This is a genomic window from Streptomyces sp. G7(2002), assembly GCF_028870195.1.
GTDB classification, from domain to species: domain Bacteria; phylum Actinomycetota; class Actinomycetes; order Streptomycetales; family Streptomycetaceae; genus Streptomyces; species Streptomyces nigrescens.
The window spans coordinates 8,700,079-8,754,622 of record NZ_CP102609.1 but is presented as its reverse complement, the minus strand read 5'-3'; the positions used below and the strand labels follow the sequence as shown (position 1 = coordinate 8,754,622).

Sequence of the window (54,544 nt, the reverse complement as noted above, 5' to 3'; positions counted from 1 at the left end):
CACCCCCCAGACCCACCGGGCCACCGTCCAGCCACTGCTCGACCACGACGTACGGGTCCGGTTCTGCGATATCGACCCCACCACCCTCAACCTGGACCCGGCCGCGCTGGAGGCGCTGATCACCCCGCGCACCCGGGCCCTGCTGCTGGTGCACTACGGCGGCTGCCCCGCCGAGATGGACACGGTCATGGCACTGGCCCGGCACCACGGCTTCCTGGTGCTGGAGGACTGTGTGCATGCGCTGGGCGCCCGCTACCGCGGCCAAAGCCCCGGATCCCTGGCGGACATCGCCGCCTTCAGCCTCCACAACGACAGGGCCGGCACCGTGCTCGGCGAGGGCGGTCTGATCACCTGTAACCGGGACGACTGGGCCCAGCGGCTGCACCGGCTACGCGCCTACGACACCGACACCCGCACCGCGCACCCCCGGGCGGCCCGGGCGCCGGAGCCGGGCGTGCCGGCGGGGGCCACGTACACCGTGCCTCTCCAGCGCGGCTGTGTACGGCGGCCCGGCAGCGACGCGACGATGACGGAGGCGGCCGCGGCCCTCGGCCAGGCCCAGCTCGCCAGGGTCGAGACCGCCGCCGCGAAGCGCCGCGCGCTCGCCGGGCGGCTGGACGAGGTCCTCGCCCGCTACCCCTTCCTCACCCCGCAGTCGGCGCCCGCGCACAGCACCCACGCCTACCACCTCTACACCTGCTTCGCCGGCCACCAGGAGCTGCGCGACCGGCTCGTCCTGGCCCTGGACCGCAGGGGGGTGGAGATCCAGCTGCGCTACTTCCCCCAGCATCTGCTGCCGCAGTGGCGCCACCGCGGCCATCTGCGCGGCGAGTGCCCGGTCGCCGAACGCAGCTGGTTCGAACAGCACCTCAATCTCCCCTGCCATGCGCTGCTGACTCCCCATCAAGAGGACTACCTCATTGAGGTGTTGGACGGATCTCTGGCAGAGCTGAACGGCGGGGCGCCGGTCCCGGCGGCGGTGCCCGCGACGGTCTGCGGACAGAGGTAGGGCGCGGCGGAGGGGAACGGAAGGGCGCGCCCCTGCGCATTCTGCGGGACCATCCGTACTGCTCCTGAGCCGCCGCGCGGGGCGGGGTGCGGGTGCCGTACAGGTACGCCCGGCCGCCGTCGATCACCGCGTACGGCCGTGACCTCGCCTGCACCGTCATGACCGCCGGAGCGCATCATGGCCGGATTCTTCACAAGAGACGGGGGAACCATTCCTGGTGGACGAGGTACCGATTGTTTTCGGAAAAATTGGCCGGTTCGGAGTTGCGCCGCTCTCAATAGCCCGATCTGGCATATGTCATTCAGATCTCCCCATGATGGATACCGTGATGTACGCTACGGCGTACGTCCAGCGTCGAGCCGAGGGGGGATACGCCTTGAGCGTGAAGCAGATGCTCGCGCACATGACTGATGCTCTCCACCGGCCATGGGAAGCTGGAGCGGCTTACGTAACGGGATATCCGGACAAAGTTCGGCATCCGGAGGAGGCGGCAAGTCGGTCAACCCGCACTTGAGCCTTCGTCCTGCTGCGCACCCGTTCCTCACCTGCGCCGGATCACGTTGAATCCCTTTCATTCTCTGAAGAACTGCGCTATGCCGACGGTCCCGAGACCTGACCTCGTTGCTGCGTTTTCCCGTTGACCAAGGGGAAACGCAGCTCATTATCGGTTCGGCATTCTGACCTTATTCGATCTTGTGGTCGTATCTGCACCCGGCCCTCCACAGAGGTCCGCAGACGGCCATTCGGGGAGTAGGACGCCGCAGATGGCTCAGATACAACTGCTGATCGCCGATGACCAGGTCGTGACCCGGTCCGGTCTCATGGCGATGACCAGGGAAGCTCCCGGACTTGACGTGGCCGGCGTGGCGCAGGACGCGGCAGGCGTCGTGACCGCCGTCGACCGCGAGGATCCCGACATCGTCCTGCTCAATCTCCGCAAACTGACGGGTGACAGCTTTCGCCGTCTCGTCCAATTGATCGGAGCGCATGCCTCGATCATCGTCCTGTGCTGTCACGACTCCGTCGTCACGCTCCAGGACGCTTTACGGGCCAAGGTCGCCGGGTTCATGGACCTGGAAATCCTGCAGGAGGACTTCGCCAGCGTGATCACCCTGGTCAGCCGGGGCTGTGCGGTGTATCTCCTCCCCCGTGACCGGCTTTCCGATATCAGTACCGAATATCCGACGTCATCGACCTCGGTAGCGATTTCGAGTCTCACCTCGCGAGAGAACGATGTTCTGCTGCTACTGGCCGCGGGCATGACGAACAAACAGATCGGTTCCACTCTTCATATCGCGGAGAATACCGTCAAGAAACATGTGCATCGCGCAATGATCAAGTTATCGGCTTCCAACCGGGTGGAAGCGGCGCTGCTCGTCTCCCAGCACGGCACGAAGCGGTGAGCGGCACACGACGGTCCTGATTCGTTGCTATGTTACGTCGATGATGGATATTGACGCGGCTCAAGCCGTCCTCGATAACAGCCCCTTCGGCCCCTGGTGGGGATTCAAGGTGGAAGCCGTCGGGAAGGGGCAGGCCAAGGTCTCGTTACGCCAGCGCCCGGAACTCTTCCGCCCCGGCGGCGTCCTCCAGGGCGGGTGCGCGATGACGCTCGCCGATGTGACCTGCTGGATCGCGATCATGTCGCTGTTCGGCGAGGACGATCCGTCCGTCACCCAGCAGATGACGACGAGTTTCCTCGGCCCGGCGCGCACCGATCTGGTCTGCGAGTCGACGATCGTCCGGCCCGGCCGCCTGATCGTCTACGGCACCGCCGACACGACCGACACCGCCGGCAAGCTCGTCTCCCACCACACCCTGACCTATATCCGGCCACCGGAGCGGAACGTGGCCTGAGAAGTCCGTCGGTTCCCGGCCAAGACCCCTTGCCCGCGGCCTTCTCGGCGACAACTCGCCCGCCCCATCCGCCCATCCGTGAACACGTGTCATCCGTGACCCCCTGCACCACACGACAGCGGCGTGTGGTGCAGGGGGTCACGTGCGTCCCGACGGAGACCTATGGGGGCCTGGCGCGGCGTACGGGCCCGGAAGGTACCCCACGAAGTACCCCGAAAGAGCCACCGGGTTACCCCCTTCGTTCCCTGCAGATACGGCCCCATCGTGGCCTACCGGCCCCGCGAACTGCCCGAATAGGCTGAATTTCATCAGCTACCCGGAGGAGAATTCGTATGGGGACCGTCTTTTCGGAGACTGTGGACCTGGAGAGCGTCGGTGAACTCCCGGAGGAATACCGTGAGGTGCTGACACATCAGATGCTCGCCAACGGCGAAGGCGAGCTGAGCGCGGGCGACACCTACGTGGACTCGTTCTATCCGCTTGCTCCCAACGCCGACGAGCGCTATATGTGCCTCAAGTTCGCCATGGAAGAAGTGGACCACTTCCGGCGCTTCGCCAAGCTGCTCACCCCGCTCGGCGTCGACACCTCGCACATGGTGAATCAGGCCGTGGCGGAACGGCGTTACTTCCCGGCCGAGAGCATGACCACGCAATTCACCGTCTGGGAGGAGCGCGCCGCATTCAGCTTCCTCTGCGAGCTCGAAGGCCATTTCCAGATCAAGGAGATGACCACCAGCACCTACGCGCCGCTGCGTGCCGAAGCCGCCGCGATCCTCAAGGAGGAGGCACGGCACTTCGGTTACGGCAAACGCCTGATGCAGGAGTCGTACGACGCCGGCGCGCAGTCCCGTGACCGGGCCCAGAAGGCGCTGGACAAGTTCTACCCGATGGCGCTGGACATGTTCGGGCGGCCCGACTCCCGCCGCGGACGTCTCGCGGTCCGGTGGGGCCTGCGTAAGAACGACAACGGAGAGCTGCGCGAGCTCTACAAGACCGCGATCGCGGGGCACATCGAGAAGATCGGTTTCTCCGTCCCCAAGGTCGATCCCTCGCAGCTCCAGTTCGCCTGAGCGGCGCCGGCCCGGCTTCCTCGCACACGATCCACCTCACCGGAACCATCCACCTCACCGGAGTAGGAATCGATGACGACGACCGACACGCTGATCGACCGGATCAAGACGCACCGCGTCTTCGACCACCCGCTCTACGAGCACTGGGCCGCGACGCCCCCGTCCGCCGAGGTCTCGGGCGCGCTCTTCCACCAGGTGCAGTCGTTCTGCGCCGCTACCCGCCCCGGCGGCGAGTTCCCCACCGCCCTGCGCAGCCTCGGCTGGAACGAACAGGCCCTCCTCATCGAGGAGATCGTCGACAGTGAGTCCGGGCACGGCCCCGAACTCGCGACGATGGCGGGCCACATCGTGAACCGCACCGGTTCCCAGGTCTTCGACGACGTCTACGACACGACGCGGGTCGAGGCATGGCTCAAGAGCTCGTCGGACCGGCTGCTCGCCGGGCTGCCGGGGTACGACCGCGAGACCGGTCTGACGCCTCAGGCGGCGGCCGCCATCGAGGTGTTCCGGCGCCGGTTCTCCTCCGACGCCGAGACCACCGTCCGCAACCTCGGCACGGCGCTCGCGCTGGAGATCATCTCCAACCAGTCGCTGATCCCGGGTGAGAAGCGCGCGCTCATCGATTCCGGCCACTACAAGGCCGACCTCGACGAGCCGGAAATGCATTACATGGCGGAGCACTGGGGTGACGACGGTGCCGAGCAGCAGCACGAAGCAAATGTGATCAAGGCTGTCTCGTCCGTGATGGACGCCTCGAACAGCGAGCAGATAGAGCAGGGTGTGGAGGACTTCCTCTCATCGCTGTGTGCACTGTGGGACGTCCTGGACGCGGCGCTGCTCGCATCCGGACTGCAGCCGGCCGAATAATTCTCTGCCGGACGGGCCGGCGGTTCACGCCACAAGGCGGGGCCGCCGGCCCGGCTGTCAATGGACAGAATTCTGGGGTGAGTTATGAGTGTGTTCAAGGAAATGGACGGCCACGAGCAGGTTCTTTTCAGCTCCGGCCCCGGCGGTCTCCGGTGCGTCATCGCCCTTCATTCGACACTGCTGGGCCCCGCACTCGGCGGCGTCCGCTATCTTCCGTACCGCGATGACGACCAGGCGATCGGCGACGCGTTACGTCTTTCCCGTGCGATGACATACAAGGCGGCCTGTGCGGGCCTCGATATCGGGGGCGGAAAGGCCGTCATTTTCGGTGGCGCGGGCGTCGAGAAGTCGGAGGCGCTGCTCCGCGCTTTCGGGCAGGCGGTCGAGTCTCTCTCCGGACGGTTCATCGCTGCCTGCGACATGGGCATCACCACCGCCGATCTCCGGGTCATGCGCAAGGAATCCCAGTGGATACGCGGTCTGGATACCGAGGAGGGCGGCTCCGGTGAATCGGGCGCCATGACCGCCTACGGCGTGAGCCTCGGTATCCGGGCCTGCTTGGAGTACCTCGACGGCAGCGACAGCCTGGAAGGCCGCCATATCGCCATCGACGGCGTCGGCAAGGTGGGAGCCCGGCTTGCGGGCCACCTGGCGGACGGCGGCGCGCGGCTGACCGTGGCCGACATCGACCAGGAGAAGGCCGAGCGGGTGGCCGAGGCATGCGGGGCGGAGGTCGTGAGCCGGGAGAAGCTCTACCTGCTCGACGTGGACGTCCTCAGTCCGAACGCGGTCGGCAACGTCATCGACGCCGACCTGGTGGACAACCTCCGCTGCCGGATCGTTGCGGGCGGGGCCAACAACCAGCTCTCCGCACCCGTCATCGCGGATCGGCTCGCGGCACGCGGCATCCTGTACGCACCGGACTTCGTGATCAACGCGCTCGGCCTGATCCAGGTGGTCGACGAGCTGCATCCCGCGGGCCATGACATGAACCGGGTCAGGAAGGACGCGCAGCTGATCCCGGAACGGCTCGTCGAGATCTTCACCAGGGCGAAGAACCTGAACATCAGCACCGCCGGCGCCGCGATCAGCATGGCGCGGGACCGTCTGGCGGCCGTACGGGGCGTGCGGTCGTTCTGGCTGCCGCCGCGGTGCCGGTGAACGGGCGCGGAGCGATGAGGAGCGACTGCTGATGGAGTTGGAAGCCGCCATCCGGACCCGCCGCAGTGAGCACCGTCTGATCGAACCCGCCCCGAGCGACGAGGAGTTCGTCGATCTGCTCGGCTGGGCGGCGACCGCGCCCGACCACGGCCACCTCCGCCCCTGGCGGTGGATCCTCGTACGCGGGGACAGCCGGACGGCGCTGGGCGTGTCCTTCGCGTCCGGCGCCACCGACGCGGAGACCGTCCGCCGGGAGATGCGGAAACCACTGCGCGCCCCGCTCCTCGCGACGCTGGTCTTCGTGCCCCGGCGCAACCACCGCGTACCGGACTGGGAGCAGCTCGCCGCGAGCAGCGCGATGGTCAACTCGCTGATGCTCCTCCTGCACGACAGGGGGTTCGGCAGTATCTGGCGCACCGGCTCGTCCGTCGACTCCGCCGAGACCCGTACGCTGCTGGGCCTCGCCCCGCACGAAGGGCTCATCGGCTGGCTCTACATCGGCAGCCCGGACCCCACCCGGCGTTCGGTCCTGCGCTCCCCGGTACCGGTCAGCCACCGGGTCTCCCGGTTCACACCGGAGGGCTGCCCGGGGCAGCCCGGCCCGCTCCGGCCCAGCGGTCACCAGCGGGTGAGCGACACGCTCTGACCGCGGGCGGTACGGGCGGCCGGAGTGCGCCGTCCGCCCGTACCGGCCCGCGGGGCCACGTGGTCCGGATGCGGTGTCGGGCTCAGTGAACGGAGAACCCGCCGTCGACGAAGAGCGCCTGCCCGGTGACGTAGCCGGAGGCGCGGCCGGCCAGGAACACCGCCGCTCCGGCGAAGTCCTCGGGCAGGCCGTTGCGTCCGACCAGCGTGCGCTCGGCCAGCGCCGCCACCTTCTCCGGGTCGGACGCCAACCGCGCATTGAGCGGGGTCATGACGAAGCCGGGCACCAGTGTGTTGCAGGTGACACCGTGGGGCGACCACGCCTCGGCCTGAGAGCGGGCCAGCGACTCCAGCGCGCCCTTGGAGACCCCGTAGGCGCCGCTCTGGACGAATGCCCGGTGCGCCTGCTGGGAGGTGATGTGGATGATCCTCCCGAAGCCCCGCTCGGCCATGCCCGGCCCGAACCGTTGGCCCAACAGGTAGGGCGCCTCCAGGTTCACCGCCATCGTCGCGTCCCACACCTCCTCGCCCAGCTCGCCCATCGGCGGCCGCAGGTTGATCCCGGCGCTGTTGACGAGAATGTCGGGCTCGCCGAACACCCCGGCTGCCTGTTCCGCTGCCGCGCGCACCCCGTCGCGGGTGCTCAGGTCGGCGCTCACCCAGGCCGCCCGGCAGCCGTCCGCCGCCAGCTCGTCGACCGTGGCGGCCAGTTCCGGCTCCTTGCGCGCCACGATCACCACGCTCGCCCCCGCTCGCGCGAGAGCCCCGGCGACGGCCCGGCCGATGCCGGAACTTCCGCCCGTCACCACGGCGGTCCGGCCGTCCAGCGAGAACAGTTCGGAGAGGTAGCTGGGCGAGATCATGCCCGCACCCTAGACGGCGAAGGCCTGGCCGGACGAGGGCGGCCGTCTCAGCGGATCGGCATCCCGGAGAGCGTCCGGGCGATGACCAGGCGCTGGATCTCGCTGGTGCCTTCGAAGATCGTGTAGATGGCGGCGTCGCGGTGCATCCGCTCGACCGGGTACTCGCGGGTGAAGCCGTTACCGCCGAGGATCTGTACGGCCTGGGCGGTGACCTTCTTGGCGACCTCGCTGGCGAAGAGCTTCGACATGGAACCCTCGGCGGAGGTGAACGGCTTGCCGGTCACCGCCATCCAGGAGGCCCGCCAGACCAGCAGGCGGGCGGCGTCGATCTGGGTGCGCATATCGGCGAGCTGGAAGGCCACACCCTGGTTGTCGATGATCGGGCGGCCGAACTGGGAGCGGGTTTTGGCGTACTCCAGGGCCTCCTCGTAGGCCGCGCGGGCAGTGCCGACCGCCATCGCGCCGACGGCGGGCCGGGAGGCCTCGAAGGTGGCCATGGCGGCGTTCTTCACCCTCTCGCCGTCCTTCTTGGCGTTCTCCCGGGCCCGGGCGAGACGCTCGTCGAGCTTCTCCTTGCCGCCGAGCAGGCAGTGGCCGGGGATCCGGACGTTCTCCAGGACGACCTCGGCGGTGTGCGAGGCGCGGATGCCGTGCTTCTTGAACTTCTGCCCCTGGGTGAGGCCGGGGGTGTTCGGGGGGACGATGAAGGAGGCATGGCCCTTGGAGCCGGCGTCCGGGTCGACGACCGCGACGACGACATGGACGTTGGCGATGCCGCCGTTGGTGGCCCAGGTCTTGGTGCCGTTGAGCACCCACTCGTCCTTGGCCTCGTCGTAGACCGCGCGGGTGCGCATGGCGGCGACGTCCGAGCCGGCGTCCGGTTCCGACGAGCAGAAGGCGGCGACCTTGACGTCATGGACGTCGCCGTACATCTGCGGGACCCAGGTGCCGATCTGCTCCTCCGTGCCGTTCGCGAGCACACCGACGGCAGCCAGGCCCGTGCCCACGATCGACAGACCGATACCGGCGTCGCCCCAGAACAGCTCCTCCATCGCCATGGGGATGCCGAGGCCCGTGGGGTCGAAGAACTGCTGGGCGTAGAAGTCGAGGGAGTACAGGCCGATCTTGGCGGCCTCCTGGATGACGGGCCAGGGGGTCTCCTCGCGCTCGTCCCACTCGGCGGCGGCGGGGCGCATGACGTCCGCGGCGAAGCCGTGAATCCAGTCACGGACTTCCTTCTGCTCGTCGTTGAGCTCCATGGTGAACTCGGCCATGTCCCCTCCAGCTGCTGCAGGCATTACGGTGTTACTAGCGGTAACCCGCAGTGTGTTACTCGCCAGTAAGCGGTGTCAACTCCCCTGGGAACGAAATCGCCGTGGAGATCGGGTGTTACGTTGCGCCAGCGCCACGGATTCACAAGGGTGGGGAGCACGACCATGGAAAGCACAGAGCACAGCGGCCGCCGGCAGACGGCGACCGAGCGCAGACGGCGGGAGCTGCTGGAGGCCGCCGAGCGCATTGTGCTGCGCGACGGCCCGGACGCCTCGATGAACGCCATCGCCGCCGAGGCGGGTATCACCAAACCGATCCTCTACCGGCACTTCGGCGACAAGGGCGGGCTGTACCGCGCGCTCGCCGTACGGCACACGGATGCCCTGCTCGCCAATCTGGCGACCGCGCTGGACGCCCCCGTCCTGCGCCGGGACCGCGTCGAGGCCACCCTCGACGCCTACCTCCTCGCCATCGAGGCCCGGCCGCAGGTGTACCGCTTCCTGATGCACCCGTCGGACGAGGACAACGCGTCCGAGTCCGGCTTCGACGTCGGACGGCACTCCGCCCCGCTGCTGCGCCGGCTCGGCGAGGAGCTGGCCAAGGTGATCACCGACCGGCTCGACCTGGGTCCGGGCGGCGAGCTGACGGCGCGCGTCTGGGGCCATGGCATCGTCGGCATGATGCAGCACGCCGGTGACTGGTGGCTGCGCGAACGCCCTTGCTCACGCGAGGAGTTGGTCAAGCAGCTGGCCGATCTGCTCTGGGGGCAGCTGGCCGCGGTCGAGGACCGTACGGACGGCCCCGGCTTCTGAGCGCCGGTCCGTGAAACGGCGGGAAGCGCCGGTCGCTCAACGGCCGGACGCCTCCGCCGTGGCGGCCCACGGGGCCTTGGCCGCCGCGCGCAGCGCCCGGCGGCGGCGCAGTCCGGTGAGGTGGTCGACGTAGAGACCACCGTCGAGATGGTCGCACTCGTGCTGGAGACAGCGGGCGAAGAAGCCGGTGCCGGTCACCGTCCGGGGCTCGCCGGTGACGCTGACCCCGGTCACGACGGTGTGGTCGTGGCGCGGGGTGCCGGCTTCGATGCCGGGGAGCGAGAGGCAGCCCTCGGGTCCGCGGATGACCGGTCCGTCGACGTCGACGAGCCGGGGGTTGACGAGATGCCCCAGATGACGGCGGTCCTCGTCGTCGGGGCAGTCGTAGACGAAAACCCTCAGCGGGACACCGATCTGGTTGGCGGCGAGGCCCACACCCTGCGCGGCGTACATCGTCGCGTACATGTCCTCGACCAGCCGGGCCAGCTCGTCGTCGAAGACGGTGACCTCCTGACAGGGCTCGGTCAGGGCCGGATCGCCGAGCAATCGCAGCGGGCGGACATGGCCGGAACTGCCGGGAATGGTGCGGGGACGCATGGGGACAAGCGTACGGTCCTGCACAGCTCGGATGTCGCCGCACGGGTGGCGGGGTTCGGGGCTGCGGCCGGATCTCGATAGGCTGATCCCCGACCGAAGCCCCGGCCGGTCATCGGCTGCGGAGGAGGCGTTCCACCCTCAGCCCCACGGCAGGCGGGCGCCGGATGCAAGGAGGATCAAAGACGATGGCAGGCAACACGGAGCCGCTGTCGCCGCGGGCCAAGCTGGCCGTGACGGCGGGCAAGGCCGCGGCGGCGGTATCGCGCGCGGCGGGCCGCGGCAGCGGATCGGTGATCGGTGGCCGGGTGGCGCTCAAGCTCGACCCCGACCTGCTGGCGCGGCTGGCCCGGCACTTGGACGTCATCCTGGTGTCGGCGACCAACGGCAAGACGACCACGACGCGGCTGATCGCGGAGGCGCTGCGGGCCAGCGGTCCGGTGGTCTCCAACGCGCTCGGCGCCAATATGCCGGCGGGCATCACGTCCGCGCTGGCCGGTGGATCGGACGCCCGCTACGGCGTCATCGAGGTGGACGAGAAGTACCTCGCCGGTGTCGCACGCGATACGACGCCGAAGGCCATAGCGCTGCTGAACCTCTCCCGCGACCAGCTCGACCGCGCCGCGGAGACCCGGATGCTGGCCGAGCACTGGCGCGAGGGGCTGGCCGGTTCCAAGGCCCTGATCATCGCCAACGCGGACGACCCGCTGATCGTGTGGGCGGCCTCGTCGTCCGCGAATGTGGTGTGGGTCGCGGCCGGGCAGGAGTGGAAGGACGACGCCTGGTCCTGCCCCTCGTGCGGTGGTGTGATGCAGCGGCCGGGCGAGGACTGGTTCTGCGCCGAGTGCGGCTTCCGCCGTCCCACGCCCAGCTGGGCGCTGTCCGGCGATCATGTCCTCGACCCGCACGGCAGCGCCTGGCCGATCAAGCTGCAGCTGCCGGGGCGCGCCAACAAGGCGAACGCCACCACGTCCGCCGCGGTCGCCGCCGCCTTCGGGGTGCCGCCGCAGGTGGCCCTGGAGCGGATGTTCTCGGTGCAGGCGGTGGCCGGACGCTATGACGTGGTCACCTTCATGGAGCGGGAGCTGCGGCTGCTGCTGGCGAAGAACCCGGCCGGCTGGCTGGAGACGTTCTCGCTGATCGACCCGCCGCCCACCCCGGTGATCATGTCGGTGAACGCCCGCGGCGCGGACGGCACCGACACCTCCTGGCTGTGGGACGTCGACTACACCCGGCTGGCCGGGCACCCGATCTTCGTGCTCGGCGACCGCAAGCTGGACCTGGCGGTGCGGCTGGAGGTCGCGGGCCTCGACTTCCAGGTCTGCGAGAGCCTCGACGAGGCGGTGCAGCTGGCACCGCCCGGCCGGATCGAAGTCATCGCCAACTACACGGCCTTCCAGGACCTGCGCCGGCGCGTGGGCAACTGACGTGATGCGCGGACAAGGACGATCGAGAATGAGTGACAACAGCCTCCGTCTGGTGTGGATCTACCCGGACCTGCTGAGCACGTACGGCGACCAGGGGAACGCCCTGGTGGTGGAGCGGCGGGCGCGCCAGCGCGGTCTGGACGTCCAGCGTCTGGACGTACGGTCCGACCAGCAGATCCCCACCTCCGGCGACATCTACCTGATCGGCGGCGGTGAGGACCGGCCGCAGCGGCTGGCCTCCGAGCGGCTGATCCGCGACGGCGGACTGAGCCGGGCGGTCTCCAACGGCGCGATCGTGTTCTCGGTGTGCGCCGGCTACCAGATCCTGGGCCATGAGTTCATCAATGACCTCGGGGAGCGGCAGCAGGGCCTGGGGCTGCTGGACGTGGTGAGCGCCCGCGGCGAGGCCGAGCGCTGCGTCGGCGACGTACTCGCCGATATCGACCCGCAGTTGGGGCTGCCGCCGCTGACCGGCTTCGAGAACCACCAGGGCGTCACGCACCTGGGCAAGACCGCCCGGCCGTTCGCCAAGGTGCGCTTCGGCAAGGGCAACGGTGTCGGCGACGGCTACGAGGGCGCGTGGAACGACACCGTCTTCGGTACGTACATGCACGGCCCGGTGATGGCGCGCAATCCGCATATCGCCGACCTGCTGATCAAGCTGGCGCTCGATGTCAATGCGCTGCCTCCGGTGGACGACACCTGGTACGAGGCATTGCGCCAGGAGCGGATCGCCGCGGCGACCCAGCCCGCTTAATACCGGTTGATTCGCCTTTCGGGCGGTTTGCGGATATCCGCTCCGCGCCCGGATTGCGCCCCTTCCGTACGCCCGCAGTCCGCACTGCGGGCGTACGTGTTCCCGGCGGCCCCGCGCTTGTAGGGTGAGCGGAATCCAACCGGACGACGGGGTCCGGGCCCCCGGTTGAGCTGCAGAGGTTTTTCGAGCAATGCGTATTGGTGTCCTCACCTCCGGCGGCGACTGCCCCGGACTGAACGCCGTCATCCGGTCCGTCGTCCACCGCGCCACCGCTGATCACGGCGATGAGGTGATCGGCTTCCGCGATGGCTGGAAGGGCCTGCTGGAGTGCGATTACCGCAAGCTCGACCTCGATGCCGTCGGCGGCATCCTGGCGCGCGGCGGCACCATCCTCGGGTCGTCCCGGGTGCAGCCCGCGCATCTGCGCGACGGTGTGGAGCGGGCCCGCGGCCATGTCGCCGAGCTGGGCCTGGACGCGATCATCCCGATCGGCGGCGAGGGCACGCTGAAGGCGGCACGGCTGCTGTCGGACGCCGGGCTGCCGATCGTGGGCGTCCCGAAGACCATCGACAACGACATCGCGGTCACGGATGTCACGTTCGGCTTCGACACCGCGGTGGGGGTCGCCACCGAGGCGCTGGACCGGCTCAAGACCACCGCCGAGTCGCACCAGCGGGTGATGATCGTCGAGGTGATGGGGCGGCACACCGGCTGGATCGCGCTGCACTCGGGGATGGCGGCCGGTGCGCACGCGATCGTGGTGCCGGAGCGGCCCTTCGACATCGACGAGCTCACCGCGCGGGTCTCCGAGCGCTTCGAGGCCGGCAAGAAGTTCGCCATCGTGGTGGTCGCCGAGGGCGCCAAGCCGCGCGAGGGCACCATGCCCTTCGACATCGGCGGCAAGGACATGTACGGCCATGAGCGGTTCGCCGGCGTCGCCCGGCAGCTGTCCGTGGAGCTGGAGAACCGGCTCGGCAAGGAGGCGCGTCCGGTCATCCTCGGGCACGTCCAGCGCGGCGGCACCCCGACCGCGTACGACCGGGTGCTCGCCACCCGCTTCGGCTGGCATGCCGTCGAGGCCGCGCACCGCGGCGACTTCGGGATGATGACGGCACTGCGCGGCACCGACATCACGCTGGTGCCGCTGGCCGAGGCCGTGGAGACACTCAAGACGGTGCCCGCGGAGCGCTACGACGAGGCCGAGTGCGTGCTGTGACCCCGGTGGATCCGGCGCGATAGTTCCGGACTGCACGAACCGCCCCCGGCCGATTCCATGGCCGGGGGCGGTTCTAGACGGGTGAGTCCGAAGTCCCGTCGTCCGACCGAAGGGCGGGCGGGGAGGCGTCAGGCGCGTGCAGCTGCAAGGCGGACGGATTCAGTCATAGCGGAGCTATGGGTGGATTCGGCCAACGCCGCAGATGTGCGTGCCTGGCGCCTCCCCGCAGGCGGGACTTCGGACTCACCCGTCTAGTCTTGTCGCCGGAGTATCGGTACGAATCAGGAGCGAGCGGATGGATCACAGCGGGCACGGCATGGACGGCATGAACATGGATCTGCCGCCGTTCACGCTGGGGAGGGGCCTGGAGTTCGGTGGTGATCCGGTCTTTCTCGTCGGCTGTCTGCTGGGGCTCGGGCTGTACGGCTGGGCGGTGATCCGGCTGCGGCGCCGGGGGGACGCCTGGCCGGTGGGCCGGACCGTGGCCTGGGCCCTGGGCCTGGTGTCGGTGGCACTGGTGATGTGCACCCGGCTCAATGACTACGGCATGGCGATGTTCAGCGTGCACATGGTCCAGCACATGGTCATCAGCATGCTCTCGCCGATCCTGCTGCTGCTCGGGGCGCCGGTGACGCTGGCGCTGCGCGCCTTGCCGGCCGCCGGGCGCGGCCGCAAGGGACCGCGCGAACTGCTGGTGGCGCTGCTGCACAGCCGCTACATGCGGATCATCACGCACCCGGCGTTCACCATCCCGCTGTTCATCGCGAGCCTCTACGCGCTCTACTTCTCGCCGCTGTTCGACTTCCTGATGGAGACCAGGGCCGGGCACATCGGGATGATGGTGCACTTCCTCGCGGTGGGCATGGTGTTCTTCTGGCCGATCATGGGCGTCGACCCGGGCCCGCACCGGCCGGGTTACGTGATGCGGATGCTGGAGCTGTTCGCGGGCATGCCGTTCCACGCGTTCTTCGGGATCGCGCTGATGATGGCCTCGGAGCCGATGGTCGACACCTTCCTGAACCCGCCCGCCTCGCTCGGGATCGACGCGCTGTCCGACCAGTCGGCCGCCGGCGGCATCGCCTGGGCCTTCAGCGAGATCCCGTCCGTCGTGGTGCTGATCGCCCTGGTCTTCCAGTGGTACAAGTCCGAGGAGCGTCAGTCGCAGCGCGCGGACCGGGCCGCCGACCGCAACGGTGACAAGGATCTGGCCGACTACAACGCCTACCTCGCCTCGCTCAACGCACGGGGGCAGTGACGGCGGTCGACGTCTGGCGGTACGGGCCGCGGCCGGGGACGATGGTCCCATGGCCGCGGCCCGCGTCGTTCGCCGGCGTCCGGGCCGCCGTGAGGAGGGTGCGGGTATGCCCGGATCTGCGAGGACGATGGCCGTGTGCACGGTGGGCGGGCTGGTGGTGGCGACCGCCTACACCGTGGCACTGGGCGCCAATGGCTGGGTCTGGTTCTCCTGGGTGGTGCTGGCGCTGGTGACGATCGGAGTGGTGGCCGCGCGGCCGGTCTGATCCCGTCGGCGCGGGGCGCCGTTCAGAAGCGGAAGACGGGCCCGGTGGCGGAGTCCATCGTGCAGGCGTTGGGGTACTCCTTGCGCCAGTTGACCGGGACACCGCGCCAGGTGCCGGTCGCGGTGACGGTGACCGGGTCGAACTCCCTGGTGCAGTTGTGCGGCTCGCCGGGCAGCGCGTCCAGGTCCCCGCGGGCCCACGTCAGCGCGTCACAGGCGGCGTCCGCGTGCGGATGTCTGCGGTGGATGTCCGGGCAGCTGAGCCGGACCCCCCGTGTCCAGGTGTTGCCCGCTCCGGACATGGTGAGCTGCAGGCCCTGATCGCCGGACGGCGGCTCGTCGGCGCCGGCCGGACCGGCGCAGAGCAGGGCCGCGGACAGGGTGGCAAGCACGGTGGCGGGCAGGGTGGCACGGGCGGATCGGCGTCGACGGCTCACGGGCATCGTGGTCTCCTGGGAACACTCGGTGGGATCACTTGCCGGAGCCCGACAGGGTCACGCGGCGCCCGGCGGCCCCAGGGCACCTCGCCGCGACCCGGCGGACAAGCGGCCACGCCGTGAGGTCGCCCGTACGGCCTGCGGATGCCGCCCAGGAGACAGGGCCACGCCAGGAGACAGGGTGGCCGGCAACGGAGGAGGCGGCTCCGCTGCCGGCCACCGGACCGGGGTTACCCCACGCGCTCGATGCGGGCGCGCCGGATCAGGTTCTTGCCCTCTTCACGTACCTCCTCGAACGCCGCGTTGTTCAGCAGCACACAGCTGCCCGACGTGGACGTGACGGAGACCGTCGTCGACTTGTTGTTGTCCAGGTTGGTCACCTTCAGCTTGGTCCCGGTGGGGAACTCGCCACTGGACGCCGCCGGTGCGCCGCCCTCGCCTGAGAGGGTCACCGTCGAGCCGGGGCACACCACATCGCCGTCGCCGGCCGGCGGGGCGGCGGAGGCGGACGAGTCGTCGGACGCGGGCGGGTCGTCCGACGCGGGTGGCTGTGCCGATCCGGGCGGCGCCTGCGACGCGGACGCCGCGCCACCGGCGGGTGGCTCGTCCGCCGCCGGCGGAGCGCCCGCGGCCGCGCCCCCGTCCGCGGAGCAGCCGGCGGCCTTCTGCTTCGCCTGGATCTCCTTGATCACGGCTTCCCGGTTGGCGATCCGCGCGGCCGACTGCGCGTCGGGCTTGGCCTTCTGGTCGGCGATGAACTTCTGATTGTTGCTCAGCGCGGTGGCCAGTCCGTCGCATGCCGCCGATGCCTGGCTGGTGCCCGTGGTGGCGATGGCGATCCCGCCGACCAGTGCCGCGGCACTGACACCGATGATGATCTTCTGACGTCGGCCAACTGTTCTCTTTCGGGACATCCATGGCTCCTGTCCTCGGCCCGGCTGTGGGGTCGGGCTCGGTTGCCGGACAGTACGGCGCGTCAACCCGACCGGGTTCAGGGTGAGTTGAAAGTTGTCCGCGTATGCCAAAGCGGATACCGAAAGGCGACAAAGCGGCCGCGATGATGCCGGGTGCGTGTGACGCCCGGCAGTCCTACGCCTCGCGCCGCCGGATCAGCCGGGTGCCCGCCGTCAGGACGTCCTCGGCCTGCTCCGGCGGGAGGGCCTCCTCCAGGAACTCGACGGCACGGCGCAGCCGGTGTCCGCTCTGGTAGGGGAAGTCGGTGCCGAGCAGCCGGGTGCGGCAGCGGGAGCGCGGCGAACGCGGAGAAGCGGGTGGGGTGACCCCGGACCCGGCCGGCGTAATGGTCGTTGGCGTACCGGGCGGCCGTGACCGCCTGGCCGGCGTCCGCGAAGTACGGGTCCTGGGGCGACACCGACAGGGTCTGGTGGTCCGGTGTGTCCACCGGAGCCGCCGTGCACCCCGCGCCCCGTCGGCCGCGCCGGCGGCGGACTGCGGCTGCGCCACGTCGTGGCCGCCTCCGCGGTGGAGGTCTTCGCCGAGGACGGCGGCGCTCATCTCACCCGTCTCGCCCTGTGGTCGCTGGGTACGGGAAAGGGGTAAGCATCGATCCGGCCCAAGGTGGTTACCCGCGGCGGCACTTGCCCATAAACTCACTGGCCGTCTCCGGGCCCGCTCGTGACCCGGTGCGAGGTAGCCGCCCAGGCGGGCCGACGGAACAGGGAGCTGCACCGTGCTCTATCAGGTACTGAAGTACCTCCTTCTCGGGCCCTTGCTGCGGCTGGTGTTCCGGCCGCGGATCGAGGGGCTCGGTCATGTGCCGGAGGAGGGCGGGGCCATCATCGCGAGCAATCATCTGTCGTTCGCCGATCACTTCGTGATGCCGGCGATCGTGCCGCGCCGGGTGACGTTCCTGGCCAAGGCCGAGTACTTCACCGGACCCGGTCTGAAGGGACGGCTGACCGCGGCGTTCTTCCGGGGCGTCGGGCAGATTCCGGTCGACCGGTCCGGCGGCCGGGCCTCGCAGGCGGCGCTCTCCTCGGGGCTCGCCGTCCTGCGCAAGGGCCGGTTGCTGGGCATCTACCCGGAGGGCACCCGCTCGCACGACGGGCGGCTCTACAAGGGCCGTACCGGCGTCGCCTCGATGGCCCTGACCGCGGGCGTGCCGGTGGTGCCGTGCGCGATGATCGGCACGTTCGAAGCGCAGCCGACGGGCCGGCGGCTGCCGCGCGCCATGCGGATCACCATCCGCTTCGGCGCACCGCTGGACTTCTCGCGCTATGCGGGGCTGGAGGACGAACGCACCGTGGTGCGTGCCGTCACCGACGAGATCATGTACGCGATCCTCACCCTGTCCGGGCAGGAGTACGTCGACACCTACGCGGGCGAGGCCAAGGCCGAGGCGCAGGCACAGGCGCGGGCACAGGGGCGGCGGGGGCACGGGAGCGGGAAAGGGCCCGCGCGCTGAGCGGCCGGCCCGGCTTCCGGCTTCCGGCTTCCGGCTTCCGGCTTCCGGGGAAGCGTCTTGCGCCGTGGGCGAACCGTCAGGCGGCCGCCGTCCGGCGGCCCGTAGGGTCCCGCCATGACTTCAGGCAGCGCAGTGGTGATCGGGGCGAGCGGGCAGATCGGGCGCGCGGCGGTGCGGGCCCTGGCGCGGGACGGCTGGGAGGTGCGGGCCGCGTCCCGGCACGGCGGGCGCGACGCCTCCTGGCCCGGGGAGGTCCGCTCGGTGGCGGTGGACCGGGAGGACGACACGGCACTGGCCGGGCTGATCGGCGAGGGCTGTGACGTACTGCTGGACTGTGTGGCGTACGGCGCCGCGCACGCGAAGCAGCTGACGGCCCTGGCGGACCGGATCGGTTCGGCCGTGGTGATCTCCACTTGCGCGGTGTACGCGGACGACCGCGGACGCAGCTTCGCGACGATGGACGAACCGGACGGCTCCCCGGTTTATCCGCTGCCCGTCCCCGAGACCCAGCCGACCGTGCCGCCCGGTGACGAGAACTACGGCACCCGCAAGGTCGCCCTGGAACGGGCGCTGCTGGCGCAGGGCGACCGGCTGCCGGTGACGCTGCTGCGGGCCTGCGCCGTGCACGGCCCGTACAGTCCGCTGCCCCGTGAGCTGTACTTCGTCAAGCGGGTGCTGGACGGGCGCCGGGTGCGGGTGCTCGCCTACGGCGGCAGCAGCCGTTTCCATCCGGTGCATGTCGACAACCTCGCCGAGCTGGTCCGGCTGGCGGCCCGCCGGCCGGGGTCGCGGGTGCTCAACGCGGCCGATCCGCAGGCGCCGACGGTGGCCGAGATCTCGGCGGCGGTGGATGCGGCGATGGGCGCGCCGGAGAGCGAGGTCGTGCGCGTGGACGGTGCCCCGCCGTCGTCCGACGTCGGCGACACCCCGTGGTCGGTCCCGCATCCCCTCGTCTACGACATGACCGCGGCGGAGCGCGAGCTGGGCTATCACGCGGTGACGACGTACGAGGAGTCGCTGCCCGCGACGGTGGCCTGGCTGGCCGACCAGGTCAAGGGGCGGGACTGGTGGGAGCTGTTCCCGAGGATGGCCGGCTTCTACCCGGACGAGAAGCTGTTCGGGTACGCGGCCGAGGACCGGTGGCTGGCGGAGCGGGGCGGGAAGCGCTGAGGACCCGCGGCGGGCGGCGATATCCGTTCGCGGGGCGCGCGGCCGGCCCGTACCTTGATCGCTATGAAGCAGCGGATACGGGGGTGCCGACGATGAGCGCCCGACTGCGTGGGATGGCACAGGAGACGGAGCGGATCGTCGCGGCGGGTGCGTACCGCGCCCCGAGCGGACGGCTGGTGGAGATCGCGGCGGCGGTCGGACGGGCGCGGGCCGGAACCCGGCTGTACGGCCCGGAGCCGGTCGCCGTGGCAGGGCCGTCGCCCGGCGTGCGCACGGTGTTCGAGGTGACGGGGGAAGGCAGTCTCACGGCCGGGCGGCGGCTGGCCGAGTCGGGTGCGGGGCCGCTCGCCGTGCTGAATTTCGCCTCCGCGCGCAATCCCGGCGGCGGCTATCTCAACGGCGCTCAGGCCCAGGAGGAGGCGCTGTGCCGGGGGTCGGCGCTCTACACCTGTGTGCGCGAGGCCCCGGACTTCTACGCCGCCCATCGCGCCGATCCCAGCCCGTTCTACAGCGACCGGGTGCTCCTCTCCCCCGGTGTGCCGGTGTTCCGCGACGACCGCGGCACGCTGCTCGAAGTGCCGTACGAGGCAGGCTTCTTGACGGCCGCCGCACCGAACGCCGGGGTGATCGCGCGGCAGCGGCCGGCCGAGACGGGACGGGTGGCGGCGGCGCTGGCGGTGCGTGCGGAGCGGGTGCTGGAGGTCGCGGCGGCCGGCGGGCACCGTCAGCTGGTGCTCGGCGCCTGGGGCTGTGGGGTCTTCCGCAATGAACCGGCCGAGGTGGCACGGGCGTTCGCGGCGGCGCTGCTGCCCGGCGGACGGTTCTCCGGCTGGTTCGACCGGATCGTGTTCGCCGTGCTGGACCGCCGGGAGGACTCCCCCACCAGGGCCGCCTTCTCCGCGGTGTTTTCCGGTGTGACCAACGAGAGCAGGGATGTGGGACCACGATGACCGACCACGGAACGTACACCAAGCTGATCGGCTTGCTGGACGAGCGCGGTGCGCGTTACCGGATCTACGAGCACGCCGAGGAGGGGGCGACGGAGGCGGTCAGCGCACTGCGCGGGAACCCCGTCGAGCAGGCCGCCAAGTGCCTCGTGGTGATGGTGAAGCTGAGCAAGAAGACCAAGCGGTATGTGCTGGCGGTGGTGCCGGGCGACCGACGGGTGGATCTGGGGGCGGTGAAGGCGCTGCTGGGCGGTTCGTACGCCGGGTTCGCCACCCCCGAGGTCGCGGAACGGCTGGCGGGCAGTGTCAGCGGGACGATCCTGCCGTTCTCCTTCGACGAGGAGCTGGCACTGGTCGTCGATCCGGCGCTGCTGGAGCAGCCGGAGATCTTCTTCAATGCGGCCCGGCTGGACCGTTCGCTGGCGTTGGCCACGGCGGACTATGTGGCGATCGCGGAGCCACGGGTCGAACCGGTCGCCGGCTGAGACGACGACAGGGGCGGCCGGGAGAGGTCCCGGCCGCCCCTGCGTGCCGTCCGTCATGCGGTGCCGGCACTCTTCATGCCGTCATCAGCGCACGGCGGGAAGGTCCAAGGCACCCAGGACGGACTTCGTCGTGGACGGCTTGGGCGTGGCGTGCGGGGCGCAGGTCACGTCCTTGGCGTCGGTCTTCCCGGTCAGGAAGTACGAGTCGACCCGGTCGTTGATGCAGGGGTTGACCTGGCCGGTGACACCGTGCGATCCGGCGTCCCGCTCGGTGATCAGACGGGAGCCCTTGAGGCGACGGTGCAGTTCGACCGCGCCGCCGTAGGGGGTGGCCGCGTCGCGGACGCTCTGCACGATCAGCACGTTCGGCAGACCCTTGCCGGTCTTGACGTCGACCGGCTGCTGCTGCTTGACGGGCCAGGTGGCGCAGGGCAGGTTCATCCAGGCGTTGGACCAGGTCATGAACGGTGCCTGCCGGTGGATGCGGGTGTTGTCGCGGTCCCACTTCTTCCAGCTGGTGGGCCACTTGGCGTCGGTGCACTCGACGGCCGTGTAGACGGCGTTGCCGTTCTCCGAGGCGATGTTGCCCGCGGTGTCCTTGAGGTCCGGACCGGCGTTCTCCACCAGCGGCTTGCTGTCACCGGCGAGGTACGCGCTCCAGACCTCGGCGACCGAGGCCCACATGGAGTCGTAGTACGGCGCGTTCTGGAAGAAACCGGTCAGCTCGGCGGGGCCGACAACGCCGCCGATGGGCTTCTTCTTGGCGGTCGCCCGCAGCTTCTCCCACGCCGCCTGGACCTTCTCGGGGGTGTCCCCGATGTGGTACGCGGCGTCGTTCTTGGCGACCCACTTCTTCCAGTCGCCCCAGCGGGTCTCGAAGGCGATGTCCTGGTCGAGGTTGGCCTGGTACCAGACCTTCTCGCGGGAGGGGTCGACGACGCTGTCGACGAGCATCCGGCGGACGTGCCCGGGGAAGAGCGTCGCATAGACCGCGCCCAGGTAGGTGCCGTAGGAGACGCCCAGGTAGTTGAGCTTCTTCTCACCGAGCGCGGCACGGATCACATCGATGTCGCGGGCGGTGTTCGGGGTCGTCATGTGCGGCAGCAGGCGGCCGCTGCGCTCGGCGCAGCCGTCGGCGTACTGCTTGGCGAGCTTGCGCTGGGCGCGCTTGTCCGCCTCGCTGTCCGGCACCGGGTCGGCCTTGGGCGCCTTGACGAACTCCTGCGGGTCCATACAGGAGATCGCCGCGGAGTGGCCCACGCCCCGGGGGTCGAAGCCCACGAAGTCATAAGCCTTGGCGGTCTTGGCCCAGAGCGGGTTCTTGGTGGTGATGCGGGTCGGGAACTTCATGCCCGAGCCGCCGGGACCTCCGGGGTTGTAGAGGAGGGCGCCCTGTCGCTGCTCCTTGCCGCCGGTGCTGAGGGCACGGTCGACGGCGATCTTGATGGTGCGGCCGTTCGGCCTGGCGTAGTCGACCGGGACGGTGACATAGCCGCACTGGACCGGTGACTTGAGGCCCCAGTCCGCGGGGCAGTCCTGCCAGTCGATGCCCTTCTTGGCCGCGCGTGCGGCGGCGGTCGCCACACCGCGCGCTTCGGCCGAACCGCGCTGGTGCTGCTCACCCGCCTGGGCGGGCGTGGCAGTTATCGCTCCGGCGAGAAGCGCTCCGGACACCAGAGTTCCGGCGGCGCCGAGCGCTGCTGTTTTTCTCACGTGGTCAATTCCCCCTGCATGGTGTGCCACTGGTGGCGGCGTTGATCACAGGCTTACGGAGGGATCCTGTCGTGCGCCGTCCCCTCTTGAACAGGTTTGACCCACACTTCTTTACCAACCTGTAGGTTTCTTGCCGTGCCGGTTGCCCACCGGGGCTCGGAAACGGCCGCCCCGGCGGCGCCTTACGGACGAGTTCACTCCCTCGGCGGCGTGGGCACCGGCGCCGCCGAACTGCGGACGAACGGCCGGACCTCGCAGGGGAACCCCACCATTCCGGCCAAGGACTCCGGCCCATGACACGCGCTTCCACGTCACCCGGACCCCATCGGTGACATCCTCAACTTGGTCCGGACTAAAGGCAGTTGGCGGCCGACAGGCGACGAACCAGCAGGCCGGGCCGCTCGGTGGGGAGCGCAGGACCACGAGCGCCCTGTGGAGTGCGGCACGGCGCGATGGCCGCCAAGAGGGCGCGCAGGGGCGAGAATACGTCAATTGCCGTAGACCTGCCCCACAGGCATGTGCCAGCCGCACAGCTTCAGTAACCTTCCGTGAAGGCTCTCCCACTCACTGCCACGGGAGGGCTTCGGCGTTTTCGCGCTGTAGAGCCGTCGCGAAGGAGATCCGAAGTGCCGGGTATCGATCAGGTGTTGTCCCAGGCAATGGGGATTCCGGGCGTTCTGGGCGCCGGACTGATCGACTGGACCAGTGGTCTGACACTCGGCACGGCGGGACGGGCGCCGCACGGCGATCATGACGCGGCCGCCGCCGACACCGCCGAGGTGGTGCAGGCCGTGGCGCGCAACGCCACCTTCGACACCTCGGGCGCCGGCGGCCCGGCCCTCGAAGACCTGATCATCACGGCCGAGGACAGCTATCACCTCATCCGTTTTGTGCACACGGCCTTCGACAGCCAGACCTATCTCTACCTCTGGCTGGACCGCACCCAGGCCAATCTCGCCGTCGCCCGGCTCCGGCTGCGCGATCTGGCGGCGGAGCTGGTCGCGTCCTGAGAACGCGCTCCGCCACACCGCACGAACGCCAAAGGAACCAGCCATGGGCCTGCCCATATCCCCTCCCCCGCCCACCCCCGGGCTGCTCGACCGGTGCGCCGCCGAACGGGTCACCGGCGCACTGCACGGCCCGCACGGCTGTTTCTACCTTCTCGACGGCGCGGTCTACTGCGTCGAGGGCAGCGCGGCGCCCGGTCTCGACATCCGCCTCATGGCGGCCGGCAAGGTACCGCCGCAGGGCTGGCAGTACGCCGCCGAGCAGGCGGGGCCGCAGCAGCGGGGCGCCCAATTCCTGGTCAGCGAAGGCTGGTTGACCCAGAGCGAACTGGAGATATGCCATCTCGCCGCCCTTCTCGACGCGGCGTTCTTCGCCCTGCCCCTGCCGCCCGAGACCACCTCCTTCACTCCGGGGACCGCGCACTGGCTGGGTGTCGTACGGACCATCAGCGCCAGTGCACTCCAGCAGGCGACGGCCCACCGCCGGGCCCTGCTCGACCGGCTCCACCCCTGGGCCGCGGTCGACTCTTCCCCCGTCATACCCGTCCGCCCGCGCACCGCGGCCCCCACCACGGGCCGGCAAAGGCAGCTGCTCGACCGTGCCGACGGCCGGCACACCCCGCATGAACTGGCCCGTCTGCTCGGCCAGTCCGCATTCGCGACCCTGCTCGACATCCGCCGCCTCGCCGCCGCCGGCCTCGTCCAGCTACCCCCGGCTCCGACGGCACTCCCCCGGCGCCGGCCCGGCGCCTGCCTGGACGGGCAGCCCGCCCCCGCCGCCGGAGGACGCCCCACCGCGACCTGGCAACTACCGGTTCCGGACCTCCTCGATACCGCCGATCCGGATATTGCCCTCCTTGTCCGACTGCGTACGGCACTGGAGGAGAACCTGTGAGCCCTTGCGCACGAAGACCGTGCACCCCATGAGGCGCGTCATCGGAAAGCGCGCCCGGAAAAGGAGACTGATGACGATCGAACCCCGGATACGGGATGAATTGCATACGCTGCGCGACCAAGTACGCCATTTCCAGGGCGGGATGGTGGCGAGCGTGGACGGCATGGTGATCGCCCACGATCTGCCGGACATCGAACCGGACGGTCTGGCCGCACTCACCGCCGCCGCGATCGGCGTCGCCAAACGCCTCACCGAGGCCACCGGACAGGGCGCCTTCGAGGAATCCCTGACCCGCGGTGCGGGCGGCTACATAGCCGCCTATTCGGCCGGACGCCGAGCCGTCCTGACGGCGGTGGCCAGCACGGACACCAACGTGGGCCGGCTCCATCTGCAGGCCCGGAAGGCCGCGGAACGGATCGGCGCCCTCGTGGACGCGGCGCCCCACCGCTAGGAACACACACCCGACAAGAGCCCACCCCCACATCCCCGCCCGAACGCAGAAACTCGGGACCCCCGGAAACACCGTCAAGGAATCGAAAGGTCTGACCCCTCATGGCTCAAATGGAATCCGCTCTCTCCGACGCGATGTCGACCATCGAGGGCGCGGTCGGCGTCGCCCTGGTCGACTACACCAGCGGAATGGCGCTGGCGACCCTGGGCGACAACCAGGCACTGGACCTCAATATCGCGGCGGCCGGCAATACCGATGTCGTACGCGCCAAGATGCGCACCATGGAGATGCTGGAACTCCAGGGCGCCATTGAGGACATGCTCATCACCCTGACCTCGCAGTACCACATCATCCGCCCGGTGTCGGGCAAGAACGGCAGCGGCCTCTTCCTCTATTTGGTGCTGGACCGCAAGCGCGCCAATCTCGCGCTGGCGCGCCACCGCCTCGCCCGGCTGGAGGCCGAACTGGAGGTCTGAGCGGAGCCGCCTCCGTCACCCGGCAGCGGCGCTCCGGGCGGCCTCGTCCAGGAGGCGCCGCAGCCGTAGCGCGTCCGGGGCGACGGCCGTGGCCAGGGCCGCGGGACCGGCGAGCGGTGCCAGCACTCCCTGTCCCGCACCGCCGTCGGACCGCTCCCCCGCCGCGGCACCCAGCAGCCGCACCTCGTCCGGGCTCTGCTCGAACTCCGGTTTGACGACGAGGAGTTGGCCGAGAGCGCGGTGTCCGTCCAGGACGGCCGAGGTGTCCCAGCCGGGGGCTCCGGGCCCGTACGCCGTCTCCTGGTCGAGCAGGGTCCGGCCGGCCCGGCGGACGACGAGCCGACTGCGCAGCGCGCCGGTCTCCTCGCCGCTGCGTCCCAGGACCTGTTCCTCGCGGAGTACCAGGTGTGCGGTGGGGGCCAGTTCGACGGTGGTGGTCATCCGCAGTGCGCTGCCGGCCGCGGAGATCAGCGGTTCGGGCAGCCAGTCGAGCCGGGCACCGTCGCCCACCGTCAACCGCACGTCGTAGGTGGCGTGGCCGGCCGTGCGGCCGGGCAGTGCGACGGTCGCGGCGGCGGTCGTGAGGTGCAGTGCGGTGCCCGCCTCGGCGGTGGCTTCGATGGCCAGCCGGTCGCCGCCGAGGGGGGCGCTCATGGCACCCACGATGCAGACCCGGGCCTGCCGGCCGCACCCGCGGATCCGGCGCAGCGCGAACGGGCCGTCGCCGTCCAGGACGGGCAGCCGGGTGGTGCCTCCCCCCTGATCGGCTCGCGCGACGATGCGGGCGGTAGCGCGCAGACCGGCGGCCGAAGCGGCGACGGTCTGCGGCGGCACCGCCGGCGTGGTGAGCGTGAGGGTCATGCCGGGCCCGCGGTCCAGTCGGCGAGCCGCCCGCGGACCCATTCCGTCACGGGCCGGACGCCGTTCTCCGACTTCAGGGCGGTGAAGGCGACGGGGAGGTCGCCGCGTTGGTTCTTGGCGTCTCGGGCCATGCCTTCGAGGTCGACGCCGACGTGGGGGGCGAGGTCGGTCTTGTTGATGACGAGGAGGTCGGAGGTGGTGACGCCGGGGCCGCCCTTGCGGGGGATGTCATCGCCGCCGGCGACGTCGATGACGAAGATCTGGGCGTCGACCAGGCCTTTGGAGAAGGTCGCGGTGAGGTTGTCGCCGCCGGATTCGACCAGGACGAGGTCGAGGGGGCCGACCGCTTCCTCCAGGTCTTCGACGGCTTCGAGGTTGGCGGAGATGTCGTCGCGGATGGCGGTGTGCGGGCAGGCTCCGGTCTCGACGGCGGAGATCCGTTCGGCGGGCAGGACGGCCTCGCGGAGCAGGAATTCGGCGTCCTCGCGGGTGTAGATGTCGTTGGTGACGACGGCGATGGACAGTTCGTCGCGCAGTGCGCGGCAGAGCGCGGCGACGGTGGCGGTCTTTCCGGTGCCGACCGGGCCGCCGAGCCCGATGCGCAGGGCACGGCGGGTTCCGTCCTTCCGTACGGGGGCCGGGGCGCTGTAGGTGTAGCGCTCGGGGAAGGTGTCCTTGTGGTCGAGGTGCATGGTCACTCCGGTGGTGGGTGCGGGCCGCGGGCGGGCGGTGCGGGGGGTCCGGCGCGAGGCCGGCGGGTCAGGAGGCGAAAAGGCGGACCGGCCAGGCGGCGTGCTGCTGTGCGGTGATGTCCAGCAGTGGCGCGGAGGCGGCGGGCAGTGCGTCGACTCCTTCGGCGGCAACCCGCCGTGCGGCGTCGGCGCCCTGTTCCGCGACCCGGTCGAGGTCGGCGGTGAGGCGGGCGAGGACGGCGGTGGCGTCGAAGGGGTCCAGGCTCAGCAGCCGGACCGCCGCGGTCGCCGGGCCGCTGATGTTCTCGTAGGCCACGGCGTATGCGGCATCGAGCGGCGGCAGACCGGCGGAGCGGGCGGCCAGGCCCAGGACGACGGGCTGGTGGGCGCCGCGGGGACGGGCCACCGCGAGCGCGTCGAGTGCGGCGCTCGGCCAGGTGGCGCGCGCGGCCCGCATCATCTGCCGGCCCAGCCGCCGGGCGACCAGCCGCAGCGCCGGTACGGGCGTACGGGCGTCGGCGGCGTCGTCCAGAAGGAGCGGGTCGTGGCCGGCCGCGGCCGCGGCGGCGAGCCCCGCGGCGACCAGGCCCGCGGTGTGCAGCCGGCCCCGGCAGAAGGCCTCCAGGGTGGCGGCGTCCTTGATGCGTCCCGCGGCGACGGCCGGTTCGGCGCCGCCCGAGTGGGCGTGCCCGCCGGCGGGGAACCGGCCGTCGGCGAGGACGAGCAGCGCTGCGCGGCTCATCGGTGGTACGTGTCCTTCGTCAGGGGGCTCACCGGCACTGCCTCAGAAGAGGAAGTACCGCTGGGCCATGGGGAGTTCGGTGGCGGGCCGGGGTTCGACCACCTCGTCGTCGATGGTCACCGTGAAGGTGTCCGGGTCGACATGGACCCGCGGCAGGGCGTCGTTGTTCCGCATATCGGCCTTGGTGACGCCGCGGGTGCTGCGGATCGCCTCGAAGGATTTGGCCAGCGGGAGGCGCTCGGGGAGTCCGTCGGCCAGGGCCTGCGGGGAGACGAAGTTGACCGAGTTGCTGCCCGGGGCCCTGCCGGTGGCGCCGAACATCGGGCGCGGCAGGACCGGCTGCGGAGTGGGGATGGACGCATTGGCGTCGCCCATCTGCGCATAGGCGATCTGGCCGCCCTTGATGACCAGCTGCGGCTTGACGCCGAAGAACGCCGGGTCCCACAGGACGAGATCGGCGAGCTTGCCGTCCTCGACGGAGCCGACGAGATGGTCGATGCCCTGGGCGACAGCGGCATTGAGGGTGTACTTCGCGACATACCGCCGGGCACGGTGGTTGTCCGCGCCGCCGTCGCCGGGAAGGGCACCGCGGCGCCGCTTCATCACATGCGCGGTCTGCCAGGTGCGCAGCACGACCTCGCCGATCCGGCCCATGGCCTGGGCGTCCGAGGCCATGATCGAGATGGCGCCGAGGTCATGCAGGATGTCCTCGGCGGCGATGGTGGAGGGCCGGATCCGGGACTCGGCGAACGCCAGGTCCTCGGGGACGGCGGGGTTGAGGTGGTGGCAGACCATCAGCATGTCGAGGTGCTCCTCGACGGTGTTGACGGTGTGCGGCCGGGTGGGGTTGGTCGACGCAGGCAGTACGTTCGGCTCGGAGACCATCGCGATCATGTCGGGGGCGTGGCCGCCGCCGGCGCCTTCGACGTGGAAGGCGTGGATCGAACGGCCGGCGATGGCGGCGAGGGTGTCGCCGAGGAAGCCGGCCTCGTTGAGGGTGTCGGTGTGGACGGCGAGCTGTGCGCCGCTCTCCTCGCAGACGGTCAGACAGGCGTCGAGGACGGCGGGCGTGGCGCCCCAGTCCTCGTGGATCTTGAAGCCGAGGATCCCGGCCCTCAGCTGGTCACGCATCGACGCGAGGGAGGTGGTGTTGCCCTTGCCGAGCAGACCGACGTTGACCGGGAGCGCGTCCATCGACTCCAGCATCCTGGCGACGTGCCAGGCGCCGGGGGTGATGGTGGTGGCCTTGCTGCCCTCGGCCGGTCCGGTGCCGCCGCCGATCATCGTGGTGACGCCGGAGGCCAGCGCCTCGTCCGCCTGCTGCGGGCAGATGAAGTGCACATGGGTGTCGATGGCACCGGCGGTGAGGATCTTGCCGTTGCCCGCGATGACCTCGGTCTCGGGGCCGATCACCAGGTCGGGGTGGACGCCGTCCATGGTCTCGGGGTTGCCGGCCTTGCCCAGGGCGGCGATCCGGCCGTCGCGGATGCCGACGTCCGCCTTGACGATGCCCCAGTGGTCGAGCACGACCGCGCCGGTGATCACGGTGTCGGGGGTGCCCTCGGCGCGGGTGGCGCGGGACTGGCCCATCGATTCGCGGATCACCTTGCCACCGCCGAAGACGGCCTCGTCGCCGGCCCGGCCGGGTCCGCCCGAGCGGTCCTCGGTGATCTCGATGACGAGGTCGGTGTCGGCGAGCCGGATGCGGTCGCCGGTGGTCGGGCCGAAGAGGTCGGCGTACGCCTGGCGGGTGAGTTCAGCCATCGAGAGTGCCTCCGGTCTCGCCCCGCAGGCCCATGACGATGCGCTTGCCCCCGAGGGGGACGAGTTCGACCTCGGTGGGGATGCCGGGCTCGAAGCGCACGGCGGAGCCGGCCGGGACGTTCAGCCGCTTGCCGTGCGCGGCCGCGCGATCGAAGTCGAGGCCGGGGTTGGCCTCGGCGAAGTGGTAGTGGGAGCCGACCTGGACGGGGCGGTCGGCGGCGTTGAGGACGGTCATCCGCGTGCGGGGAAGGCCTTCGTTGAGGCGTACCGGCTCGTCGGCGTGGAGGATCTGGCCCGGGATCATTCTCTGCTGCCCCCGTTCAGTTGATGGGTTCGTGAACGGTGACGAGCTTGGTGCCGTCGGGGAAGGTGGCCTCGACCTGCACGTCGTGGATCATCTCGGGGACGCCGTCCATGACCTCGTCACGGGTGAGGACCTTGCGGCCGGAGGACATGAGCTCGGCGACGGTACGGCCGTCCCGGGCTCCTTCGAGGATGTGCACGGTGAGCAGCGCAATCGATTCCGGATGGTTCAGCTTCACCCCCCGGGAGCGGCGCTTTTCAGCCACGTCTGCCGCCACATGAATCATCAGGCGCTCCTGTTCATGCGGGGTCAGTTGCATACCTTCCACCTCACAGTCTTCCCTCCCGGACGCATTCGCCCAGGTCACAGGCGTGAGCACACCCGCGTCGATAGGTGTACCACGCAGCAATTAAAGGAGGAGCAAACCGACTTCCAGCACTTGGCCATCAAGAGCCCCACGCCAGGAGGCTAGTTCGGCGGGATTTCATCTGCGTTACAACCAGGGACGTGTCGGCACCCCCTCTTACGCCTGGGGTAACGCGGCGTCATTACCGCCCGTTACGGCGCGGCGACCGCCTCCCGGAACCACTGCCACCCCGTCACATCCCCGGCCGGGCGGGGAATCCGGTGGCGAAATCCATCCGTTGAAGGCCGCTCGGGGCGACGGAACAGATGACCGCCAGGCGCCACGAATCACCACTATCGGCGTAAACCGGGCCCGGCCCGCTCGCCGAACACCACTGTCCGATATGCGCTCTTGACGATTTCGAAAGTGATCGCAATTCTCATGTGCGCGTCAAAACAAGCTCCGCACCAACCCCCCACACCTGGAGCCATATCGTGACTCGTTCCACCCGAATACGCCGGGCCGCGCTGGCCACGGGCGCCGTCGCCGCCGTTGCCGCCACCGTCTTCACCGCGGCCGGCGCCTACGCCGGGACCGCGCCGGCGGCCGCCCCGGACATCGACGTCAAGTCCGTCAAGGCCGACCTGGACCAGCTCCAGTCGATCGCCGATGCCAACGGCGGCAACCGCGCCCACGGACAGCCGGGCTACAAGGCGTCCGTCGACTTCATCAAGGGCAAGCTGGACAAGGCCGGATTCACCACCAAGGTCGAGGAGTTCGACGGCGGCGGCACCAAGGGCTACAACCTCGTCGCCGACTGGCCCGGCGGCGACGAGAGCAAGACCGTGATGGCCGGCGCCCACCTGGACTCGGTCCCCGACGGCCCCGGGATCAACGACAACGGCTCGGGCTCGGCCGGCATCCTCGAGGTGGCGCTCGCCGTCGCCAAGGCGGAGCTCAAGCCCACCAAGCACCTTCGGTTCGCCTGGTTCGGCGACGAAGAGGACGGCATGGTCGGCTCGCAGGCCTACGTCGACAAGCTCGGCGCCGACAAGTCGAAGATCGACTCGTATCTGAACTTCGACATGATCGGCTCGCCGAACCCGGGCTACTTCGTCTACGACGACGACACCCGCCTGGAGAAGGTCTTCAAGGACTTCTTCGCCAAGAAGAACCTCGCCACGGAGAAGGAGACCGAGGGCGACGGCCGCTCGGACCACGCCCCCTTCAAGGAGGCGGGCGTCCCCGTCGGCGGCCTCTTCTCCGGCGCCGACTACAAGAAGACCGAGGAGCAGGCGAAGAACTGGGGCGGCGAGGCCGGCAAGGCGTTCGACGCCTGCTACCACCAGGCCTGCGACGACTCGAAGAACATCGACGAGAAGGCGCTGGACAACAACACGGACGCCATCGCCCACGCGCTGTGGGAGATCAGCTCCTGATCCACCCGCCCCCTCGCACGGTCAGCACCCGCTGAATCGTCAGCTCTCGCGACCCGGCCGCCGGTCCCCGGCAGCCGGGTCGCGGTGTTCTGCGGCGATACCGAACCGTCGCCGTTCGCCCGGAGCGGACGGGAGCTGCCGCACGGTGGAGACCGTGCTGATCACCTGCTCCTCCTCCGCACCCTGCTCACGCCGCCCCAGCTCTTCAAGTAGCTGCAGGTCAGCGGCGGACACCAGGGCAACCAGCGGCTTGCCGTGACGGGTGACGACCACCCGCTCACCGCCATAGACAACGCGGTTGATCAGATCCGCCAGCTCCGCTCGGGCTTGCGTCACCGGAATTTCGTAGGCCATGCTCCCATTCTAACTGGACGTACATCCTGTACATTTTTTACGGAGAGGAGCAGACATGCTGCGACCAATGGCCCGCTATGTCCTTCCGGAGTTCACCGAGCGCACGTCCCAGGGGACGCGCACCATGGACCCGTACTCGAAGCTGCTCAGCGAACGCATCATCTTCCTGGGCACCCCGGTCGACGACGCCTCCGCCAACGATGTGATGGCGCAGTTCATCCACCTCGAACACGCCTCGCCCGACCAGGACATCTCGCTCTACATCAACTCCCCCGGCGGCTCCTTCACGGCGATGACCGCCATCTACGACACGATGCGCTTCGTGTCGTGCGACGTGCAGACCATCTGCCTGGGGCAGGCCGCCTCCGCCGCCGCGGTACTGCTGGCCGCCGGCACCCCCGGAAAGCGGCTGGCGCTGCCCGGCGCCCGGATCCTGATCCACCAGCCCTCGATCACCGAGCCCATCCAGGGCCAGGCCACCGATCTGCAGATCCAGGCGGAGGAGCTGCTGCGCACCCGCGACACGCTGGAGCGAATGCTGGCGGAGCACACCGGACAGACGCGTGAGCGGATCGCCGCCGATATCGAGCGCGACAAGATCTTCGACGCCCGAGCCGCCCAGGAGTACGGCCTGATCGACGGGCTCACCCATCAGCGCAAGCAGTCCGTCCCCCAAATCGGCGCACGGTGAGCCCCGATGCTGCCGCCGGAACTGCCGCCGCTGCCCGCCCTGACACGTGCCGAGGGTGAGCTGATCGACCACTACCTGGAGGTGCTCGACCTGCTGGGCAGGATCAACCCGGCCCGCGGCGGCGGCACCTACACCGGACTGCGGGCCGCCCAGGCGCTGGTCAGCAAGGCCGCCGGACTGCGCGACGCGCTGGCGCTGATGCACGACCGCGGCGAGAGCGAGCTGCACCGCGAGACCTTGACCCGGGCGCTGCGGGTGCTGGACGGCGAACGCCGGGCCGGACTCGTGACGGTGCCGCCGGCCGACGACATCTGACCCGACACGCGCACGGGACCTGCGCATACGGCGTAGCGACTGGGCCCGATGTGAGGAGGCGACGAATTGCGCGGGGCGAACACGATTCCTGGGACCCTTGATGTTTCGCCGCTGGTCCAGGGGGGTGCGACACCCCGCGCCATGGCACCTGAGGGAACAAATCTAACCATTCAGGCGAAATGTGACCCATCTCACATACGGCATTTTCAGCTCGGAATTCGGGTGTCGGGTGCGTGACGATCCCTTCGACGGCAAGACCCCGCCACAGCGACGGGGCGGTCCGGACGGGCGCCTAATCCCGCCGCCGTACCGGATGTCCGGTCGACGTTGTGGATCGGCGGGAGCGGAGGACCCGAGCAGGACGGGGTCCCGGCCTTACGGCCGAGGGCTCCTTGGGGTGAAGCCGTACGCACGGCCGGGCATCTTCGCCTGCCCGAACCCGACAGGTCTTCCTTCGCAGGCGGCTGACGAAGGGTTTGCGCATGACTGTGCGCATGCAGACGCCGAATCTGCTGGCACGCGCCGGCACCGTCACCGCTCTGACGCTGGTCACCCTGGGCGGGACAACCGTCGCCCCGGGAACGGCCGGGAACGCCGAAGCCGCGACCGTGTCCGCCCACGCGCTGCGGATCGCGGCCTCCAAGAGGGGCGCCCCCTACCAGTACGGCGCCCAAGGGCCGCACACTTTCGACTGTTCGGGGCTGACGCTGTACTCGTTCAAGCGCGCCGGCCGGGCGCTCCCCCGTACCGCCGCCGCGCAGTACGGCCGCACCCGGCACATCCCGGCCTCCCTGCGCCGACGCGGTGACCTGGTCTTCTTCCGTTCCGCCGGCGGCATTTACCACGTCGGCATCTACGCGGGCCGGGGCCGGATGTGGCATGCGCCCAAGGCCGGGAGCGTGGTGCGGCTGGAGCGGATCTGGAGCCGCGCGGTCTCGTACGGGCGCGTGGGATGACCTCTGGTATCTCGTCTTACGTGTGATCAATTGCCGGTAAGCTCGGCCTACTTGACCCACTTGGCCGGGCAACCCGGCAAGGGGCGTATGCCGTCCGGCGGCCGCGGCTGACCTCGGGCCCCGGGGTGTGCCCGTCCCTCAGGCGAGCACGAGCTCGATGAGCAGGACGCCGCCCAGGGCGGTGAGCAGCGCCCCGGTGGTGGCTTCCAGGGCGCGGGTGACCCGAGGACGGCGCAGCCAGTTCCCCAGCCGGTCGACCAGCAGCGCAACGGCGGGGAACCACACCAGCGCCATGGCGACGACCATCGTCGCGAGCAGCAGCGTACGGGGCAGCGCGGGCTCACCGGCCGGGACGAACTGCGGGAGCAGGCTGAGGAAGAGGACCGGCGCCTTGGGGTTGAGGGCATTGGTCAGGAAGCCCTGGCGCAGGCTCCGCGCGGTGCCCAGGAGGGCGGCCGGGCCGTCGGCCGGTGCGGCGGCCGGGCCGGTCGCGGAATCGGCGTGCGCCCCCGCGCTCCGGACGGCCGCGATCAGCGCGCCGACGCCGAGGTACAACAGGTAGACCCCGCCCAGGAGTTGGACGGCGCCGAAGAGCGCGGGCACGGCGACCAGCACCGCCGCGAGCCCGGCCACCGCCAGTGCGGTGTGCACCAGCAGCCCGCCCGCGACCCCGACGGCGGTCGCCACCCCCGCCCGGCGCGAGTCGAGCGCATTGCGCACCACGACGGCGAAGTCCGCGCCCGGCATGGTGACCATGCCGGCGGCGATTCCGGTGAAGGCGATCAGCTGTCCGTCCATGGGAGCAGCTTCGCTGGTCAGAGCCTTTAATGGGTATTGGCAATGTTCTTGGGGAGCCTAAAGAGGTTCTTATGTACGACCCCACCCGGCTGGCCGCTCTGGTAGCGGTGGCGGAGTCCGGTTCGATCACCCGGGCCGCCGCCCGGCTGGGCTACACCGCTCCCGCGCTCTCCCAGCAGCTCGCCAAGCTGGAGCGGGAGGCGGGGGCGGCGCTGCTGGTGCGCCACCACCGCGGGGCACGGCTGACGGCGGCGGGTGAGCTGCTCGTCGTACGGGCCCGGCGGGTGCTAGACGAGCTGGATCAGGCGCGGCATGAGCTGTCCCGGCTGACCGGGCTGTCCGGCGGCCGGCTGCGGGTCGGCACGTTCATGACCGCCGGGACACATCTGCTGCCGCCCGCGCTCAGCGCCTTCCGGCGTGCGCACCCTGATGTGGAGCTGAGCATCACGGAGTACGTACCTCCGCAGGCCGCCGCGGCGGTGGCGCTGGGCGAGGTCGATCTGGCGCTGACGCACGAGTATGTGCCGGGCGAGGCGATGCCGCCGCCGGAGGGCGTGCGTCTCGAACCGCTGCTGACCGAGGAACTGGTGCTGGTCACCGCGCCGGGCCATGCCCTGTCGGCGGGTGCCGGACGGCTGCCGCTCGCCGAGCTGGCCGGTCAGCCACTGGTCAGCATGGCGCCGGCCAACCCGAACCGGCGTGCGGTGGAGGAGGCGCTGGCGGCCGCCGGGGCGAGTGTGGCGGTGCGCTGTGAGTCGCCGAGCTATGCGGTGGTGTGTGCACTGGTGAGCGCGGGGCTCGGGGTGGCGGTGGTGCCGGAGATGATGGCGGAGGGCTCGGTGACCCCGCTGGGGATCCGCAGGCTGGACCCGCCGGAGCTGCACCGCCGGATCTCGGTGGCCTACCGCCCCGGCGGCGGGAGCCCGGCCGCGGACACCTTGCGTGCCCTGTTGCGCGGGGCCTTCAGCCGCCATTCCCCCGCGCCGTAGCCGACCGGCAGCCGGTGCGGCAGAGGTCGTCAGAGGGCGGCGGCCCGCCACGGCACGGTGATCCAGACGGTCTTCCCGCCGGACTCGGTGGGTACGACCGAGAGGCAGCCGCCGGCTTCCGCGGCGAGGTAGCGGATGATGACCAGGCCCCGGCCGTTGTCCTGCTGGACGGCGGCGGGCAGCCGGCGCGGACGGCGGGGATGGCTGTCGGTGATGCCGACCCGCAGCTGTTCGTCGCGGTCCAGTCGCAGTTCGACGGTGAATTCAGGCGACCGGCCGGAGGTGTGCACGACGGCGTTGGTCGCGAGTTCGGAGACGATCAGACGGAGGGAATCGGCGAGTGCGGAGTCGGTGGGCAGGCCCCATTCGGCGAGCACGGCGAGGGCGTGTCTGCGGGCGGTGAGGACCGAGGCGGGGGCGCTCGGCAGAGTCAGTGAGGATGCATGGTGGTCTGCCATCGAGGCGCCGTCCCTTTCCCACCGAGGCCCGGCCCCGGTCCACTGACCAGGGAGCCGGGATGCCGCTCCGGACACCGGTGCGGCCTCGGACTTCTGCTGGGCGCCAGACTGCCACCCGTACTGGCGATGAGGAACTCGATCCACCCACATATACGGAGATCTATCGCTCGTTGCGGTGAACTCTGCTCCGCGAGACCGGATTTGGGATGCCCATACCACCGGATTCCGGACACCTCCGGGGCCGGAGCCGACGACGGCCGTCCGCTCCGGCCGGGGCCCGTGTGCGTCAGACCGCCGGCGCCGTGGCCACGATCGTGCCGACCGCCGTGTCGAGCTGGGCATCCGTCAGATCCGCGCGGGCCGTCAGCCGCAGCCGGGAGATCCCGTCGGGCACGGACGGCGGCCGGAAGCAGCCGACCGCGAGTCCGGCCGCACGGCAGTCGGCGGCCCAGCGGACCGCCGCCTCCGGCGAGGGGGCACGCACCGAGACCACCGCGGCGTCCGGCCGGACCGCGGACAGCCCCGCCGCGGTGAGCCGGTCGTGCAGCTCCCGTGCGACCTGGACGGCCCGGGCGGCGCGCTGCGGTTCGCGGCGCAGCAGCCGTAGCGCGGTCAGGGCGCCGCCGACCGCCGCCGGGGCGAGACCGGTGTCGAAGATGAACGACCGGGCGGTGTTGACCAGATGCTCGATGACCCGGGCCGGGCCGAGCACCGCTCCGCCCTGGGAGCCGAGCGACTTGGAAAGCGTCACGGTGGTCACCACATCGCCGTCACCGGCGAGACCGGCGGCCCACAGCGCACCGCGGCCCCCCTCGCCCAGGACGCCCAGGCCGTGGGCGTCATCGACGAGCAGTGCGGCGCCCGCTGCCCGGCAGGCCTCAGCGAGCGCGGGGAGCGGCGCGGCGTCACCGTCGACCGAGAACACCGCGTCCGTCACGGCGAGCGCCCGGCCGTCGTGGCCGGTCAGCGCCTCGCGAACGGCCTCGGGGTCGGCGTGCGGGGCCACTTCGGTACGGGCCCGGGAGAGCCGGCAGCCGTCGATGAGGGAGGCGTGGTTGCCCGCGTCGGAGACGAGCAGGGTGCCGGGGGCGGTGAGCGCGGTGACGGCGGCGAGATTTGCGGCATAACCGGATGACAGCACCAAAGCGGCCTCGAAGCCGCAGAACGCGGCGAGTTCCGCCTCCAGCCGGGCGTGCAGTTCAGTGCTGCCGGTGACGAGCCGGGAGCCGGTCGCACCGGCGCCCCAGCGGTGCGCGGCGGCGGCCGCGCCGCGGGTGACCTCCGGATGCCGGGCGAGTCCGAGGTAGTCATTACTGGCCAGATCGAGCAACCGGGAGTCGGCGGGGCGAGGGCGCAGGGAGCGGACCAGACCGGCACGATGGCGGGCGGCGCGGGCCTCGTCTATCCAGTCGAAGGCCGCGCCGTACACCGGCCGGGAGGGCGCGGCGGCGGTCTCGTCGGGGGTCGCCGGCGTGGTGTCATGGAGCAGCGACGGGGCGGTGTCCTGCGGCATCGGCGTCCTTCGTCTGTCGGCCTCGATTGTCGGCTGTCGATAGACGTTAGCGGTCGTTCCGCACGCCCACAGTGTGGTGATACACACACCTCGATCCGGGGTCGTTGTGGGAATCCTCCTTGGCCGGGGGCGGTGGCGTACGCCAGGATCAACGCCATGGACCTGCTGAACACACTGGTGGACAAGGGACTGCGGCGCGAGTTGCCGACCCGCGAAGAGGCGCTGGCCGTACTGGCGACCTCCGATGACGAACTGCTCGATGTCGTGGCCGCGGCCGGAAAGGTACGCCGCCAGTGGTTCGGGCGGCGGGTCAAACTCAACTATCTCGTCAACCTCAAGTCGGGTCTGTGCCCCGAGGACTGCTCGTACTGCTCCCAGCGGCTGGGCTCGAAGGCCGAGATCCTCAAGTACACCTGGCTCAAGCCGGATGACGCCTCCAAGGCGGCCGCCGCCGGGGTGGCCGGCGGCGCCAAGCGCGTCTGTCTGGTGGCCAGCGGCCGGGGTCCCACGGACAAGGACGTGGACCGCGTCTCGGAGACCATCTCCGCCATCAAGGAGCAGAACGAGGGTGTCGAGGTCTGCGCCTGCCTCGGTCTGCTCTCCGACGGCCAGGCCGGCCGGCTGCGCGCGGCGGGCGCCGATGCGTACAACCACAACCTCAACACCTCGGAAGCCACATACGGCGACATCTGCACCACGCACGACTTCTCGGACCGGGTGTCGACCGTCCAGCAGGCCCAGGCCGCCGGTATGTCCGCCTGTTCCGGGCTGATCGCCGGTATGGGGGAGAGCGACGCCGACCTCGTCGATGTGGTCTTTGCACTGCGCGACCTGGACGCGGACTCCGTCCCCGTCAACTTCCTGATCCCCTTCGAGGGCACCCCGCTCGCCAAGGAGTGGAACCTCACCCCGCAGCGCGCGCTGCGCATCCTGGCGATGGTGCGGTTCGTCTGCCCGGACGTCGAGGTACGGCTGGCCGGCGGCCGCGAGGTGCATCTGCGCAGTCTGCAGCCGCTCGCCCTGCACCTGGTCAACTCCATCTTCCTCGGCGACTATCTGACCAGTGAGGGCCAGGCCGGCAAGGACGACCTCGCGATGATCGCGGACGCCGGCTTCGAGGTCGAGGGCACGGACACCACGACGCTGCCCGAGCACCGCAGGCAGGGCTGCGGCGAGGGAGCCTGCGCGTCCGAGGACGCCGGGGAGCCCGCGGACGCCGCCGGGGAGCCCGCCGCCACCGTCCCGGCGCCGTCCGACGACACCCGCCGTGATCTGGTGTCGGTACGCCGCCGCGGTGCCGGTACCGACCTGCCGCCCAATGCCTGAGCCGCTCACCCCCGGCGAACTGCTCGCGCTCGACCGGCAGCATGTGTGGCATCCGTACGGGCCGATGCCCGGCAAGGCCGCACGGCTGCTGGTGGAGTCGGCGTCCGGTGTCCGGCTCCGGCTGGCCGAACCGGCCGAGGGCCAGGACGAGTTGGTCGACGGCATGTCGTCCTGGTGGTCGGCGGTGCACGGCTACAACCACCCGGTGCTCAATGACGCCGCGCGCGGCCAGCTGGGACGGATGAGCCATGTGATGTTCGGCGGGCTCACCCATGAGCCGGCCGTCCGACTGGCGAAGCGGCTGGTCGACATCACCCCGGAGCCGCTGGAGCACGTCTTCCTCGCCGACTCCGGTTCGGTGTCGGTCGAGGTCGCCGTCAAGATGTGCCTGCAGTACTGGCGCTCGCTGGGGAAGCCGCGCAAACAGCGGCTGCTGACCTGGCGGGGCGGCTACCACGGCGACACCTGGCAGCCGATGTCGGTGTGCGATCCGGACGGCGGGATGCATGAGCTGTGGCAGGGGGTGCTGCCGCGGCAGATCTTCGCGGAAGCACCACCGGCCGGCTTCGACGCGGCGCCGGACGAGGCGTATGCGGCACAGCTGCACGAGCTGATCGCGCGGCACGCCGACGAGCTGGCGGCGGTGATCGTGGAGCCCGTGGTGCAGGGGGCGGGCGGGATGTCGTTCCACTCCCCCGGCTATCTGCGGGTGCTGCGGGAGGCCTGCGACGCCCATGACGTCCTGCTCGTCTTCGACGAGATCGCCACCGGCTTCGGCCGTACGGGCGCCCTCTTCGCCGCCGAACACGCGGGTGTCGCACCCGATGTGATGTGCCTCGGCAAGGCGCTGACCGGCGGATATCTCACCCTGGCGGCAACGCTGTGCACGGCTGCCGTGGCGGACGGGATCTCCCGCGGCGCACTGCCGGTGCTGGCGCACGGCCCCACCTTCATGGGCAATCCCCTGGCCGCTGCCGTCGCCGACGCCTCGATCGAACTGCTGCTGTCCCAGGACTGGGCACAGGACGTCAAGCGGATCGAGGCCGGGCTGAGGGACGGTCTGGCACCGGCCCGGAGCGTCGCCGGGGTGCGCGAGGTGCGCGTACTCGGCGCGATCGGTGTCGTCCAGCTCGACCACGAGGTGGACATGGCGGCCGCCACCCGGGCGGCGGTCCGGGAGGGCGTATGGCTGCGCCCGTTCCGGGATCTGATCTACACCATGCCGCCGTACATCACGGGCGACGACGATGTGGCGCGCATCTGCGCCGCGGTGTGCGCGGCGGCGCGCGAGGGCTGACCTCCCGGGCGGCGGTGGCCGGTGCTCCGCGCCCCGCCGCCCCACCGTCCCGCCCTTCGCCCCGGAAACGATGCCGGTGCCGGTGAGCACCGTGCACACAGCAACATTCACAGTCATTGCGCGCGGGATCGGCCGCGCAGAGTCGGAGGCAGACCATGTCGGTGCTGTTCGTGACGGGCACGGGCACGGAGATCGGCAAGACCGTGACCACGGCGGCCATCGCCGCGGCGGCGCTCGCCCGGGGCCGTTCGGTGGCCGTGCTCAAACCGGCCCAGACCGGTGTCACGGCCCATGAGACGGGTGACGCGGCGGAGGTCGAGCGGCTGGCCGGACCGGTCACCGGCGTCGAACTCGCCCGCTACCCGGACCCGTTGGCGCCCGCGACGGCCGCGCTGCGGGCCGGTCTGCCGCCGGTGCGCCCGGAAGACATCGCCGAGGCCGCCGCCAAGCTGGCCGCCTCGCACGACCTGGTGCTGGTCGAGGGCGCGGGCGGCCTGCTGGTCCGCTTCGACGCGGACGGCCATACGCTCGCCGATGCCGCGCGGCTGGCCCAGGCCCCCGTCCTGGTGGTCGCCCCGGCGGGCCTGGGCACCCTCAACACCACCGCGCTGACCGCGCTGGCACTGCGCTCGTACGGGCTCGACTCCCCGGGCGTCGTCATCGGCAGCTGGCCGGCCGAGCCCGACCTCGCCGCCCGCTGCAATCTGACGGACCTCCCGGACGCCGCGGGCGCCCCGCTCCTCGGCCTGGTCCCGGAGGGCTCCGGCGGGCTGTCGCCGCACGCCTTCCGCGCCGCGGCTCCGGACTGGCTGGCGCCGGCGCTCGGTGGATCGGGCGGGTTCCGCATTCCCTCGTGATGCCGGTACCCGGCCGTCGGCATCACGCCGCGAGGGCGCAGCCCGTGGGGCGAGGAGGGGAGGCGGGGGCCGGATGAAGTCCCCGGTGCGGTGGGGAAGGCCCTCGCCTCGTACGGATTTCCGGACGGCGGACGCGGTGGCTGCCGGTGACTCCTTGCCCGCCCGGTGGGGAGACTGAATGCAGGAGCGGGCAGCGTCGGCGAAGGGGTCCGTCATGTGGCAGCGCAGAAGAGTTCCGCACGGCACGGTGCACCACCCGGTGTTCGCCCGGTTCTACGCGAGCTGCTGTGGTCCGGCCGCGGATGCGCGGGCGGGCGTGGCCGCGCTCCGGAAGGAGCTGCTGACGGGCACCACGGGCCGGGTCATCGAGGTCGGCGCGGGCACCGGGCTGAACTTCGCGCACTATCCGGGGACCGTCTCGGAGGTGGTGGCGATCGAGCCGGAGCCCACCTTGCGAGAGGTCGCCAGGTCGGCGGCGGCGCGTGCGGAGGTACCGGTGGATCTGGTGCCGGGCGTGGCGGAGGCGCTGCCGGTCAAGAGCGAAGCGTTCGACACCGCGGTGGCGTCGTTGGTGCTGTGTTCGGTGTACGAGGTGCAGCGGGCCCTGCTGGAGCTGCGGCGGGTGCTGCGGCCGGGCGGTGAGCTGCGGTTCTTCGAGCACGGGCGGGCCGCGGGGCGGGGTCTTGCGGCGGTGCAGTGGTCGCTGGACCGGACGGTCTGGCCGCTGCTGATGGGCGGCTGTCACACCGGCCGGGACCCGCTGGGCGAGATCCGCGCGGCCGGGTTCGAGGTGCTGCGGGTGCGCCGGCTGAAGGTTCCCGAGCGCGGTCCGACGCTGCCGACCTCGCCGGCGGTGCTGGGCACGGCGCGGCGGCCGGCCGACTGAGCGGCCCGCGCGGCGGCGGCCCTCACACCGTCCAGGTGCGCAGCTCGTCCGCGATGGCCCGGACGTCGGCCGTCCCGCTCTTGACGAGGCGGGCGAGGTCGCGGACCTGCTCGGGGGAAGTGGCGATCTTCAGACCACTGGCGACCAGGTAGCCGTAGGCGACGGCGGTCGCGAACATCGCATTCGCGCCCTCCAGCGCCGGTACCTGGAGCAGGAGTTGGAGCAGCGCGGCGGCGCGGTCCTGGGGTTCGGTGTAGACGGGCACACCGAATATCTCGGCTTCATGGCGGCTGACGGCGGCCACCAGGGCGCCCCAGTCGGTGACCTGGGGGTCTCCGGGGGTGTGCTGTTCGGCGATCAGGAGGAGCCAGGCGAGGTCGATGCGCAGCGTCACGTTGTGCCCGGCAGTCCTTCGCGGTCGGTGGTGCTCGGAGTGGCAGGGAGGCTGTCCGGTTGCCGACCGAATTCCTCGGCGAAGACGCGCTCGTACTGCTTCATGAAGTCGGAGGCGGCCTCGACGAAGGTCTGGCCGACCTCGCCGGCGTCCTTCAGGACGAGCTCCTCGATATAGCGGTTCATGCTCACTCCCCGCTGCAGAGCGCGCTCTCGCGCCGCTTCGGCAGTGGCTTCGTCCACCCGGACGTTCAGCTGCGTCTTCGCCACCCCTCAAAGCTAGCGCGCATCTGCTAGCAGCGGCAAGCGGCGAGGTGCGGAACGCTGCAGAGGTGTTCCGGAGGGGCGCCGCCCGCCCGGGTGCCCGTCTGCGCGGCATCGGGCGGGCGCCGTCCCGCGGCCCGGCTTACTTGTAGCCGAAGTCCTGGGTCCAGTAAGCCCGGTGCTTACCGCCCAGGGCGACACCTATGCCGGTGCCCTTGGACTTGCAGCCAAGGATGTTGGCCCGGTGGCCGGGGCTGTCCATCCAGGCGTCGAAGGCGCCCTGGGGCGTCGTCGGCCAGGCGTCGATGTTCTCCGCCGAGGCGTCCTGGTACCCCTGCGCCTCCATCCGCTCCTTGGGGCCCTTGCCGTCGGTGGAGGTGTGCGAGTAGTGGCTGTGGGCGGCCATGTCCTGGCTGTGCAGCCGGGCCGCCTTGTCCATGCGCGGGTCACGGTGCAGGGGGGCACAGCCGTGCTCGGCCCGTGCCTTGTTGACCAGGCGGTGAATTTCGGCCTCGTAGCGGTCGATCTTGCTGTTCCCCGACGTGGTCGCCTTCGGCGCGGGGGCGGAGGGCCGGCCGCTCGGCGTGGTGTCAGGGGTGGCGGTGTGCGAGGCCTGGGGGAAGGCTTCGTTGGCCGTCGCGTTGTCCTGGGAGTTGAACACGGCCAGCGATCCGCCGAGGACACCGGCGGCGGCCAGGATGCCGATCGGAATCATCCGGGCCCTGCGCCGGTGTGCGCCGCGGACCTCGCGCTTCGGCGATGAGAATTTCACGTTCAACTAAATCGTCTCCATGGGGGGATGCCGGAACGGAATGCGGCGGGCACACGGAAGGCGCCTGCCACTTCCCACAGGCAGTCCGGTGACCCGAACTGCCTTTCCGAGAACAGGGGTCACCGTAACAAAACAAGCCAGGGTCGATTCTCGGCCGAAGAGGCACCGTCACGCCCCGGACGCGGCCGGAATGACGCAACATGCCCGCCTTAAACCCCCTTTGAAAGCATGATGACGCCACGTCAGCCCTTCAGTCATCCCGGCCCGATCCGCAACCGCCCCTTCATGTAGGAGAGTTGAGGGAGTAATTGCGTATCGGCTCCCGCGAAGGGAGAGAAGTTCACCGCGGGCCCGCCTTCGGAAAACCATTCGTCACAAAGGGACTTGCACCGAAGAGCGGGTGATCGCCAGCAAATAGCCAGGAACTCCGGTAGAGTATTGCGTCGCCTTTTCACTGCGACCAGGGAAAGGGAATTTCGGCCCAGGCGCAGAATTTCTGCGCCTGCGATGCGCCTGCGAAGTGCGGGGCCGAAGCAGGGAATCGGGTTTGTCCGGCTCGCCTAACGGGTGTCCGCAAAGCCCCGTACGTCCTCCGGGTACAAGGGCCGGAGCGGATCGAGGATGCGGGCGGCCTGCTCGCGCATGCCGAGCACCGCGCCCCCCTCGCACCGCCGCAGCCGTGACCGCGCCCACAGGAAGTACAGCGGCGCGGTCACGGCCGGCCCGACGAGCCAGGACAGATCCGCGCCGCCGAAGTGCGCCGCCGGCGGCCCGGTGTACAGATCGCCGGCGAGGAACGGGATCTGGACGGCGATGCCCAAAACGTACGAGCCGAGCGCGACCGGGTCGAACCGCCTGTAGGGGGCGTCGTCCGGGTCGCAGAGCTCATCGGGGTCCTGGCTGCCGTGGCGCAGCAGCGAGAAGTCGACGAGGTTGATCGCGGCCCAGGGCACCAGCGCGGCCAGCAGCACCAGGACCAGATCGGCGAACCGCGTCACGAAGTCGCCGGCGAGACCGAGGGCGAGGGCCGGCCCGCAGGCCAGGACGAGTGCGGACACCGCACCGCGGACCCTCGGCCGGGGCTGCCAATGGGTCCGCAGGGTCTGCCCGATGGTGAGCGTCGCCTGCACCGCGCGGTAGAGGTTGAGCGCGTTGTGGTGGAGGACGCTGAAGAGGAAGAGCACCAGCAGCACCGGTCCGAACGACCCGGCCGCGCCGCCGATTCCGGCACCGGTGTCCGGACCGGGGCAGGCCGGGGCGACGGCCGCACCGGCCAGGAACGGCAGCAGGGAGCCCAGACAGGCGCCCCCGTACGTCGCCCAGAAGGTAGCGGTGGTGCGGACCGTCCCGGGCAGCGCACGCGAGCGGTCCGCGGCGTACGGGGCGAGAGCCGGCTGCCACAGGGCGCTGAGCGAGACGATCGCCAGCCAGCCGGCGAAGGTGAAACCGCCCCGGGTGAAGAAGTCCCCGGGCAGGCCATGGGTCACGGCCAGCGCGAGGCCGGCCACGAGGCCGAGGCCGAGGACCACCGCCGCCACCTTGTTGAGGGCGTGGATCAGACGGTGACCGATCAGGCAGAGCAGCGCGGAGCCGGCGGCGCCGAGCAGGATGCCCGCGCCGACCGGCAGGCCGGGCGTGAGGACGTGCAGCGACTTCCCGGCGAGCACGAGGTGGACGGCGAAGAACGTGACGTACAGGGCGGCCGCGAGGACCACGCCCGGCAGTGCGCCCAGCGAGCCGGACCGGGCCCGGCTCCGGATCAGCTGCGGCAGGCCGAACCGCGGGCCCGGCGCCCGGTGCGGCGCCATGAAGACCCCGCCGAGCAACTGCCCGACGAGCACCGCCAGTACGCCCGACCACAGCGGCTGATGGAACACCTGCACCGCCATCGCGCCGGTGACCAGCGCCAACGGGGCGATATGGGTACCGAACCCGAGGGTGAACAGATCACGGGTACACCCGTGCCGTGCGGGCTCCGGCACCTCGTCGACGGTGTGGTGTGCGACCGCGTCGGGCTGCGCGGCTCCGTGCCGATGGGTCACGGCGGCCTCCTCGGGGCTGGCCCGCGCGGGGTCGCGGGCTGGTGGGTACGGGACGGCCAACCGGCGGCGGGCAGCATGGAGCTGCCGCATGACCGGCGGGGCGGGGCGGCCGACGAGGGGGGCTGAACGGGAGTCTCGGGCACCCGGGCCATGAGGTCAATGACCAAGATCGGTCCTCCCCCGGATCTCCATTTCGGTGGGGGACGCGCGGCGCGAGGACGCGGTCCGCAACCGGCGGCCGGCGCACGAGGCGACGGACGCCGGCGGCCGGGCGGTGGTGGGTGCGGCCGACCGGTCGGTTGCCCGCCCAGGCGGACATTCCGGCTCCCCGCTCGGTCGGTCGTTCCGGCCCACCGGCCGGGCGCGGGCGGGCCGAGAGCCGGGCGCGGGCGGGCATCGCGGCGCGTGCCGCTGCCGTGGCTGCCGGAGCCGATGCCGCACGATGTGATCCGTCGCGGGCCCGGCCCCGGAGGGATCAGCGACGGACCGGACCGTTCGCGACCGCACCGGCCATCAGGAGGACCACGCCGTGTCCGTCCCCGCCCCCGTCCCGCATCTGCAGCGCAGTCTGCGGCGCTTCGACATCATGGCGATGGGCGTCGCCGCCGTGATCTCCTTCGATGTGATCGGGCAGATCGCCACCGGCGGCGGACAGGCCGTCATCTGGATCGCCGTCATCGCGGTGGCGTTCCTGGTGCCCTACGCCCTGGTGTTCGCCGAGACCGGAGCCGCGTTCCCGCAGGAAGGCGGGCCCTATGTCTGGGTGGAGGTGGCCTTCGGGCGGCCGGCGGCCGTGCTGACCACCATGTTCTATTGGGTCACCAATCCCGTCTGGCTCGGCGGTTCGCTGGTCTTCGTGGCCGCGGGGGCCTGGGACGGCTTCGTCCTCCCGCTCGGCTCGGGGACGGTGGCGGACTACGCCTTCAAGCTGGTCTTCATCTGGGCCGCGATTCTCACCGCGGTGGTCTCGCTGCGCCGCGGCAAATGGATCACCACGGCCGGCGCCGGGGCCAAGGTCCTGGCGCTGGCCTTCTTCACCGGTACGGCGGTGGCGTACGGGATCCAGCACGGCTTCCGCGGTCTGCAGGGCACCGGCTTCTCCCCCACCGGAGGGGGGTTTCTGGCGCTGGTGCCGGTGCTGCTGTTCGCGTTCGTCGGGTTCGAGGCGCCCAATGCGGCGGGCGACGAGATGCTCGCTCCGCAGCGCGATGTGCCGGTGGCGATCGGAGTGTCGGGGGCCATCGCCACCTGCTGCTATCTGCTGCCGGTACTGGCCATTCTCTCGGCCGCCCCGCCCGGCCGGGTCACCGGCGTCGGCGGCTTCATGGATGCCGCCCGGCTGGTCTTCGGGATCTACGGCGACTGGCGCGGGCCGCTGCTGACCTTTGTCGCGGTGCTGTTCGTGGTGGCGCTGCTGACCCAGGGCAGCGCCTGGATGATCGTCGCCGACCGGATGCAGGCGATGGCGGCCGCCGACGGCGGTTTCTTCAGCCGGGGCCTGGGCGCCTTCCATCCGCGGCTGGGCACTCCGGTCCGGATGAATCTGCTCTCCGGTGTCACCGCCACCGTGTTCATGGCCGCCGCGATGAACCTGGCGCGAGGAGACGCCTCGGCCGTCTTCGGGGTGGTGCTGACCGTCGCGATCACCACCCTGCTGCTGTCCTATCTGGCCGTGGTCCCCTCTCTGCTGGCGCTTCGGCTGCGCCACCGCGAGGTGCCCCGGCCCTACCGGGTCCCGTTCGGCACCCTCGGTTTCACCGTGGCGACGCTGCTCGTCTACGCCTGGATCGTGCTCGGCTCATGGGTGGCGCTTTTTCCCGGCACCCTGGAGCAGCTCTTCGGCATCCCGTACGACTTCCGGGCGGTCTGGGGCGTCTCCCGGGTCACCTTCGAGGCGTTCACCCTCGGCACCGTCGTCCTGCTGCTGATGATCGCCACCGCCGGGTATCTGACCCAGCGCATGCGCACCCAGTCCCAGGACGATGAGCGCGAGGCCCGCCCAGCCCGATAGCGCCGGTGCCGCGACGCCCACCACCAGCGCCTCGCCGAGCAGGGTGAACGGCACCTCGGCGGCCTGGGTGGCCTCGACGGCGCCCAGGGCGGCGGGGTGATGGCGCACCAGGTCGGTGGCGCGGAAGAAGAGGGTGGTGCCCACGACACCGGAGATCAGGGCGACGATCAGGCACTGCGTCAACTGGCCGCCGTCGGGCGGGCCTTGGGTCACCGTCGCGGTGGCTGCCATTACCAGCCACAGCGGGAGCGAGCCGATCGTCATCGCCAGGGTCCGCTGGACTCCGTCCAGGCCGTCGACCCCGAGGAGCCTGCGGTTGCCGAGCGGGTAGGCGACGGCGGCGACCGTGACCGGCAGCACCACCTGGAGGGCCGTGCCCAGGCCGGTGCCGCCGGCGTGCTGGAGCTGGGCGAGCGCCACGCCGACGACGATCAGCGCGGAGACCCCGAACGTACGCGGCGGAACCCGGCCGCCGCCGAGGGCCCCGAGCCCGATGCCGGCGACGATCACCAGCTGCCAGGTCGAGGCGACCAGCCAGCCGGCGCCCGCCTGGCCGGCCCAGGTGAGCGGCGCGTAGAAGAGCCCGAAGCCGACGGTCGACCAGAGCAGCCACGTCAGGGGGCGGGCGCGCAGGGTGCGCAGGACGCCGGGCAGCCCGCCGCGCACGGCCACCAGCGCCACCAGCGGGACGACCATGAACAGGAACCGCAGACTGGCGCTCCACATCCAGGAGCCGCCCAGCACGCTCATCCAGCGGTTGAGCACAAAGGTGGTGGCGAAGCAGGCGGCCGCGAGCAGGCCCAGGGCCATCGGGCCCGCCACACCGCCGGTGCCCCGGTGCGGCCCCGCGCCTCGCCGCGCGCGTATCCCTGTCCGTGTCGGCACCGCTTCTCCCTGTCGTGTATCGCCGTTACAGCGCCCTGGACATGCGTCCTGGCCTCTCGGTTCTTGAGAGAGGGGCGCATTGACATCTGAAATGTTAGTTGGCTTGGAGGGCGCTCCGACGCGCGGGGGCGGCCCTTAAGATCGGGGGCGTGACCGCACTGGAACCGGTGCCGAGAAGGCTGCTGCGCGACGAGGCGTACGACGCGCTGCTGGAGGCGATCGTCTCCGGCGAGCTGCCGCCCGGACAGAAACTCAATGACGCCGAGCTCGCCGAGCAGCTGGGGCTCTCCCGCGCCCCGGTACGGCAGGCGCTCGCCCGCCTCGCCGCGGAACGGCTGGTGGTGTCCAAGCCGCAGAGCTACACCCGGGTCGCCCCCGTCGTGGCCGAGGAGATCCGGGACGCGCTCGCCGTCGTCCAGGCGATGCACGCGCTCGCCGTACGCGAGGCGGTCCCCCGGATGACCGGTGAGCACCTCGACCGGATGCGGGCGGCCAACGCCGCCTTCGTCCGCGCACTGGACGCCGAGGACGCACTCGCCGCCATCGCCGCCGATGACGCGCTGCACGCCGTACCGATCGAGGTGTGCGGCAATGCGGCACTGGCCGAGACGGTCCGCCGCTACACCCCGCTGCTGCGCCGACCGGAGCGCCGTCGCTTCTCCAGCACCGCGGCGCGGGCCTCCGCCGAGCGGCACGACGCGCTGATCGCGGCCTGCGCGGCGGGCGAGACGGACGCCGCCGTGGCACTGTCGGGCGAGATCTGGGGCGGGCTCGACACGACGGACGAACCGGAGGCCTGAGGCAGCGGGGCCGTATGGCGCGGACCGCACAACTGCCGCCTCGCCCGCCGGTGTTCGAACGGATCATGATTCGGAATCCGGTCGACACCCCGCACCGCCCGGTGGTGGGATCCGGTCATGAGTGATCTTCACGTGCGGGCCGGAACGCCCGCCGATCTCGATGCCGTGCTGGCCTTCTGGAAGATCGCCGCCGAGGGCACCAGCATCAGCGATGACACCGACGGCGTGGCCCGGCTGGTGACCCGTGACCCCGAGTCGCTGCTGCTGGCCGAGCAGGGCGGTGAACTGGTGGGCACGGTGATAGCCGGTTTCGACGGCTGGCGGTGTCATCTCTACCGGCTGGCCGTCCACCCCGGACACCGCAGGCAGGGCATCGGCGGCGCACTGCTGGCGGCCGCCGAGGAGCGGTTCCGCGCGCTGGGCGGCCGGCGCGGTGACGCGATGGTGCTGGACCGCAATGAGCCGGCGCAGCATGCGTGGCGCGCGGCGGGTTACGCGCCCGAGCCGCAGTGGAGCCGCTGGGTCAAACACCTCGACGGCTGAGCGCGGCATCCGACACACGCAGAGCCCGCCCCTGCCCGGGGCGGGTTCTTTGTTCACCAGCGACTTTGCTGATCCTTTACCATAGTGTTCCCCTACTGCCGTGAAAGGTGTGTGAGCGTCCAGCCATGGGCGAGCCTCCCAGTTGTCGAGCGTCCTCCCGACAGAGCGCGAACCTCCCGATCCTGTTCGATCATGGGACGGAGGTGACTCGATGACCGACCTGCTCTTTCTGGGCGTGGCGCTCCTCCTGACCCTGGCCTGTGGTGTCTTCGTCGCGGCCGAGTTCTCGCTGACGACCGTCGAGCGCAGCGATCTCGAACGTGCCGCCGAGCGCGGCGAGCGGGGCGCGGACAGCGCCCTGAAGGCCGTCCGCGGTCTCACCTTCCAGCTCTCCGGGGCGCAGCTCGGCATCACCGTCACCGGCCTGGTCATCGGCATGCTGTCCAAACCGGCCATCGCCACTCTGCTGGCCGGACCGCTGGACGCGATGGGCCTGCCGCGCTCGGTGGCGGACTCGCTGGCCGTGGTTCTCGGTACGGCGATCTCCACGGTCGTCCTGATGGTCGTCGGCGAGCTGGTCCCGAAGAACTGGGCCATCTCCCACCCGCTGGGCGTCGCGAAGAAGGTGGCCACCGCCCAGCGCGGTTTCAGCGCCGCCTTCCGGCCGCTGATCCGGCATCTCAACAACACCGCCAACCGCACGGTCCGCCGGATGGGCCTGGAGCCCGCCGAGGAGCTGGCCTCGGCCCGCGGCCCGCAGGAGCTGGTGGCGCTGGCCCGGCACTCCGCCAAGGAGGGCGCACTGGAGCCCGACACCGCCGAGCTCTTCGTCCGCACCCTCAATCTCGCCGATCTGACCGCGGAGAACGTCATGACACCGCGGGTGCAGGTGATCGCGCTGGAGGTGCAGTCCACCGCGGAGGACGTGGCCAATGCGACCCGGGCGACCGGGCTGTCCCGCTTCCCCGTCTACCGCGGCAGCCTGGACAGCGTCGTCGGGGTGGCGCACATCAAGGACGTCCTGGCCGTCCCGGCCGAGCGCCGCCCCCGCCATCCGGTCTCCGAGCTGGTGCGCGAACCGCTGCTGGTCCCCACCACACTGACCGTGGACCGGCTGCTCGACCGGCTCTCCGGCAAGCGCACGATGGCCGTGGTCATCGACGAATACGGCGGCACGGCCGGCGTGGTGACGCTGGAGGACATCGTCGAGGAGGTGGTCGGCGAGGTCCGCGACGAACACGACCCGCTGGAGACCCCCGACCTGGCGCCGGCCGGCACCGACGCGGAGGGCCGCAAGGCCTACCAGGCCGACGGCGCCGCGCGCACCGACCAGCTGGAGCGGATCGGCCTGCGGCTCCCGGAGGGCCCGTACGAGACCCTGGCCGGCCTGATCGCCACCGAGCTCGGCCGGATACCGGAAGCCGGCGACACCCTGGAAGTGGCCGGCTGGTCGATGGATGTCCTGGACGCCACCGGCCACCGCGCGGCGCGGGTACTGCTGCACGCGCCGCTGCCGGGCAGCACCGACGAGCAGGAGAAGGAGGCCCGGCGATGACCGCGGTGCAGCTTTTCGTGGGTCTGCTGACGCTGGTCGTCAACGCCTTCTTCGTGGGCGCCGAGTTCGCGCTGATCTCGGTGCGCCGCAGCCAGATCGAGCCGTACGCCGAGCGCGGTGACCGCCGGGCGGCGAGCGTGATGTGGGGTCTGCAGCATGTCTCGGCACTTCTCGCGGCGGCCCAGCTGGGCATCACCCTGTGCACCCTGGTGCTGGGCGCGGTCGCCGAGCCCGCCATCGCCCACCTCCTGGAACCGGCGTTCCACGCGATGGGCATCTCGACCGCGCTGATCCACCCGATCTCGTTCGTGATCGCGCTGTCGCTGGCCACCTATCTGCACATGCTCTTCGGCGAGATGGTGCCGAAGAACGTCGCCCTGGCCGAGCCGGTGCGCAGCGCCCTGATACTCGGGCCGCCCCTGGTCGCCCTGACCCGGACGCTGCGCCCGGCGATCTTCGCGATCAATGCGCTCGCCAACGGGCTGCTCAAGCTGCTGCGGGTGGAGACCAGGGACGAGGTGGCCGCGACGTTCTCGGACGACCAGCTCGCGAAGATGGTCGAGGATTCCCGGGCGGCCGGTCTGCTCGACGAACGGGCGAAGGAGCGGCTGCGCGACGCGCTGGAGCTGGGCCGCCGCCCGGTCAGGGACGTGGTGCTGCCGGTCGAGAAGGTCGTCTCCGCACAGATGGGGATCACCCCCGAGGGGCTGGAACGGCTCGCCGCCGAGTCCGGCTTCTCCCGCTTCCCCGTGGTCGACGACACCCAGCGCATCCTCGGCTATCTGCACGTCAAGGACGCCCTGGACGCCAGCCCCCGCACGCTGCCGTTCCCGGTCTCCGCGCTGCGCCCGATCGCCCGTGTGAAGGCCTCGACGCCGCTGGACGACGTGCTGACGGCGATGCGCGGATCCAGTACGCATCTGGCCGCGGTGATCGGCGACGACGGGCGGCTGGCCGGGCTGGTGACGATGGAGGACGTGCTCCGGGAGCTGGTGCTGCAACGCCCCGTGGCCTGACGAGGGGGGCGGTGCCCCACGACGCCTGACCGATCGGTTAGATTGCTGACCGATCGGTCAGGGCTTTGCTTCCCCGCCGGTCGCCATCGCATGCGTAGCGAGGAGGGGGCACACACATGGACCGCACAACGTGCTGCATCGTGGGCGGGGGACCCGCCGGGATGATGCTCGGACTGCTGCTGGCCCGGGCCGGCATCGAGGTGACCGTGCTGGAGAAGCACGGAGACTTCCTGCGGGACTTCCGCGGGGACACCGTCCATCCGTCGACCCTGCGACTGCTGGACGAACTCGGCCTCGGCGAGGCCTTCGCACGGCTGCCGTTCGCCAAGCTGGAGGAGATGCGGGCGCAGATCGGCGGCACCACGGTCGTGCTGGGCGATATGCGGCGCCTCCCCGGCCGGCACAAGTACTTCGCCATGGTCCCGCAGTGGGACTTCCTCGATCTGCTCGCGGGCGCGGCCGCCGAGGAGCCGAACTTCACCCTGCGGATGCGCACCAGGGTCACCGGGCTGCGCACGAGGGGCGACCGGGTCACGGGGGTGCGGTTCCTCGACGAGGACGGCACCCCCCGCGAGCTCGCCGCCTCCCTGACGGTTGCCTGCGACGGCCGGGACTCGGTGGTGCGGCAGGCCGCCGGGCTGCGACAGCAGCTGTTCGAGGTGCCGATGGACGTCTGGCAGGTGCGGGTGGACGCCCCGGCCGACAGCCTCAAGAGCGGCCGGGTCTTCGCTCACTTCGGCGGCGGCCAGGTCGCGGTCACCATGGACCGCGGCACGTACTACCAGACCTCCTATCTGATCGAGAAGGGCCGGGACGCGGAGCTGCGCGCCCGGGACATCCAGTGGCTGCGGGACCGGCTCGGGGCGCTGTTCGGCTGGGACGACGCGGTGACCGGCGCGATCGCCTCGTGGGACGACGTCAAGCTGCTGGAGGTCACCTTCGGCCGGCTGCGGCGCTGGCACCGGCACGGTCTGCTGTGCATCGGGGACGCGGCGCACACCATGTCGCCGGTCGGCGGCGTGGGGGTCAATCTCGCGCTCCAGGACGCGGTGGCGGCGGCCCGGATCCTGGCGGAGCCACTGCGCCGGGGCACGGTCGGAGTGGCCGATCTGGCGCGGGTGCAGAAGCGGCGGGAGCTGCCGATGACCGTGGTGCAGAGGTCCCAGCAGGCCGAGCACACGATGATCCGCTCCGCGCTGGCCGGCACGCTCGACGGCGACCGGCTGCCGGTGCCGGTGCGGCTGCTGCGGCGGGTGCCGCCCCTGCGGACCGTGGCGGGCTATCTGGGCGGGTTCGGCATACGCCCCGAGCGTGCCCCCGCCTTCGCCCGGGTCAGCTCCGCCGCTCGATCGCGTTGAGGGTGAACTCCTCCAGCTCCGCGGCCGCGGCGTCCAGATCGAGTTCGGGGTGGGCCAGCCAGTGCGCGATCACTCCGTCGATCGCACCGCCGATCGCCAGGGCGACGGTCCGCGGGTCGAACTCCCGCAGCACGCCCGCCTTCTGACCCTCCGTCAGCAGATCGGCGAGGCCCTGCCACCGGCCGTGGGTGTCATGCGAGCCCGGCGTCTTGAGCCGGGTCCCGCCCTCGTCGTCGAGCAGCATCTCGGTGATCACCCGGACCTGGCGGCGGTTGGCCTGCTGGTAACCGATCATCGCCCGTACGTAGGCGACGATCGCGTCCCGCGGGCCGGCCGCCCGCGCCAGTCGCTCGGTGACGTAGGCGCTGAACTGCTCCATCACCTGCTCCAGCGCCGCCCGGGTGAGCTTGTCCTTCGAGGAGAAGTGGTAGAGCACCGCGGCCTTGGACAGCCCGGCCCGCTCGGCGATCGCCGACAGCGAGGTCGCGGGGTACCCCCGGGTGGAGATCACGTCGATGGTGGCGTCGATGAGCTGCTCGCGGCGGGCCCGTTCGGTGAACGTCGGCTCGTCGGGGCCGTCACCCCGGCGGGGAGTCATCGCGCGGCCACCTGCCTCTTCCCTCGCCGTCCGGACGCCACCAGACCGTACACCGCGGGCGACTGCCGCATCCCGCGGGACCGGGCATACCGCGCGGTACGGCGAGCGGTAGGATCACCGCGCCATGGAGATGAATGCCCGTTACACCAGTTTCGTCGCGGTCGGCGACAGCTTCACCGAGGGAATGTCGGACGCCCTGCCGGACGGCTCGTACCGCGGCTGGGCCGATCTGCTCGCCGCCCGGCTGGCGGCAGCGGCCCGGCCGCCGTCCGGGGAACCCGCCGCCGCACCGGGCTTCCGCTACGCCAATCTCGCGGTGCGCGGCAAGCTCATCGGGCAGATCGCCGACGAGCAGTGCGGGCCGGCGGCCGCGATGGGCGCCGATCTGGTGACGCTGGTCGGCGGGCTCAACGACGTCCTGCGGCCCAAGTGCGAAGTGGCCCAGGTGTGCGCCCGGTTCGAGGACGCCGCCGGGCAGCTGGCCAAGGGCGGCGGGCAGCTGGTGCTGATGCGCAGCCCGGGGCGGCAGGGCCCGGTGCTGGAGCGCTTCCGGCCGCGCATGGAGCAGCTGTTCGCGCGGATCGACGAGGTGGCCGCGCGGCACGGTGCGGTGGTCGTGGATCTGTACGGGTCGCGGGCGCTGT

General features: G+C 70.9%; 59 protein-coding genes, 1 pseudogene and 1 riboswitch (2 of these 61 running past the window's edge). Of the genes and pseudogenes, 38 read left to right on the top strand and 22 right to left on the bottom strand.

The features are described from left to right. The 7 genes from NUT86_RS37720 to NUT86_RS37690 all read left to right on the top strand — a co-directional run. A protein-coding gene (locus NUT86_RS37720; protein WP_274739891.1) for a DegT/DnrJ/EryC1/StrS family aminotransferase crosses the window boundary here: on the top strand, nt 1-1,009 show its 3' portion. It extends 251 nt beyond the left edge of the window; only the last 1,009 of its 1,260 coding nucleotides appear in the window; the start codon falls outside the window, past its left edge; the stop codon is at nt 1,007-1,009. A 764-nt stretch (nt 1,010-1,773) separates the two neighbouring features. Further along, nucleotides 1,774-2,412, top strand: coding sequence for a LuxR C-terminal-related transcriptional regulator (locus NUT86_RS37715; RefSeq protein ID WP_274739889.1), 639 nt, complete (start codon nt 1,774-1,776; stop codon nt 2,410-2,412). A 40-nt stretch (nt 2,413-2,452) separates the two neighbouring features. Next, nucleotides 2,453-2,866, top strand: coding sequence for a PaaI family thioesterase (locus tag NUT86_RS37710; RefSeq protein WP_063822552.1), 414 nt, complete (start codon nt 2,453-2,455; stop codon nt 2,864-2,866). 332 nt (nt 2,867-3,198) lie between these two features. Then, complete coding sequence (locus NUT86_RS37705) at nt 3,199-3,936, top strand: Phenylacetic acid catabolic protein (protein ID WP_093646688.1); 738 nt, start codon at nt 3,199-3,201, stop codon at nt 3,934-3,936. A 72-nt stretch (nt 3,937-4,008) separates the two neighbouring features. Next, on the top strand, nt 4,009-4,803 hold the full coding sequence (locus NUT86_RS37700) for a hypothetical protein (RefSeq protein WP_148589824.1): 795 nt from the start codon (nt 4,009-4,011) through the stop codon (nt 4,801-4,803). Between the two features lie 84 nt (nt 4,804-4,887). After that, on the top strand, nt 4,888-5,964 hold the full coding sequence (locus tag NUT86_RS37695) for a Leu/Phe/Val dehydrogenase (RefSeq protein WP_018092610.1): 1,077 nt from the start codon (nt 4,888-4,890) through the stop codon (nt 5,962-5,964). A gap of 31 nt (nt 5,965-5,995) precedes the next feature. Beyond that, nucleotides 5,996-6,610, top strand: a complete 615-nt coding sequence (locus tag NUT86_RS37690) for a nitroreductase family protein (RefSeq protein ID WP_018092609.1) — start codon at nt 5,996-5,998, stop codon at nt 6,608-6,610. An 82-nt stretch (nt 6,611-6,692) separates the two neighbouring features. On the opposite strand, the gene NUT86_RS37685 is transcribed toward NUT86_RS37690, so the two are convergent. Both NUT86_RS37685 and NUT86_RS37680 read right to left on the bottom strand, forming a co-directional pair. After that, nucleotides 6,693-7,472, bottom strand: coding sequence for an SDR family NAD(P)-dependent oxidoreductase (locus NUT86_RS37685; protein ID WP_018092608.1), 780 nt, complete (start codon nt 7,470-7,472; stop codon nt 6,693-6,695). 47 nt (nt 7,473-7,519) lie between these two features. Continuing rightward, on the bottom strand, nt 7,520-8,746 hold the full coding sequence (locus tag NUT86_RS37680; protein ID WP_018092607.1) for an acyl-CoA dehydrogenase family protein: 1,227 nt from the start codon (nt 8,744-8,746) through the stop codon (nt 7,520-7,522). 162 nt (nt 8,747-8,908) lie between these two features. Between NUT86_RS37680 and NUT86_RS37675 the strand changes: the two genes are divergently transcribed. After that, on the top strand, nt 8,909-9,556 hold the full coding sequence (locus NUT86_RS37675; RefSeq protein ID WP_018092606.1) for a TetR family transcriptional regulator: 648 nt from the start codon (nt 8,909-8,911) through the stop codon (nt 9,554-9,556). A gap of 36 nt (nt 9,557-9,592) precedes the next feature. Here NUT86_RS37675 and def read toward each other — a convergent pair whose 3' ends face one another. Beyond that, the gene (gene def, locus NUT86_RS37670; protein WP_018092605.1) at nt 9,593-10,153 is read right to left on the bottom strand and encodes a peptide deformylase; all 561 of its coding nucleotides are present in this window, start codon (nt 10,151-10,153) and stop codon (nt 9,593-9,595) included. A gap of 185 nt (nt 10,154-10,338) precedes the next feature. Here def and NUT86_RS37665 point away from each other — a divergent pair, with 185 nt between their 5' ends. From NUT86_RS37665 to NUT86_RS37645, 5 genes are all read left to right on the top strand, one after another. Then, nucleotides 10,339-11,577 carry a MurT ligase domain-containing protein gene (locus tag NUT86_RS37665; protein WP_018092604.1) on the top strand — a complete coding sequence of 413 codons (1,239 nt, stop codon included), beginning with the start codon at nt 10,339-10,341 and terminating at the stop codon, nt 11,575-11,577. A gap of 28 nt (nt 11,578-11,605) precedes the next feature. Next, complete coding sequence (locus NUT86_RS37660) at nt 11,606-12,334, top strand: type 1 glutamine amidotransferase (protein WP_018092603.1); 729 nt, start codon at nt 11,606-11,608, stop codon at nt 12,332-12,334. 190 nt (nt 12,335-12,524) lie between these two features. Beyond that, a complete protein-coding gene (locus NUT86_RS37655) occupies nt 12,525-13,550 on the top strand; it encodes a 6-phosphofructokinase (RefSeq protein ID WP_018092602.1) in 1,026 nt (341 codons plus the stop codon). 295 nt (nt 13,551-13,845) lie between these two features. Further along, nucleotides 13,846-14,805 carry a cytochrome c oxidase assembly protein gene (locus NUT86_RS37650; RefSeq protein ID WP_018092601.1) on the top strand — a complete coding sequence of 320 codons (960 nt, stop codon included), beginning with the start codon at nt 13,846-13,848 and terminating at the stop codon, nt 14,803-14,805. 106 nt (nt 14,806-14,911) lie between these two features. Next, nucleotides 14,912-15,070, top strand: coding sequence for a hypothetical protein (locus NUT86_RS37645; protein WP_026170157.1), 159 nt, complete (start codon nt 14,912-14,914; stop codon nt 15,068-15,070). Between the two features lie 22 nt (nt 15,071-15,092). On the opposite strand, the gene NUT86_RS37640 is transcribed toward NUT86_RS37645, so the two are convergent. Beyond that, entirely contained in the window at nt 15,093-15,512 is a 420-nt protein-coding gene (locus NUT86_RS37640; protein WP_018092599.1) for an SSI family serine proteinase inhibitor, read from the bottom strand. 224 nt (nt 15,513-15,736) lie between these two features. Beyond that, nucleotides 15,737-16,420, bottom strand: a complete 684-nt coding sequence (locus NUT86_RS37635; protein ID WP_018092598.1) for a hypothetical protein — start codon at nt 16,418-16,420, stop codon at nt 15,737-15,739. A gap of 478 nt (nt 16,421-16,898) precedes the next feature. Here NUT86_RS37635 and NUT86_RS37630 point away from each other — a divergent pair, with 478 nt between their 5' ends. The 5 genes from NUT86_RS37630 to NUT86_RS37610 all read left to right on the top strand — a co-directional run bounded on the left by NUT86_RS37630 (nt 16,899) and on the right by NUT86_RS37610 (nt 20,533). Further along, the gene (locus NUT86_RS37630) at nt 16,899-17,066 is read left to right on the top strand and encodes a hypothetical protein (RefSeq protein WP_266441577.1); all 168 of its coding nucleotides are present in this window, start codon (nt 16,899-16,901) and stop codon (nt 17,064-17,066) included. Nucleotides 17,067-17,196: 130 nt separating this feature from the next. Then, entirely contained in the window at nt 17,197-17,931 is a 735-nt protein-coding gene (locus tag NUT86_RS37625; RefSeq protein ID WP_109895157.1) for a lysophospholipid acyltransferase family protein, read from the top strand. Between the two features lie 114 nt (nt 17,932-18,045). Then, nucleotides 18,046-19,101, top strand: a complete 1,056-nt coding sequence (locus tag NUT86_RS37620) for an NAD-dependent epimerase/dehydratase family protein (RefSeq protein WP_274739883.1) — start codon at nt 18,046-18,048, stop codon at nt 19,099-19,101. A 92-nt stretch (nt 19,102-19,193) separates the two neighbouring features. Continuing rightward, nucleotides 19,194-20,051, top strand: a complete 858-nt coding sequence (locus tag NUT86_RS37615) for a TIGR02452 family protein (protein ID WP_148589232.1) — start codon at nt 19,194-19,196, stop codon at nt 20,049-20,051. Continuing rightward, complete coding sequence (locus NUT86_RS37610) at nt 20,048-20,533, top strand: YbaK/EbsC family protein (RefSeq protein WP_109895153.1); 486 nt, start codon at nt 20,048-20,050, stop codon at nt 20,531-20,533. Before NUT86_RS37615 ends, NUT86_RS37610 begins: the two co-directional genes overlap by 4 nt. Before the next feature lie 84 nt (nt 20,534-20,617). Here NUT86_RS37610 and NUT86_RS37605 read toward each other — a convergent pair whose 3' ends face one another. After that, nucleotides 20,618-22,246, bottom strand: coding sequence for an alpha/beta hydrolase (locus NUT86_RS37605; protein ID WP_274739882.1), 1,629 nt, complete (start codon nt 22,244-22,246; stop codon nt 20,618-20,620). A gap of 626 nt (nt 22,247-22,872) precedes the next feature. On the opposite strand from NUT86_RS37605, the gene NUT86_RS37600 reads away from it, so the two are divergent. The 4 genes from NUT86_RS37600 to NUT86_RS37585 all read left to right on the top strand — a co-directional run bounded on the left by NUT86_RS37600 (nt 22,873) and on the right by NUT86_RS37585 (nt 25,075). Further along, nucleotides 22,873-23,256 (top strand): hypothetical protein, encoded by a 384-nt coding sequence (locus NUT86_RS37600; RefSeq protein WP_148589231.1) that lies wholly within the window; start codon nt 22,873-22,875, stop codon nt 23,254-23,256. A 43-nt stretch (nt 23,257-23,299) separates the two neighbouring features. Next, on the top strand, nt 23,300-24,148 hold the full coding sequence (locus NUT86_RS37595) for a hypothetical protein (protein ID WP_274739880.1): 849 nt from the start codon (nt 23,300-23,302) through the stop codon (nt 24,146-24,148). Nucleotides 24,149-24,218: 70 nt separating this feature from the next. Continuing rightward, the gene (locus NUT86_RS37590) at nt 24,219-24,599 is read left to right on the top strand and encodes a roadblock/LC7 domain-containing protein (protein WP_018092589.1); all 381 of its coding nucleotides are present in this window, start codon (nt 24,219-24,221) and stop codon (nt 24,597-24,599) included. Nucleotides 24,600-24,700: 101 nt separating this feature from the next. Further along, complete coding sequence (locus NUT86_RS37585; protein ID WP_026170155.1) at nt 24,701-25,075, top strand: hypothetical protein; 375 nt, start codon at nt 24,701-24,703, stop codon at nt 25,073-25,075. 15 nt (nt 25,076-25,090) lie between these two features. Here NUT86_RS37585 and NUT86_RS37580 read toward each other — a convergent pair whose 3' ends face one another. From NUT86_RS37580 to NUT86_RS37555, 6 genes are all read right to left on the bottom strand, one after another. Beyond that, on the bottom strand, nt 25,091-25,936 hold the full coding sequence (locus NUT86_RS37580; RefSeq protein ID WP_274739878.1) for an urease accessory protein UreD: 846 nt from the start codon (nt 25,934-25,936) through the stop codon (nt 25,091-25,093). Further along, nucleotides 25,933-26,628 (bottom strand): urease accessory protein UreG, encoded by a 696-nt coding sequence (gene ureG, locus NUT86_RS37575; RefSeq protein WP_093646662.1) that lies wholly within the window; start codon nt 26,626-26,628, stop codon nt 25,933-25,935. The genes NUT86_RS37580 and ureG overlap by 4 nt, the downstream gene beginning before the upstream one ends. A gap of 67 nt (nt 26,629-26,695) precedes the next feature. Beyond that, a complete protein-coding gene (locus NUT86_RS37570; RefSeq protein WP_274739876.1) occupies nt 26,696-27,370 on the bottom strand; it encodes an urease accessory protein UreF in 675 nt (224 codons plus the stop codon). Nucleotides 27,371-27,412: 42 nt separating this feature from the next. Next, nucleotides 27,413-29,134, bottom strand: coding sequence for an urease subunit alpha (locus tag NUT86_RS37565; RefSeq protein WP_159484370.1), 1,722 nt, complete (start codon nt 29,132-29,134; stop codon nt 27,413-27,415). After that, entirely contained in the window at nt 29,127-29,438 is a 312-nt protein-coding gene (locus tag NUT86_RS37560; RefSeq protein ID WP_018092583.1) for an urease subunit beta, read from the bottom strand. Before NUT86_RS37560 ends, NUT86_RS37565 begins: the two co-directional genes overlap by 8 nt. A gap of 16 nt (nt 29,439-29,454) precedes the next feature. Next, nucleotides 29,455-29,757 (bottom strand): urease subunit gamma, encoded by a 303-nt coding sequence (locus NUT86_RS37555; RefSeq protein ID WP_026170153.1) that lies wholly within the window; start codon nt 29,755-29,757, stop codon nt 29,455-29,457. A 521-nt stretch (nt 29,758-30,278) separates the two neighbouring features. On the opposite strand from NUT86_RS37555, the gene NUT86_RS37550 reads away from it, so the two are divergent. Further along, entirely contained in the window at nt 30,279-31,223 is a 945-nt protein-coding gene (locus tag NUT86_RS37550; RefSeq protein WP_018092581.1) for a M28 family metallopeptidase, read from the top strand. 39 nt (nt 31,224-31,262) lie between these two features. Here the strand turns inward: NUT86_RS37550 and NUT86_RS37545 are convergent, their stop codons facing one another. Then, complete coding sequence (locus tag NUT86_RS37545) at nt 31,263-31,577, bottom strand: type II toxin-antitoxin system Phd/YefM family antitoxin (RefSeq protein WP_018092580.1); 315 nt, start codon at nt 31,575-31,577, stop codon at nt 31,263-31,265. Nucleotides 31,578-31,632: 55 nt separating this feature from the next. On the opposite strand from NUT86_RS37545, the gene NUT86_RS37540 reads away from it, so the two are divergent. The 3 genes from NUT86_RS37540 to NUT86_RS37530 all read left to right on the top strand — a co-directional run bounded on the left by NUT86_RS37540 (nt 31,633) and on the right by NUT86_RS37530 (nt 33,539). Then, on the top strand, nt 31,633-32,268 hold the full coding sequence (locus NUT86_RS37540) for an ATP-dependent Clp protease proteolytic subunit (RefSeq protein WP_159484372.1): 636 nt from the start codon (nt 31,633-31,635) through the stop codon (nt 32,266-32,268). Between the two features lie 6 nt (nt 32,269-32,274). Further along, the gene (locus NUT86_RS37535; RefSeq protein ID WP_018092578.1) at nt 32,275-32,583 is read left to right on the top strand and encodes a hypothetical protein; all 309 of its coding nucleotides are present in this window, start codon (nt 32,275-32,277) and stop codon (nt 32,581-32,583) included. Between the two features lie 292 nt (nt 32,584-32,875). Then, nucleotides 32,876-33,061, top strand: a riboswitch (cyclic di-AMP (ydaO/yuaA leader). Nucleotides 33,062-33,065: 4 nt separating this feature from the next. Next, nucleotides 33,066-33,539 carry a C40 family peptidase gene (locus NUT86_RS37530; RefSeq protein ID WP_159484374.1) on the top strand — a complete coding sequence of 158 codons (474 nt, stop codon included), beginning with the start codon at nt 33,066-33,068 and terminating at the stop codon, nt 33,537-33,539. Nucleotides 33,540-33,677: 138 nt separating this feature from the next. Here NUT86_RS37530 and NUT86_RS37525 read toward each other — a convergent pair whose 3' ends face one another. Then, entirely contained in the window at nt 33,678-34,337 is a 660-nt protein-coding gene (locus NUT86_RS37525; protein WP_159484376.1) for a LysE family translocator, read from the bottom strand. Nucleotides 34,338-34,408: 71 nt separating this feature from the next. Between NUT86_RS37525 and NUT86_RS37520 the strand changes: the two genes are divergently transcribed. Beyond that, complete coding sequence (locus NUT86_RS37520) at nt 34,409-35,326, top strand: LysR family transcriptional regulator (RefSeq protein WP_148589227.1); 918 nt, start codon at nt 34,409-34,411, stop codon at nt 35,324-35,326. Nucleotides 35,327-35,355: 29 nt separating this feature from the next. Here the strand turns inward: NUT86_RS37520 and NUT86_RS37515 are convergent, their stop codons facing one another. Beyond that, nucleotides 35,356-35,784 (bottom strand): ATP-binding protein, encoded by a 429-nt coding sequence (locus NUT86_RS37515; RefSeq protein ID WP_274739870.1) that lies wholly within the window; start codon nt 35,782-35,784, stop codon nt 35,356-35,358. Nucleotides 35,785-36,070: 286 nt separating this feature from the next. Next, nucleotides 36,071-37,297 (bottom strand): 8-amino-7-oxononanoate synthase, encoded by a 1,227-nt coding sequence (locus NUT86_RS37510; protein ID WP_018092573.1) that lies wholly within the window; start codon nt 37,295-37,297, stop codon nt 36,071-36,073. A gap of 156 nt (nt 37,298-37,453) precedes the next feature. Between NUT86_RS37510 and bioB the strand changes: the two genes are divergently transcribed. From bioB to NUT86_RS37490, 4 genes are all read left to right on the top strand, one after another. Continuing rightward, nucleotides 37,454-38,623: a biotin synthase BioB gene (gene bioB / locus NUT86_RS37505; RefSeq protein ID WP_018092572.1), complete on the top strand. Its 1,170-nt coding sequence runs from the start codon at nt 37,454-37,456 to the stop codon at nt 38,621-38,623. Continuing rightward, nucleotides 38,616-39,920, top strand: coding sequence for an adenosylmethionine--8-amino-7-oxononanoate transaminase (locus NUT86_RS37500; protein ID WP_274739868.1), 1,305 nt, complete (start codon nt 38,616-38,618; stop codon nt 39,918-39,920). The genes bioB and NUT86_RS37500 overlap by 8 nt, the downstream gene beginning before the upstream one ends. 155 nt (nt 39,921-40,075) lie before the next feature. Further along, a complete protein-coding gene (gene bioD, locus NUT86_RS37495; protein ID WP_342456274.1) occupies nt 40,076-40,777 on the top strand; it encodes a dethiobiotin synthase in 702 nt (233 codons plus the stop codon). A gap of 214 nt (nt 40,778-40,991) precedes the next feature. Then, nucleotides 40,992-41,663, top strand: a complete 672-nt coding sequence (locus NUT86_RS37490; protein ID WP_026170149.1) for a class I SAM-dependent methyltransferase — start codon at nt 40,992-40,994, stop codon at nt 41,661-41,663. Between the two features lie 22 nt (nt 41,664-41,685). Here the strand turns inward: NUT86_RS37490 and NUT86_RS37485 are convergent, their stop codons facing one another. From NUT86_RS37485 to NUT86_RS37470, 4 genes are all read right to left on the bottom strand, one after another. Then, on the bottom strand, nt 41,686-42,057 hold the full coding sequence (locus tag NUT86_RS37485; RefSeq protein ID WP_159484380.1) for a fic family toxin-antitoxin system, toxin component: 372 nt from the start codon (nt 42,055-42,057) through the stop codon (nt 41,686-41,688). Then, entirely contained in the window at nt 42,054-42,326 is a 273-nt protein-coding gene (locus NUT86_RS37480; RefSeq protein WP_159484382.1) for a toxin-antitoxin system HicB family antitoxin, read from the bottom strand. The genes NUT86_RS37485 and NUT86_RS37480 overlap by 4 nt, the downstream gene beginning before the upstream one ends. A 136-nt stretch (nt 42,327-42,462) precedes the next feature. Further along, nucleotides 42,463-43,092: a CAP domain-containing protein gene (locus NUT86_RS37475; RefSeq protein ID WP_266441331.1), complete on the bottom strand. Its 630-nt coding sequence runs from the start codon at nt 43,090-43,092 to the stop codon at nt 42,463-42,465. A gap of 560 nt (nt 43,093-43,652) precedes the next feature. Then, complete coding sequence (locus NUT86_RS37470) at nt 43,653-45,134, bottom strand: purine-cytosine permease family protein (RefSeq protein WP_274739861.1); 1,482 nt, start codon at nt 45,132-45,134, stop codon at nt 43,653-43,655. Between the two features lie 529 nt (nt 45,135-45,663). Here NUT86_RS37470 and NUT86_RS37465 point away from each other — a divergent pair. Continuing rightward, on the top strand, nt 45,664-47,145 hold the full coding sequence (locus NUT86_RS37465; RefSeq protein WP_274739859.1) for an APC family permease: 1,482 nt from the start codon (nt 45,664-45,666) through the stop codon (nt 47,143-47,145). Nucleotides 47,146-47,157: 12 nt separating this feature from the next. Here NUT86_RS37465 and NUT86_RS37460 read toward each other — a convergent pair. Next, nucleotides 47,158-47,841 (bottom strand): annotated as a pseudogene (locus tag NUT86_RS37460) (multidrug resistance efflux transporter family protein); the annotation flags it as partial. Nucleotides 47,842-48,179: 338 nt separating this feature from the next. Between NUT86_RS37460 and NUT86_RS37455 the strand changes: the two are divergent. From NUT86_RS37455 to NUT86_RS37435, 5 genes are all read left to right on the top strand, one after another. Beyond that, nucleotides 48,180-48,830, top strand: a complete 651-nt coding sequence (locus NUT86_RS37455; RefSeq protein WP_274739857.1) for a GntR family transcriptional regulator — start codon at nt 48,180-48,182, stop codon at nt 48,828-48,830. Nucleotides 48,831-48,947: 117 nt separating this feature from the next. Next, a complete protein-coding gene (locus tag NUT86_RS37450; RefSeq protein ID WP_266441319.1) occupies nt 48,948-49,373 on the top strand; it encodes a GNAT family N-acetyltransferase in 426 nt (141 codons plus the stop codon). Between the two features lie 211 nt (nt 49,374-49,584). Further along, nucleotides 49,585-50,928 carry a hemolysin family protein gene (locus NUT86_RS37445; protein WP_018092562.1) on the top strand — a complete coding sequence of 448 codons (1,344 nt, stop codon included), beginning with the start codon at nt 49,585-49,587 and terminating at the stop codon, nt 50,926-50,928. Beyond that, on the top strand, nt 50,925-51,944 hold the full coding sequence (locus tag NUT86_RS37440; RefSeq protein WP_018092561.1) for a hemolysin family protein: 1,020 nt from the start codon (nt 50,925-50,927) through the stop codon (nt 51,942-51,944). Before NUT86_RS37445 ends, NUT86_RS37440 begins: the two co-directional genes overlap by 4 nt. Nucleotides 51,945-52,060: 116 nt before the next feature. Then, nucleotides 52,061-53,302 carry an FAD-dependent oxidoreductase gene (locus tag NUT86_RS37435; protein ID WP_274739853.1) on the top strand — a complete coding sequence of 414 codons (1,242 nt, stop codon included), beginning with the start codon at nt 52,061-52,063 and terminating at the stop codon, nt 53,300-53,302. On the opposite strand, the gene NUT86_RS37430 is transcribed toward NUT86_RS37435, so the two are convergent. Beyond that, nucleotides 53,277-53,900 carry a TetR/AcrR family transcriptional regulator gene (locus NUT86_RS37430; RefSeq protein ID WP_159484396.1) on the bottom strand — a complete coding sequence of 208 codons (624 nt, stop codon included), beginning with the start codon at nt 53,898-53,900 and terminating at the stop codon, nt 53,277-53,279. The genes NUT86_RS37435 and NUT86_RS37430 overlap by 26 nt on opposite strands. Nucleotides 53,901-54,024: 124 nt before the next feature. On the opposite strand from NUT86_RS37430, the gene NUT86_RS37425 reads away from it, so the two are divergent. Continuing rightward, a protein-coding gene (locus tag NUT86_RS37425) for an SGNH/GDSL hydrolase family protein (protein WP_274739851.1) crosses the window boundary here: on the top strand, nt 54,025-54,544 show its 5' portion. It continues 281 nt past the right edge of the window; only the first 520 of its 801 coding nucleotides appear in the window; it begins with the start codon at nt 54,025-54,027; its stop codon lies beyond the right edge, outside the window.

Excerpts from the sequence above, each read along its gene's own strand:
- NUT86_RS37715 (WP_274739889.1), top strand. The coding sequence starts at position 1,774 with ATGGCTCAGATACAACTGCTGATCGCCGATGACCAGGTCGTGACCCGG.
- NUT86_RS37710 (WP_063822552.1), top strand. The coding sequence starts at position 2,453 with ATGATGGATATTGACGCGGCTCAAGCCGTCCTCGATAACAGCCCCTTC.
- NUT86_RS37705 (WP_093646688.1), top strand. The coding sequence starts at position 3,199 with ATGGGGACCGTCTTTTCGGAGACTGTGGACCTGGAGAGCGTCGGTGAA.
- NUT86_RS37700 (WP_148589824.1), top strand. The coding sequence starts at position 4,009 with ATGACGACGACCGACACGCTGATCGACCGGATCAAGACGCACCGCGTC.
- NUT86_RS37695 (WP_018092610.1), top strand. The coding sequence starts at position 4,888 with ATGAGTGTGTTCAAGGAAATGGACGGCCACGAGCAGGTTCTTTTCAGC.
- NUT86_RS37690 (WP_018092609.1), top strand. The coding sequence starts at position 5,996 with ATGGAGTTGGAAGCCGCCATCCGGACCCGCCGCAGTGAGCACCGTCTG.
- NUT86_RS37685 (WP_018092608.1), bottom strand. The coding sequence starts at position 7,472 with ATGATCTCGCCCAGCTACCTCTCCGAACTGTTCTCGCTGGACGGCCGG.
- NUT86_RS37680 (WP_018092607.1), bottom strand. The coding sequence starts at position 8,746 with ATGGCCGAGTTCACCATGGAGCTCAACGACGAGCAGAAGGAAGTCCGT.
- NUT86_RS37675 (WP_018092606.1), top strand. The coding sequence starts at position 8,909 with ATGGAAAGCACAGAGCACAGCGGCCGCCGGCAGACGGCGACCGAGCGC.
- def (WP_018092605.1), bottom strand. The coding sequence starts at position 10,153 with ATGCGTCCCCGCACCATTCCCGGCAGTTCCGGCCATGTCCGCCCGCTG.
- NUT86_RS37665 (WP_018092604.1), top strand. The coding sequence starts at position 10,339 with ATGGCAGGCAACACGGAGCCGCTGTCGCCGCGGGCCAAGCTGGCCGTG.
- NUT86_RS37660 (WP_018092603.1), top strand. The coding sequence starts at position 11,606 with ATGAGTGACAACAGCCTCCGTCTGGTGTGGATCTACCCGGACCTGCTG.
- NUT86_RS37655 (WP_018092602.1), top strand. The coding sequence starts at position 12,525 with ATGCGTATTGGTGTCCTCACCTCCGGCGGCGACTGCCCCGGACTGAAC.
- NUT86_RS37650 (WP_018092601.1), top strand. The coding sequence starts at position 13,846 with ATGGATCACAGCGGGCACGGCATGGACGGCATGAACATGGATCTGCCG.
- NUT86_RS37645 (WP_026170157.1), top strand. The coding sequence starts at position 14,912 with ATGCCCGGATCTGCGAGGACGATGGCCGTGTGCACGGTGGGCGGGCTG.
- NUT86_RS37640 (WP_018092599.1), bottom strand. The coding sequence starts at position 15,512 with ATGCCCGTGAGCCGTCGACGCCGATCCGCCCGTGCCACCCTGCCCGCC.
- NUT86_RS37635 (WP_018092598.1), bottom strand. The coding sequence starts at position 16,420 with ATGTCCCGAAAGAGAACAGTTGGCCGACGTCAGAAGATCATCATCGGT.
- NUT86_RS37620 (WP_274739883.1), top strand. The coding sequence starts at position 18,046 with ATGACTTCAGGCAGCGCAGTGGTGATCGGGGCGAGCGGGCAGATCGGG.
- NUT86_RS37615 (WP_148589232.1), top strand. The coding sequence starts at position 19,194 with ATGAGCGCCCGACTGCGTGGGATGGCACAGGAGACGGAGCGGATCGTC.
- NUT86_RS37610 (WP_109895153.1), top strand. The coding sequence starts at position 20,048 with ATGACCGACCACGGAACGTACACCAAGCTGATCGGCTTGCTGGACGAG.
- NUT86_RS37595 (WP_274739880.1), top strand. The coding sequence starts at position 23,300 with ATGGGCCTGCCCATATCCCCTCCCCCGCCCACCCCCGGGCTGCTCGAC.
- NUT86_RS37590 (WP_018092589.1), top strand. The coding sequence starts at position 24,219 with ATGACGATCGAACCCCGGATACGGGATGAATTGCATACGCTGCGCGAC.
- NUT86_RS37585 (WP_026170155.1), top strand. The coding sequence starts at position 24,701 with ATGGCTCAAATGGAATCCGCTCTCTCCGACGCGATGTCGACCATCGAG.
- NUT86_RS37580 (WP_274739878.1), bottom strand. The coding sequence starts at position 25,936 with ATGACCCTCACGCTCACCACGCCGGCGGTGCCGCCGCAGACCGTCGCC.
- ureG (WP_093646662.1), bottom strand. The coding sequence starts at position 26,628 with ATGCACCTCGACCACAAGGACACCTTCCCCGAGCGCTACACCTACAGC.
- NUT86_RS37570 (WP_274739876.1), bottom strand. The coding sequence starts at position 27,370 with ATGAGCCGCGCAGCGCTGCTCGTCCTCGCCGACGGCCGGTTCCCCGCC.
- NUT86_RS37565 (WP_159484370.1), bottom strand. The coding sequence starts at position 29,134 with ATGGCTGAACTCACCCGCCAGGCGTACGCCGACCTCTTCGGCCCGACC.
- NUT86_RS37560 (WP_018092583.1), bottom strand. The coding sequence starts at position 29,438 with ATGATCCCGGGCCAGATCCTCCACGCCGACGAGCCGGTACGCCTCAAC.
- NUT86_RS37555 (WP_026170153.1), bottom strand. The coding sequence starts at position 29,757 with ATGCAACTGACCCCGCATGAACAGGAGCGCCTGATGATTCATGTGGCG.
- NUT86_RS37545 (WP_018092580.1), bottom strand. The coding sequence starts at position 31,577 with ATGGCCTACGAAATTCCGGTGACGCAAGCCCGAGCGGAGCTGGCGGAT.
- NUT86_RS37540 (WP_159484372.1), top strand. The coding sequence starts at position 31,633 with ATGCTGCGACCAATGGCCCGCTATGTCCTTCCGGAGTTCACCGAGCGC.
- NUT86_RS37535 (WP_018092578.1), top strand. The coding sequence starts at position 32,275 with ATGCTGCCGCCGGAACTGCCGCCGCTGCCCGCCCTGACACGTGCCGAG.
- NUT86_RS37530 (WP_159484374.1), top strand. The coding sequence starts at position 33,066 with ATGACTGTGCGCATGCAGACGCCGAATCTGCTGGCACGCGCCGGCACC.
- NUT86_RS37525 (WP_159484376.1), bottom strand. The coding sequence starts at position 34,337 with ATGGACGGACAGCTGATCGCCTTCACCGGAATCGCCGCCGGCATGGTC.
- NUT86_RS37520 (WP_148589227.1), top strand. The coding sequence starts at position 34,409 with ATGTACGACCCCACCCGGCTGGCCGCTCTGGTAGCGGTGGCGGAGTCC.
- NUT86_RS37515 (WP_274739870.1), bottom strand. The coding sequence starts at position 35,784 with ATGGCAGACCACCATGCATCCTCACTGACTCTGCCGAGCGCCCCCGCC.
- NUT86_RS37510 (WP_018092573.1), bottom strand. The coding sequence starts at position 37,297 with ATGCCGCAGGACACCGCCCCGTCGCTGCTCCATGACACCACGCCGGCG.
- bioB (WP_018092572.1), top strand. The coding sequence starts at position 37,454 with ATGGACCTGCTGAACACACTGGTGGACAAGGGACTGCGGCGCGAGTTG.
- NUT86_RS37500 (WP_274739868.1), top strand. The coding sequence starts at position 38,616 with ATGCCTGAGCCGCTCACCCCCGGCGAACTGCTCGCGCTCGACCGGCAG.
- bioD (WP_342456274.1), top strand. The coding sequence starts at position 40,076 with ATGTCGGTGCTGTTCGTGACGGGCACGGGCACGGAGATCGGCAAGACC.
- NUT86_RS37490 (WP_026170149.1), top strand. The coding sequence starts at position 40,992 with ATGTGGCAGCGCAGAAGAGTTCCGCACGGCACGGTGCACCACCCGGTG.
- NUT86_RS37450 (WP_266441319.1), top strand. The coding sequence starts at position 48,948 with ATGAGTGATCTTCACGTGCGGGCCGGAACGCCCGCCGATCTCGATGCC.
- NUT86_RS37445 (WP_018092562.1), top strand. The coding sequence starts at position 49,585 with ATGACCGACCTGCTCTTTCTGGGCGTGGCGCTCCTCCTGACCCTGGCC.
- NUT86_RS37440 (WP_018092561.1), top strand. The coding sequence starts at position 50,925 with ATGACCGCGGTGCAGCTTTTCGTGGGTCTGCTGACGCTGGTCGTCAAC.
- NUT86_RS37435 (WP_274739853.1), top strand. The coding sequence starts at position 52,061 with ATGGACCGCACAACGTGCTGCATCGTGGGCGGGGGACCCGCCGGGATG.
- NUT86_RS37430 (WP_159484396.1), bottom strand. The coding sequence starts at position 53,900 with ATGACTCCCCGCCGGGGTGACGGCCCCGACGAGCCGACGTTCACCGAA.